60 protein-coding genes (2 of these 60 cut by a window edge) are annotated in these 56,495 nt (G+C 54.9%); 41 read left to right on the forward strand and 19 right to left on the reverse strand.

All coding sequences use genetic code 11. The features are described 5' to 3' along the window. Positions 1 to 1,769: the 3' portion of a glucans biosynthesis glucosyltransferase MdoH gene (gene mdoH / locus F3I44_RS03020; protein WP_150009777.1), read on the forward strand. It extends 784 nt beyond the left edge of the window; the window shows 1,769 of its 2,553 coding nt (coding positions 785-2,553); its start codon lies beyond the left edge, outside the window; the stop codon is at positions 1,767 to 1,769. A gap of 156 nt (positions 1,770 to 1,925) precedes the next feature. Next, entirely contained in the window at positions 1,926 to 2,138 is a 213-nt protein-coding gene (locus F3I44_RS03025) for a YceK/YidQ family lipoprotein (protein WP_190285892.1), read from the forward strand. Here F3I44_RS03025 and F3I44_RS03030 read toward each other — a convergent pair. From F3I44_RS03030 to F3I44_RS03040, 3 genes are all read right to left on the reverse strand, one after another. Then, positions 2,129 to 2,530: a MysB family protein gene (locus F3I44_RS03030; RefSeq protein ID WP_013357421.1), complete on the reverse strand. Its 402-nt coding sequence runs from the start codon at positions 2,528 to 2,530 to the stop codon at positions 2,129 to 2,131. The two genes, F3I44_RS03025 and F3I44_RS03030, sit on opposite strands and share 10 nt — an antisense overlap. 130 nt (positions 2,531 to 2,660) lie before the next feature. Further along, on the reverse strand, positions 2,661 to 2,927 hold the full coding sequence (locus F3I44_RS03035; protein WP_033784541.1) for a hypothetical protein: 267 nt from the start codon (positions 2,925 to 2,927) through the stop codon (positions 2,661 to 2,663). A 540-nt stretch (positions 2,928 to 3,467) separates the two neighbouring features. After that, complete coding sequence (locus F3I44_RS03040) at positions 3,468 to 4,391, reverse strand: Kdo(2)-lipid IV(A) acyltransferase (RefSeq protein WP_150009773.1); 924 nt, start codon at positions 4,389 to 4,391, stop codon at positions 3,468 to 3,470. 253 nt (positions 4,392 to 4,644) lie between these two features. Between F3I44_RS03040 and F3I44_RS03045 the strand changes: the two genes are divergently transcribed. After that, positions 4,645 to 5,694 (forward strand): rhodanese-related sulfurtransferase, encoded by a 1,050-nt coding sequence (locus tag F3I44_RS03045; RefSeq protein WP_150009771.1) that lies wholly within the window; start codon positions 4,645 to 4,647, stop codon positions 5,692 to 5,694. A gap of 39 nt (positions 5,695 to 5,733) precedes the next feature. On the opposite strand, the gene F3I44_RS03050 is transcribed toward F3I44_RS03045, so the two are convergent. The 9 genes from F3I44_RS03050 to grxB form a co-directional block, all read right to left on the reverse strand. Continuing rightward, a complete protein-coding gene (locus tag F3I44_RS03050; RefSeq protein WP_098050975.1) occupies positions 5,734 to 6,309 on the reverse strand; it encodes a YceI family protein in 576 nt (191 codons plus the stop codon). Position 6,310: 1 nt separating this feature from the next. Continuing rightward, positions 6,311 to 6,886 (reverse strand): cytochrome b, encoded by a 576-nt coding sequence (locus F3I44_RS03055; protein WP_150009767.1) that lies wholly within the window; start codon positions 6,884 to 6,886, stop codon positions 6,311 to 6,313. A 295-nt stretch (positions 6,887 to 7,181) separates the two neighbouring features. After that, positions 7,182 to 8,294, reverse strand: a complete 1,113-nt coding sequence (gene solA / locus F3I44_RS03060; RefSeq protein ID WP_150009765.1) for an N-methyl-L-tryptophan oxidase — start codon at positions 8,292 to 8,294, stop codon at positions 7,182 to 7,184. A 94-nt stretch (positions 8,295 to 8,388) separates the two neighbouring features. Beyond that, on the reverse strand, positions 8,389 to 8,643 hold the full coding sequence (bssS, locus tag F3I44_RS03065; protein WP_013357427.1) for a biofilm formation regulator BssS: 255 nt from the start codon (positions 8,641 to 8,643) through the stop codon (positions 8,389 to 8,391). A 245-nt stretch (positions 8,644 to 8,888) separates the two neighbouring features. After that, positions 8,889 to 9,161, reverse strand: a complete 273-nt coding sequence (locus F3I44_RS03070) for a hypothetical protein (protein WP_150009763.1) — start codon at positions 9,159 to 9,161, stop codon at positions 8,889 to 8,891. A gap of 145 nt (positions 9,162 to 9,306) precedes the next feature. Beyond that, a complete protein-coding gene (gene dinI / locus F3I44_RS03075) occupies positions 9,307 to 9,552 on the reverse strand; it encodes a DNA damage-inducible protein I (protein ID WP_003849907.1) in 246 nt (81 codons plus the stop codon). A gap of 62 nt (positions 9,553 to 9,614) precedes the next feature. Next, positions 9,615 to 10,658: a dihydroorotase gene (gene pyrC, locus F3I44_RS03080; RefSeq protein WP_150009761.1), complete on the reverse strand. Its 1,044-nt coding sequence runs from the start codon at positions 10,656 to 10,658 to the stop codon at positions 9,615 to 9,617. Between the two features lie 134 nt (positions 10,659 to 10,792). Next, the gene (locus F3I44_RS03085; protein WP_013357430.1) at positions 10,793 to 11,356 is read right to left on the reverse strand and encodes a lipoprotein; all 564 of its coding nucleotides are present in this window, start codon (positions 11,354 to 11,356) and stop codon (positions 10,793 to 10,795) included. A gap of 116 nt (positions 11,357 to 11,472) precedes the next feature. Continuing rightward, positions 11,473 to 12,120, reverse strand: coding sequence for a glutaredoxin 2 (gene grxB / locus F3I44_RS03090; protein WP_150009759.1), 648 nt, complete (start codon positions 12,118 to 12,120; stop codon positions 11,473 to 11,475). Positions 12,121 to 12,406: 286 nt separating this feature from the next. Between grxB and rimJ the strand changes: the two genes are divergently transcribed. The 4 genes from rimJ to murJ all read left to right on the forward strand — a co-directional run bounded on the left by rimJ (position 12,407) and on the right by murJ (position 16,233). Next, complete coding sequence (gene rimJ, locus F3I44_RS03095) at positions 12,407 to 13,000, forward strand: ribosomal protein S5-alanine N-acetyltransferase (RefSeq protein ID WP_150009757.1); 594 nt, start codon at positions 12,407 to 12,409, stop codon at positions 12,998 to 13,000. A gap of 13 nt (positions 13,001 to 13,013) precedes the next feature. Further along, positions 13,014 to 13,652, forward strand: a complete 639-nt coding sequence (locus tag F3I44_RS03100) for a DUF480 domain-containing protein (protein WP_150009755.1) — start codon at positions 13,014 to 13,016, stop codon at positions 13,650 to 13,652. 1 nt (position 13,653) lies between these two features. Then, on the forward strand, positions 13,654 to 14,574 hold the full coding sequence (locus F3I44_RS03105) for a Gfo/Idh/MocA family protein (RefSeq protein WP_150009753.1): 921 nt from the start codon (positions 13,654 to 13,656) through the stop codon (positions 14,572 to 14,574). A 120-nt stretch (positions 14,575 to 14,694) separates the two neighbouring features. Next, positions 14,695 to 16,233, forward strand: coding sequence for a murein biosynthesis integral membrane protein MurJ (gene murJ / locus F3I44_RS03110; protein WP_150009751.1), 1,539 nt, complete (start codon positions 14,695 to 14,697; stop codon positions 16,231 to 16,233). A 74-nt stretch (positions 16,234 to 16,307) separates the two neighbouring features. Here murJ and flgN read toward each other — a convergent pair whose 3' ends face one another. From flgN to flgA, 3 genes are all read right to left on the reverse strand, one after another. Continuing rightward, on the reverse strand, positions 16,308 to 16,739 hold the full coding sequence (gene flgN / locus F3I44_RS03115) for a flagellar export chaperone FlgN (RefSeq protein WP_150009749.1): 432 nt from the start codon (positions 16,737 to 16,739) through the stop codon (positions 16,308 to 16,310). Between the two features lie 5 nt (positions 16,740 to 16,744). After that, a complete protein-coding gene (gene flgM / locus F3I44_RS03120; protein WP_033732238.1) occupies positions 16,745 to 17,050 on the reverse strand; it encodes a flagellar biosynthesis anti-sigma factor FlgM in 306 nt (101 codons plus the stop codon). Positions 17,051 to 17,154: 104 nt separating this feature from the next. Then, on the reverse strand, positions 17,155 to 17,814 hold the full coding sequence (gene flgA / locus F3I44_RS03125; RefSeq protein WP_150009747.1) for a flagellar basal body P-ring formation chaperone FlgA: 660 nt from the start codon (positions 17,812 to 17,814) through the stop codon (positions 17,155 to 17,157). A gap of 154 nt (positions 17,815 to 17,968) precedes the next feature. Here flgA and flgB point away from each other — a divergent pair, with 154 nt between their 5' ends. From flgB to flgL, 11 genes are all read left to right on the forward strand, one after another. Next, positions 17,969 to 18,382, forward strand: coding sequence for a flagellar basal body rod protein FlgB (flgB, locus tag F3I44_RS03130; protein ID WP_003849889.1), 414 nt, complete (start codon positions 17,969 to 17,971; stop codon positions 18,380 to 18,382). A gap of 2 nt (positions 18,383 to 18,384) precedes the next feature. After that, positions 18,385 to 18,789: a flagellar basal body rod protein FlgC gene (gene flgC / locus F3I44_RS03135; protein ID WP_013357440.1), complete on the forward strand. Its 405-nt coding sequence runs from the start codon at positions 18,385 to 18,387 to the stop codon at positions 18,787 to 18,789. A 12-nt stretch (positions 18,790 to 18,801) separates the two neighbouring features. After that, the gene (flgD, locus tag F3I44_RS03140; RefSeq protein ID WP_150009745.1) at positions 18,802 to 19,476 is read left to right on the forward strand and encodes a flagellar hook assembly protein FlgD; all 675 of its coding nucleotides are present in this window, start codon (positions 18,802 to 18,804) and stop codon (positions 19,474 to 19,476) included. 26 nt (positions 19,477 to 19,502) lie between these two features. After that, positions 19,503 to 20,759 (forward strand): flagellar hook protein FlgE, encoded by a 1,257-nt coding sequence (gene flgE, locus F3I44_RS03145; RefSeq protein ID WP_150009743.1) that lies wholly within the window; start codon positions 19,503 to 19,505, stop codon positions 20,757 to 20,759. A 20-nt stretch (positions 20,760 to 20,779) separates the two neighbouring features. Then, a complete protein-coding gene (locus F3I44_RS03150; protein WP_061062163.1) occupies positions 20,780 to 21,535 on the forward strand; it encodes a flagellar basal body rod protein FlgF in 756 nt (251 codons plus the stop codon). A 17-nt stretch (positions 21,536 to 21,552) separates the two neighbouring features. Next, positions 21,553 to 22,335 carry a flagellar basal-body rod protein FlgG gene (gene flgG, locus F3I44_RS03155; RefSeq protein ID WP_003849881.1) on the forward strand — a complete coding sequence of 261 codons (783 nt, stop codon included), beginning with the start codon at positions 21,553 to 21,555 and terminating at the stop codon, positions 22,333 to 22,335. A 60-nt stretch (positions 22,336 to 22,395) separates the two neighbouring features. Continuing rightward, complete coding sequence (locus F3I44_RS03160; RefSeq protein WP_033732242.1) at positions 22,396 to 23,106, forward strand: flagellar basal body L-ring protein FlgH; 711 nt, start codon at positions 22,396 to 22,398, stop codon at positions 23,104 to 23,106. 9 nt (positions 23,107 to 23,115) lie between these two features. Beyond that, a complete protein-coding gene (locus F3I44_RS03165; RefSeq protein ID WP_150009741.1) occupies positions 23,116 to 24,225 on the forward strand; it encodes a flagellar basal body P-ring protein FlgI in 1,110 nt (369 codons plus the stop codon). Next, positions 24,225 to 25,187: a flagellar assembly peptidoglycan hydrolase FlgJ gene (gene flgJ, locus F3I44_RS03170; protein WP_150009739.1), complete on the forward strand. Its 963-nt coding sequence runs from the start codon at positions 24,225 to 24,227 to the stop codon at positions 25,185 to 25,187. The genes F3I44_RS03165 and flgJ overlap by 1 nt, the downstream gene beginning before the upstream one ends. 123 nt (positions 25,188 to 25,310) lie before the next feature. Next, entirely contained in the window at positions 25,311 to 26,960 is a 1,650-nt protein-coding gene (gene flgK / locus F3I44_RS03175) for a flagellar hook-associated protein FlgK (protein ID WP_150009737.1), read from the forward strand. Between the two features lie 14 nt (positions 26,961 to 26,974). Beyond that, entirely contained in the window at positions 26,975 to 27,940 is a 966-nt protein-coding gene (gene flgL, locus F3I44_RS03180) for a flagellar hook-associated protein FlgL (RefSeq protein ID WP_150009735.1), read from the forward strand. A 336-nt stretch (positions 27,941 to 28,276) separates the two neighbouring features. Here the strand turns inward: flgL and rne are convergent, their stop codons facing one another. Continuing rightward, complete coding sequence (gene rne, locus F3I44_RS03185) at positions 28,277 to 31,696, reverse strand: ribonuclease E (protein ID WP_150009733.1); 3,420 nt, start codon at positions 31,694 to 31,696, stop codon at positions 28,277 to 28,279. A 572-nt stretch (positions 31,697 to 32,268) separates the two neighbouring features. Here rne and rluC point away from each other — a divergent pair. Continuing rightward, the gene (gene rluC / locus F3I44_RS03190) at positions 32,269 to 33,225 is read left to right on the forward strand and encodes a 23S rRNA pseudouridine(955/2504/2580) synthase RluC (RefSeq protein ID WP_150009731.1); all 957 of its coding nucleotides are present in this window, start codon (positions 32,269 to 32,271) and stop codon (positions 33,223 to 33,225) included. Positions 33,226 to 33,238: 13 nt separating this feature from the next. On the opposite strand, the gene F3I44_RS03195 is transcribed toward rluC, so the two are convergent. Continuing rightward, the gene (locus tag F3I44_RS03195) at positions 33,239 to 33,826 is read right to left on the reverse strand and encodes a nucleoside triphosphate pyrophosphatase (protein ID WP_150009729.1); all 588 of its coding nucleotides are present in this window, start codon (positions 33,824 to 33,826) and stop codon (positions 33,239 to 33,241) included. A 140-nt stretch (positions 33,827 to 33,966) separates the two neighbouring features. Between F3I44_RS03195 and yceD the strand changes: the two genes are divergently transcribed. The 14 genes from yceD (at position 33,967) to ptsG (ending at position 46,175) form a co-directional block, all read left to right on the forward strand. Beyond that, complete coding sequence (gene yceD, locus F3I44_RS03200) at positions 33,967 to 34,488, forward strand: 23S rRNA accumulation protein YceD (protein WP_008925931.1); 522 nt, start codon at positions 33,967 to 33,969, stop codon at positions 34,486 to 34,488. A gap of 14 nt (positions 34,489 to 34,502) precedes the next feature. Further along, on the forward strand, positions 34,503 to 34,673 hold the full coding sequence (gene rpmF, locus F3I44_RS03205) for a 50S ribosomal protein L32 (RefSeq protein ID WP_003849870.1): 171 nt from the start codon (positions 34,503 to 34,505) through the stop codon (positions 34,671 to 34,673). A 25-nt stretch (positions 34,674 to 34,698) separates the two neighbouring features. Continuing rightward, positions 34,699 to 35,739, forward strand: coding sequence for a phosphate acyltransferase PlsX (gene plsX / locus F3I44_RS03210; RefSeq protein ID WP_150009727.1), 1,041 nt, complete (start codon positions 34,699 to 34,701; stop codon positions 35,737 to 35,739). Then, positions 35,740 to 36,693: a beta-ketoacyl-ACP synthase III gene (locus tag F3I44_RS03215; protein ID WP_150009725.1), complete on the forward strand. Its 954-nt coding sequence runs from the start codon at positions 35,740 to 35,742 to the stop codon at positions 36,691 to 36,693. A gap of 16 nt (positions 36,694 to 36,709) precedes the next feature. Then, entirely contained in the window at positions 36,710 to 37,642 is a 933-nt protein-coding gene (fabD, locus tag F3I44_RS03220) for an ACP S-malonyltransferase (protein ID WP_150009723.1), read from the forward strand. Positions 37,643 to 37,652: 10 nt separating this feature from the next. Then, positions 37,653 to 38,387, forward strand: a complete 735-nt coding sequence (fabG, locus tag F3I44_RS03225; RefSeq protein WP_150009721.1) for a 3-oxoacyl-ACP reductase FabG — start codon at positions 37,653 to 37,655, stop codon at positions 38,385 to 38,387. 154 nt (positions 38,388 to 38,541) lie between these two features. Next, positions 38,542 to 38,778: an acyl carrier protein gene (acpP, locus tag F3I44_RS03230; protein ID WP_003849865.1), complete on the forward strand. Its 237-nt coding sequence runs from the start codon at positions 38,542 to 38,544 to the stop codon at positions 38,776 to 38,778. Between the two features lie 85 nt (positions 38,779 to 38,863). Beyond that, the gene (gene fabF / locus F3I44_RS03235; protein WP_150009719.1) at positions 38,864 to 40,105 is read left to right on the forward strand and encodes a beta-ketoacyl-ACP synthase II; all 1,242 of its coding nucleotides are present in this window, start codon (positions 38,864 to 38,866) and stop codon (positions 40,103 to 40,105) included. A gap of 91 nt (positions 40,106 to 40,196) precedes the next feature. Further along, complete coding sequence (gene pabC / locus F3I44_RS03240; protein WP_150009717.1) at positions 40,197 to 41,012, forward strand: aminodeoxychorismate lyase; 816 nt, start codon at positions 40,197 to 40,199, stop codon at positions 41,010 to 41,012. Next, positions 41,009 to 42,028 (forward strand): cell division protein YceG, encoded by a 1,020-nt coding sequence (yceG, locus tag F3I44_RS03245; RefSeq protein ID WP_150009715.1) that lies wholly within the window; start codon positions 41,009 to 41,011, stop codon positions 42,026 to 42,028. The genes pabC and yceG overlap by 4 nt, the downstream gene beginning before the upstream one ends. Then, positions 42,018 to 42,650, forward strand: a complete 633-nt coding sequence (gene tmk, locus F3I44_RS03250; RefSeq protein WP_150009713.1) for a dTMP kinase — start codon at positions 42,018 to 42,020, stop codon at positions 42,648 to 42,650. The genes yceG and tmk overlap by 11 nt, the downstream gene beginning before the upstream one ends. Continuing rightward, positions 42,650 to 43,639, forward strand: a complete 990-nt coding sequence (holB, locus tag F3I44_RS03255; protein ID WP_150009711.1) for a DNA polymerase III subunit delta' — start codon at positions 42,650 to 42,652, stop codon at positions 43,637 to 43,639. The genes tmk and holB overlap by 1 nt, the downstream gene beginning before the upstream one ends. 18 nt (positions 43,640 to 43,657) lie before the next feature. After that, complete coding sequence (locus tag F3I44_RS03260) at positions 43,658 to 44,449, forward strand: metal-dependent hydrolase (RefSeq protein WP_150009709.1); 792 nt, start codon at positions 43,658 to 43,660, stop codon at positions 44,447 to 44,449. Between the two features lie 289 nt (positions 44,450 to 44,738). Further along, positions 44,739 to 46,175, forward strand: coding sequence for a PTS glucose transporter subunit IIBC (gene ptsG, locus F3I44_RS03265; protein ID WP_150009707.1), 1,437 nt, complete (start codon positions 44,739 to 44,741; stop codon positions 46,173 to 46,175). Between the two features lie 53 nt (positions 46,176 to 46,228). Here the strand turns inward: ptsG and F3I44_RS03270 are convergent, their stop codons facing one another. Both F3I44_RS03270 and F3I44_RS03275 read right to left on the reverse strand, forming a co-directional pair. Next, positions 46,229 to 47,368 (reverse strand): glycoside hydrolase family 105 protein, encoded by a 1,140-nt coding sequence (locus F3I44_RS03270; protein ID WP_150009705.1) that lies wholly within the window; start codon positions 47,366 to 47,368, stop codon positions 46,229 to 46,231. 3 nt (positions 47,369 to 47,371) lie between these two features. Beyond that, positions 47,372 to 48,970: an MFS transporter gene (locus F3I44_RS03275; RefSeq protein ID WP_150009703.1), complete on the reverse strand. Its 1,599-nt coding sequence runs from the start codon at positions 48,968 to 48,970 to the stop codon at positions 47,372 to 47,374. Between the two features lie 360 nt (positions 48,971 to 49,330). Between F3I44_RS03275 and hinT the strand changes: the two genes are divergently transcribed. From hinT to F3I44_RS03315, 8 genes are all read left to right on the forward strand, one after another. Then, the gene (hinT, locus tag F3I44_RS03280; RefSeq protein ID WP_013357465.1) at positions 49,331 to 49,681 is read left to right on the forward strand and encodes a purine nucleoside phosphoramidase; all 351 of its coding nucleotides are present in this window, start codon (positions 49,331 to 49,333) and stop codon (positions 49,679 to 49,681) included. Between the two features lie 20 nt (positions 49,682 to 49,701). Beyond that, the gene (locus tag F3I44_RS03285) at positions 49,702 to 50,070 is read left to right on the forward strand and encodes a YcfL family protein (protein ID WP_033732268.1); all 369 of its coding nucleotides are present in this window, start codon (positions 49,702 to 49,704) and stop codon (positions 50,068 to 50,070) included. An 11-nt stretch (positions 50,071 to 50,081) separates the two neighbouring features. Continuing rightward, positions 50,082 to 50,681: a penicillin-binding protein activator LpoB gene (gene lpoB / locus F3I44_RS03290; RefSeq protein WP_150009701.1), complete on the forward strand. Its 600-nt coding sequence runs from the start codon at positions 50,082 to 50,084 to the stop codon at positions 50,679 to 50,681. A 16-nt stretch (positions 50,682 to 50,697) separates the two neighbouring features. Further along, positions 50,698 to 51,480, forward strand: coding sequence for a thiamine kinase (gene thiK / locus F3I44_RS03295; RefSeq protein WP_150009927.1), 783 nt, complete (start codon positions 50,698 to 50,700; stop codon positions 51,478 to 51,480). A gap of 39 nt (positions 51,481 to 51,519) precedes the next feature. Next, positions 51,520 to 52,560, forward strand: coding sequence for a beta-N-acetylhexosaminidase (nagZ, locus tag F3I44_RS03300; RefSeq protein WP_150009699.1), 1,041 nt, complete (start codon positions 51,520 to 51,522; stop codon positions 52,558 to 52,560). A 40-nt stretch (positions 52,561 to 52,600) separates the two neighbouring features. Beyond that, positions 52,601 to 53,143: an alpha/beta hydrolase YcfP gene (gene ycfP, locus F3I44_RS03305; RefSeq protein ID WP_150009697.1), complete on the forward strand. Its 543-nt coding sequence runs from the start codon at positions 52,601 to 52,603 to the stop codon at positions 53,141 to 53,143. Positions 53,144 to 53,355: 212 nt separating this feature from the next. Continuing rightward, on the forward strand, positions 53,356 to 54,660 hold the full coding sequence (locus F3I44_RS03310) for an NAD(P)/FAD-dependent oxidoreductase (protein ID WP_150009695.1): 1,305 nt from the start codon (positions 53,356 to 53,358) through the stop codon (positions 54,658 to 54,660). A 545-nt stretch (positions 54,661 to 55,205) separates the two neighbouring features. Beyond that, positions 55,206 to 56,495, forward strand: the 5' portion of a protein-coding gene (locus F3I44_RS03315) for a ShlB/FhaC/HecB family hemolysin secretion/activation protein (RefSeq protein ID WP_150019292.1). The gene runs 429 nt beyond the window's last position; only the first 1,290 of its 1,719 coding nucleotides appear in the window; its start codon is at positions 55,206 to 55,208; the stop codon falls past the right edge of the window.

Consider the following 56,495-nt stretch of genomic DNA (forward strand, 5'->3'; position numbering starts at 1 on the left):
TAGAGCGTGTTTACGCCGGTCTGCGTGCGACCTGGGAGTCTGTGGTTCGCACCGGTAACGCAGAGCACTTTGACGTCTACATCCTCAGTGACAGCTACGATGCGGATATCGCCGTTGCCGAACAGAAAGCCTGGATGGAACTGGTCCGTGACGTCGGCGGGGCAGGCAAGATCTTCTATCGCCGTCGCCGTCGTCGTGTGAAGCGTAAAAGCGGTAACATTGATGACTTCTGCCGTCGCTGGGGCAGCAACTACAGCTACATGGTGGTGCTGGATGCCGATAGCGTCATGAGCGGTGAGTGTCTCACCGGTCTGGTACGCATGATGGATGCGAATCCGAATGCCGGTATCATCCAGTCGTCGCCGAAAGCCTCGGGTATGGATACGCTTTATGCGCGCTGTCAGCAGTTCGCAACCCGCGTCTACGGTCCGTTATTTACTGCTGGTCTGCACTTCTGGCAGTTGGGCGAGTCTCACTACTGGGGTCACAACGCCATTATCCGCGTGAAACCCTTTATTGAGCACTGCGCGCTGGCCCCGTTACCGGGTGAAGGCTCCTTTGCCGGTTCAATCATGTCGCATGACTTCGTTGAAGCCGCGCTGATGCGTCGTGCCGGCTGGGGCGTCTGGATTGCCTATGACCTGCCGGGTTCCTATGAAGAGCTGCCACCGAACCTGCTGGATGAGCTGAAGCGTGATCGCCGCTGGTGTCACGGCAACCTGATGAACTTCCGCCTGTTCCTGGTAAAAGGGATGCACCCGGTTCACCGTGCGGTGTTCCTGACCGGTGTCATGTCTTACCTGTCGGCTCCGCTGTGGTTCATGTTCCTGGCGCTCTCCACTGCCTTACAGGTGGTGCATACGCTGATGGAACCGACCTACTTCCTGCAACCCAGGCAGCTGTTCCCGGTCTGGCCGCAGTGGCGTCCCGAGCTGGCCATAGCGCTCTTCTCGACCACGATGGTGCTTCTGTTCCTGCCGAAGATGCTGAGTGTGGTGCTGATCTGGTTTAAAGGCTCTAAGGCCTACGGTGGTCCACTGCGTCTGCTGGCATCACTGGTGCTGGAAACGCTGTTCTCGGTGCTACTGGCACCGGTGCGCATGCTGTTCCACACGGTGTTTGTGGCCAGTGCTTTCCTTGGCTGGGAAGTCGTCTGGAACTCTCCACAGCGTGATGACGATGCGACGCCGTGGAGCGAAGCGTTTAAACGTCACGGTTCACAGATGGCATTGGGCCTGGTATGGGCAATTGGTATGGGACTGCTGGATCTTAACTTCCTGTGGTGGCTGGCACCGATTGTCTTCTCACTGATCCTGTCGCCGTTTGTCTCGGTCATGTCGAGCCGCGCAACATTGGGCCTCAAAAGCAAGCGAGCGAAGCTGTTCCTGATCCCGGAAGAGTACTCGCCGCCGCAGGAACTGGTGGATACCGACCGCTACGTGCTGCTGAACCGCGAACGCGCGCTGGAAAATGGCTTTATGCATGCCCTGTTCCATCCCGCCTTTAACGCGCTGGCAACGGCACTGGCGACATCACGTCATAAGCAGAGTCAGTTACTGGACTATGCCCGCGATCGCCGTGTCGATCAGGCGCTGAGCGATGCTCCGGATAAACTGGGTCGCGAGCAGCGTTTGCAGTTGATCAGCGATCCGGTGGTGCTGGCCCGTGTTCATACCCGACTGTGGGAAAATGCGGACAAGTATCATCAGTGGGTAGAGAGTTATCAGAAACTCACGCTTAACCCTCACGCGCTGGCAAAAAACGCGTAATCTGAAAAAGCGGCAGCGATGCCGCTTTTTTTATCGGATTAAAACAGCATCAGGATGATAAATTGAGTGCTGGCGTCATCGCAGGCAGCGTGTGACGATTTAAACGGTTAATCAGGGCGGATATCAGTGGTGAAAGGGTTATTTAAGGCAGGCGTTATCATTGCGGCTGTGCTCTGTTTAAGCGGATGCGGCAGTATTATCAGCCGTACCGTGCCCGGACAGGGGCACGGTAATCAGTATTATCCCGGCGTGCAGTGGGATGTGCGTGACAGCGGGTGGCGGGTTCTGACCATCCTTGATCTGCCGCTGTCACTGGTGGTGGACACCCTGTTATTACCGGTGGATGCCAGTCACGGTCCTTACGAATAACTGCGATCGGAGTCGCTGTTATCATCCTCCCACTCTTGTGCCGCAGCTTCACCCTCTTCGGTGTCAAGCGGCGGCTCCAGCTGGAATTCGCCATCATCCCACTCATGCAGCGTATTTTCCGCTAACCACTCCTGACGCAGCTCCACTTCATCAAAGTCAGCATCAAAAATAGCCTGTGCGCCTTCGCCACTGCGGAAAGGCAGACATTCACCCGCATCACCTTCATCTGCCAGGAACTCAGCCTGCCACATGATATCGCCATCCTGCATCACATATTTCTGCAGACCAAACTGACCGATCGAAGCTTCTTCTTCATCCACTTCAGGGTTGTTAGCGAGGAACTCCTCACGTGCAGCATCAATCGCTTCCTCTAACGTACTGTACATGCTCATCGCTCTTCTCCTTACGGGTTCATTAACTACGGATTATTTTGATTTCAGTGAAGGATAGACGAAATCTGAGGGAGGGAAAGGGCAGGGCGGTGCAACTGGCGGGAAATAAGCCATTTTCCGCCAGCCTGGGTCAAATCATCTTTTGTGGAAAGTGCAGGACGGGTTGAACAGACTCATGAATCACCGGTGCGGAGTAGCGGATACAACATTTTATACAGGGCTTCACTTTCTTAAAATTAATTCTGGCGATCGAAAGTGCCTGGCTCAGATTATATAAGGTGCCGATAAATATCAGCTCTTCTTTATCTGGCAGGCGTTTGCACCCTTTTCGATGGAGAAAATGATAATTATCCTGATCGGTGCCGATAGTAACGTAATAGTAGAGACCTTTGTTCATATCATCTGTCCCGTTAGAGGTTGCTGTGTATTGTCTTTTTTATAGTTTTAGCCAGGTCTATTAAAGGTCTGACTGTTACAAATGAAATTACCGATAAGCACAAACGACTTCAAATTCCATAACGATCTATCAGTACGTTAAAAAAATAAAAAATGGAATATAAGCCAGATTAACTGACTAATCGTTTGTAAAATAAGTTAATTTTTGTTGATTCATAAGCGCAGGGATATCATTAAGGTCGGCTAAATAGGATTAGGCCTGGAAGACGGAATAAATAGCGCCAGATAAAATTAAACAGAGATCGCTGCAATATTAATTAATAAAAAGCTAAAGTGAGCATGCAGCGCTTTGCGGTGAATTAATTGGTTAGCGAGTTTAACGGTAATCAGAAAGAAATTATATTCCGGTTAGAGTCCCATACTCATCGCTGGCTCTGAAATATGGCTGAAAGGATTCTTCTGTGCTGAGTAACTGATTTATTTAGCAGGATGTCGGGTCAGAAACGCGCTAAATGCCCGGCGGACATTTAGCGCGCACTGATTAATAACGTGAAGGCTCGCCTTCAGGGCGTGTTTTAAAGCGGCGGTGGAGCCACATGTACTGTTCGGGAGCCAACAGGACGCCCTCTTCGACCACTTTATTCATCCTGGCGGCGGTCACTTCATCGCTTTCCAGCGTAAATTCGGCGCTGATGTCAGGCAGTATCATCAGTTCATAACCCCGGCCGTCGGGCAGACGACGCGGCACAAAGGGGATAACCGCCGGTTTACCGGTGCGGATCAGCAGATGAGTGCCCACCGTCGTGGCTGCTTTTTCTACAGCGAAAAAGGGCACAAAGACGCTGCTACGCGGGCCATAATCATGATCGGGTGCGTACCAGATGATGTCACCGTGCTTCAGTGCGCGGATCATGCCTTTAAGATCTTTACGGTCGATCATGCTTTTATTTGACCGCATCCGACCTTTTACCTGCAGCCAGTCGATCAGTTTATTGTCATTGGGGCGGTAGACACCAATGCCAGGATTATGGATGCCAAACATGCGTGCACCAATCTCCAGCGTCAGAAAGTGCATGCCGATGAGCAGCACGCCACGCTGACTATCTCGCGCCTGCTGGATATGCTCCAGACCCGAAGGCTTATGCCATTTGTTGATGCGCCAGTCTGGCCAGAACCACGCCATACCGGTCTCAATCAACCCCATGCCGACTGATTCAAAATTGTGCTTAACCATCGCTTCGCGTTCGTTAACCGGCATATCAGGGAATGTTAATTCCAGATTACGTCGGGCGATACTGACGCGTCGCGTCATAAAACGCATCCCAATACGACCAATATTGCAGCCGAGCACATAAAGCAGGGGATAAGGAAGTAGCACTAAAAGATAAAGAGAAGCGACACCCAGCCAGGTCAGCCAATAGCGCGGGTGAAGCAGTTCTCGTGAAAACTGAGGCAACTGAGTCATGTGAAGATTAATTTTCCTGCGTCGCGCACCATGCAGTGCTGATATCTCATTGATTTACGACATTGTGCCAGTTTTTATCGTGCGTATAAATATCACTGACAGAACAGGCTACTGCAGGCTGCTGTTAAATCGTCAGATAGTGCCGGAAAAAACAGCAACCCGTGCCTGATTCCGAGACTGGTCTTTGCATCCCGGTGAAATCAGGTATCATGTGCCCGCTAAATTTCTCCTATTGATAACAGGAAAGAACACCATGCCAGTGTTACATAACCTCGTTTCCAATAAAGAGCTGAAGGCGCGCATGCTGGCTGAAACTGAGCCGCGTACCACAGTCTCTTTTTATAAATATTTCCAGATTGCCGACCCTAAAGCATTCCGCGATGCGCTCTACCTTGGCCTGACGTCACTCAAGGTCTTTGGCCGCGTCTATGTCGCGCACGAAGGTATTAATGCACAGATCAGCGTGCCCGCCAGCCAGTATGAAAAGATGAAAGAGTGGCTGTATGGCTTTGATCCGGCGCTGAACAACCTGCGAATGAATATTGCGCTGGATGATGATGGAAAATCATTCTGGGTATTGCGCCTTAAAGTGCGCGATCGCATTGTCGCGGATGGTATCGATGACGCCAGTTTTGATGCCAGCGACGTGGGTCAGTATCTTAAAGCGGCAGAAGTTAACGCCATGCTGGACGATCCTGACGCCCTGTTCGTTGACATGCGTAACCACTACGAATATGAAGTGGGCCGCTTCGATAATGCGCTGGAAGTACCTGCTGATACCTTCCGCGATCAGCTGCCGATGGCGGTTGATATGTTGCAGGATCAGAAAGACAAAAAGATCGTCATGTACTGCACCGGCGGGATCCGCTGTGAAAAGGCGAGCGCCTGGATGCGGCATAACGGCTTCGAGGATGTTTACCACATTGAAGGCGGCATCATCGAGTATGCCCGACGCGCCCGTGAACAGGGACTACCGGTTCGCTTCAAAGGCAAAAACTTTGTGTTTGATGAGCGGATGGGTGAGCGGATCTCTGACGACGTGCTGTCGAACTGTCATCAGTGCGGCGAACCCTGTGATACCCATGTCAATTGCGTGAATGACGGCTGTCATCTGCTGTTTATCCAGTGCAAAAGCTGCGCAGAGAAATTTGAGAACTGCTGTAGTCCGATCTGTCAGGAAGAAGCGAAACTCTCACCGGAGGAGCAGCGCGCTCGTCGGGCGGGACGTGAGAATGGCAACAAGATCTTTAACAAGTCGCGTGGCCTGTTAAACATGACCATTCCGTCGCCAGTGAAGAAATAAGCGTGGCCGCCTGAAGTCAGCTTCAGGCGGCTTGCTGTTTTACTGGCGCACACCTTCAACCGAGATCATCAGCTCCACCTTTTGCGAAGCTGGCCCCAGATCTTTGGTAATGTTAAAATCTTTCAGTGTAATTTCTCCCTCGGCTTCAAAACCAGCGCGGTAGCCGCCCCACGGGTCTTTGCCTTCACCCAGCATTTTTGCCTCCAGCGTCACCGGTTTAGTCACGCCATTCAGCGTGAGATCGCCGGTAATCTTCAGCTCATCACCCTCTTTCTTCACTGCTGTGGATTTGAACGTTGCCTGTGGGTTTTTGCTGCTGTTCAGGAAGTCAGCGCTACGCAGGTGCTTGTCACGCTCTGCATGATTGGTGTCAACGCTGCTGGTGTTGATGGTCACGTCAACTTTATCTGCGGCCGGGTTCTTCTCATCGAAGGTAAAGCTGCCGTCAAAATCTTTGAAGGTGCCATAGAGCCAGCTGTAACCGAGATGCTGAATGCGGAATTGAATAAAGGCGTGCTGGCCCTCTTTATCAATCTTATAGTCTGCGGCACCGGCAGTCATTGAGCCGAGCAGCAGGCTGGCACCGGTCATCGCCAGCAAGGTCTTCTTAAACATATTATTTATCCTTTTCAGAGGGTAAGGGGAGACGGAAACCTGACATCCGTTTTAGGGTGATATCGCGATCAATAACGTGATGCTTTAGCGCAGCCAGACCATGCAGTCCCGACAGGACCACAACCGTCCAGGCCAGCCAGAGATGAATGTCGCCTGCCAGGTCTGCCTGTTCGCCTGCGCCGCTGAACAGCGCGGGCAGCGTAAACCAGTTAAATACAGCGATGGGTTTGCCATCGGCGGTAGAGATGAGATAGCCACTGATCAGAATGGCCAGCAGCAGGGTATAAAGGAGCAGGTGCGCCACGACTGAACTGAGGCGCACCAGCGGGGAATAGCTGCTCAGCGGCTTTGGCGGCGGTGAAATAACGCGCCACAGCAGGCGAATAATCAGCGTCAGCATCAGAATGACGCCAATACTTTTATGGATTTCCGGCGCGTCGTGATACCAACTGTCATAGTAGCCCAGGCCAACCATCCAGAGTCCCAGCGCAAACATGGCATAAATCGCCAGCGCCATTGACCAGTGCAATAGCACAGCAACCAGTCCAAACTGATGAGGTGTATTACGTAATAACATAATGTGGATTTCATGGTGACATAATCTGAAATAAGCATCCACATTATGAAATATAAAAGCAATCGTCCTTACGCTTCTATAAATTTTAATTTCCGGGATGAAAAGGTTGAATAAAACTATGGCGAAATGACCAATATTACTGAATGAGATATTTCTGGCGGGAAAGTTGTCAACGTTAAATGGCGGCAATTAACACTATGGGCGAAATAAAGACACTCATTATGTCAGGAAAAATCAGTTTTCGTCAGATTATGTCAGCAGGGTGGCATCACACTGATGCCACCCGTTACCAGAGTCAGAAACGCGAGAGGCGGAAGGGGGACAAATCAAAGGAGAACGGTTTTTGCTGTGCGAATTCCGCAGCAAGCTCGCCTAAGACGCTGGCAAATTTAAACCCATGTCCGCTGAGTCCGGTGATTAACAGGCGGTCAGGTTCACCCGGCAGGGTATCGATAATAAAATCTTCGTCCGGGCTGAAATCGTAGCTGCAGGCTTCGCCATGCAGACAGACGCCGACGCCAGGTAAAAACTGTCGGAGAAAACCAAAGGCCTCACTGCCGTCCGCCGCTACTGCGCCAAAAGGTTTACGATCTTCAGGCTGCTGCATCAGCTGACCGCCATCATGGCGACCGACCTTCAGTGCGTTGTTATCCGCCGGGAAGCCGTAAAACTGGCTGCCATCTGCCATCTCAACCGTAAAGCCGGGGAACTTATTATTCTCGCTGTAGCGGCCATCTGCCTGATACCAGGCAAATACCTTGCGGGTAGGGGCGACCGGCAGGCCAGGAATTAATTTGCCGACCCAGGTGCCCGCGCTTATCAGCATTTTGCGGCCCCGATAGATGCCATCCAGGGTAGTGACCTGTTGCAGGTCACCATCACGACCAATCTCTGAGACCGGGCAGTTAAATAGTTGCGCACAGCCCGCCTGTTCCGCCAGCTGGATCCAGCTGCGAACCGCCTGTTCACATTTCAGAAAGCCGGACTGCGGCTCAAAGATGCCCAGATAACCCTCTGGCACGTTGATTTGCGGCCAGCGCTTACGTACTTCATCAGGCTGCATCACCTCGATATTGAGCTGCCAGCGGGTCGCGCTGTCGATAACGTTCCGGATAAAGGGGGAGTGCTCAGGAGCAAGGTTAAGTACGCCACTGCGATGCATGATGCGCTCACTGGCGCGCTGTTCCAGCTCATCCCACAGCGTCTGCGCCCGCAGAACCAGCGGAACATAATGTTCGCCTTCACCATAGGCGTGACGAATCAGCCGGCTCTCACCATGATGCGTTCCCTGATTGTGAGGAGGATGACCGCTGTCGATCATTAATACCGATAAACCTGCCTGGGTAGCATAGTAGCCAGCCGCCGCGCCCACTGAACCGCTGCCGACGACGATAAGATCATAAATCATGATAACGACACTCTAAGAGTCAGATAATCAAAAGCATACCAGAAACAGAAACGAAAAAGGCACCCCTGAGGGCGCCTCTTTGATGCGGCAGATATTAATGCTTATTAAGAAGTCGTTCTGGTTGCTCAGCTGATTCTATCTTGGCGATGCCCGCTTCGAGGATCGAGATAAACTGCCTTGCCACATCCGTTGTCAGCCAGTAGGTTGGGCCAACATCCGCTTCTTCTTCTTTTTGATCCTGCGACGACAGCGAGTGCAGGCGGATCATCATGGCATCATAGCTATCAACGGTACTGATGTCCCAGCCCACCAGCGGATGGGTCTGGATAACGTCTTTTCTTCTGTCCATTATAACCTCCTTATTACTCGTTAAACGAAGTGCATGATGAGGTTCAATGCGGCTTTTTTATTGCGATAGCGAGACAATTATAACAGTAAAAGTGGGTATCACTGTTTAAAAAATGCCGTGAACCAGCTTCTCACAGAATATTTGTGTTTGAAAGGAGGACGTTGAAAAATAAAATGCCTGGCGGGCAGGCATTTTTATCACTGTTCAATGGGCATGTAAAAGCGGGTTAAGCCGCGTGAGCGAACTTAAAGTGTCGGGGTTTCCGGCACAATGCCACCGCCACGTTTTTGCAGTGTTTCTGCAAGACGGGCAAAGTGCTGCTGAAGCTGCTCATCATGATTTTGATTTTGGGCTTCCAGCGACAGATTGTGCACCAGCAACTGACTGGCACGATCGTCAAGACAGAAAATCAGACTGGAAAAGGCATTTTCCAGCACCGTTAAACGACGCTTTTGATCACCAATCAGTGCTAACAACTCACCAAAGGTCATCGCCTCTTCCGGTTTATCAGTAGTCATGGTGTCGCACCTCCTGTTATGCGTGACGAGCGCAAGGATAGGGCATTGATCATTAAGAGTCTAGATGCAGAGAGGGAGAAGTGCGAGAGGGGAGAAAAGATAAAAAAACCGGGTGGCGACACCCGGAAAAAAAGCACAGTGGCGGTTAATCAGTAATGAACCAGTCGTCAGCGCTTTCCCACGTCTGCTGCAGGATTTCGCTGATCTGGTCGCGCGTCTCTTTTCCACCGCCCAGCACGCTGAGATTGTTGGCACTGGCGTAACGTACCTTGACGTGATTGGTCGAGTCAGGGAACTGTTCGTCGATGCGGCGCGATAATTCATCGCTTAACGCTTCAATCGCGCCAGCAGGAAGAGGTCGGGTATTGGATACGGTAATTTCAACGCGCATAATAGCCTCCGATTAAGATACTGTATATATTTACAGTATCATTGAGCCGGAGGCAAGTAAAATTATGCAATGCGCCAGTTCAGCGTTTCACCGGCCAGGAACGGCACCAGTGAGTGGCTGCCGAGTGCAATTGACTCTGGCACCTGCCACGGCTCACGCACCAGCGTGATCGTCCCCTCATTCAGCGGCAGGCCGTAAAAACGCGGGCCATTTTCAGAACAGAATGCTTCAAAATGTTCCAGCGCGTTCAGCTCTTCAAAAACGGTGGCGTAGGCGGGCAACGACGTCGGTGCATTAAATACGCCCGCACAGCCGCAGCTGGACTCTTTGAGATGACGCAGATGCGGCGCGGTGTCGGTGCCAAGGAAGAAGCGTGGATTCCCGCTTGCCACCACTTTACGCAGCGCTTCCTGATGCACGTTGCGCTTAAGGATTGGCAGACAGTAGAGGTGCGGGCGAATACCGCCCACCAGCATGTGGTTGCGGTTAAACATCAGATGCTGCGGGGTAATAGTTGCGCCCAGTGTTTCACCGGCATCGGCAACATATTGAGCGGCATCCTGCGTCGTAATGTGCTCCATCACCACTTTCAGTGCCGGAAACTGGCTGCGTAGCGGCACCATCACGGTTTCAATAAAGCGGGCTTCACGGTCAAAAATGTCGATATGCGCATCAGTGACTTCACCATGGATCAACAGTGGCATACCGATCTTTTGCATCCGATCCAGCACGCGAGCAATGGACGCGATGTTGGTCACGCCATGGCTGGAGTTGGTGGTGGCGTGCGCCGGATAGAGCTTCGCCGCGGTGAACAGACCGGCGGTGAAACCGCGCTCAAGCTCATCAGGATCCAGCGAGTCGGTCAGGTAGCAGGTCATCAGCGGCGTAAAGGCGTGATCGGCGGGTAGCGCCGCCAGAATGCGATCGCGGTACGCTTCACCGGCCGCCACGCTGGTTACCGGGGGCACCAGGTTTGGCATCACAATGGCACGACCATTCACCGCGCTGGTATAGGGCAGGACCGTTTTGAGCATCTCATCATCACGCAGATGAATATGCCAGTCGTCAGGGCGACGCAGGGTAAGTTGCTGAGGTTGTGCTGTCATCTGTGAAGCTCCGGCAGAAAGGAAACAAAAGGCATGTTTTGGCCGGGGTCTAAGCATAGGGATTCAGGCAACCGTTTGCACCTGCTTTTTATGCCGCCAGAGAAAATCCGCGCCGGATGGCGCGGAAATCGGGATTACTGCGTAAAGGGAATGACCAGTTCGCCAGGCTTCACTTCCAGTCCTTTGGCAAATTTCTTCGCCAGCGACTCGCCTTTGCTGCGGTCTGCGCTGAGCACATAGGCGGGTTTTTGATCAAAATAACTTTTCAGCGACTGATTCAGATAAGGCGTCAGTGTCTTCATGATGGATGCCATTTTTTCCGGGGCCACCTGGGCGTCTACAATCTCCAGATCGCGCAGATAAATTGCGCCCTGCTGCTGATCATAAACCGGCTGAGCACGCATTTTCAGCTGCATATCGGCCTGCTGCGGGCCAAACAGTGAGGTAACGTTGATTTTTGCATTACCGGAGAGCGTCACTTTACCCGGTTCTTCGCGACCAATCTGACTGGTCAGGTTGTTCAGCACGATGTGTGCGTTAACCAGCCCGGAAACGCCAATATCTTTCTCGTAGTTATTGTGCTTCTGCAGCGCCTGGTTTACTTCCTGTTCGCTGATGGTGTATTGCGTCAGTTGATTACATCCGCTAACCAGCAGCGCCATCAACAGGGCAGTCAGCCCGAAAAAAGCCTTTTTCATCGATCTTTATCCTGAATATCAGAGCCAGTAAACAGGCCATAGCCTGCCTGAATGCGTGGCGGGTGTCATCAGGAAAGGGATGAGAAACGCCGCAGCGTCTCTCATCTGGGGCGGGACTAATGCGCTATCGAAGAGAGCAGATTAACCTGAGTCTGTTTCGCCATGTTATCGCGGTAGTCCGCGACCCGGCTCGGCCAGTCGATTCCGGCGACCAGCGTCAGAGAGCGGAGTAGCGGGAAGAGATTAAAATCATCTTGCGATAGCTCGCCGTTTACCGCATTGGGCTGAACGATTAATTTGTCCAGTTTGCGCAGATCCTCACTTACATTCTTAATCAGCCCGGCCGAGTGGCTTTTCAGCGTCTCAAAATCACCGATACTCGCCTGTTTTTTGCTGCGGAAATAGTCACGCGCCTCAGGCGTCGCGAACTCGGCAAACGCCGCTTCGGCAATGCGCGGCAGCAGCAGTTTATTGACATAGCTGTTCATGTGACGCAGCCAGTCGCCAATTGCCGGGTTCAGCGCGCCAGTGATCAGCGGCGCGCCATCCTGCTGATCGACGTAATGCACGATCTCCATGCTCTCAGGCATTGCGCTGCCATCCTGCTTTTGCAGAATCGGTGCCATTTTCTGCCCGATCAGTCGTTTTGGCGTCTCTTCATCGTCGTTGAGCATCACCACCAGCTCAACCGGCTTATTTTTCAGACCAAAAATCATTCGCGCTTTAACGCAGAAAGGACAATGGTCATAGATATAGAGTTTCATCCTGATCTCCCGGATTTTTACAGGTTTAGTGTTTAACAGAGTGAATCAATTCATCCTGTTTCGGGCGCGTAAAAAGTATGGAAGAGATTACCCTGCAGGGCAAACCTGCCAGCCAGCATGTGTGCTGTAGTAGGACAAACCAACTGTTCGCCGCTGTGATAACAGAGCAAAATCAACCTCTTTAAAGCTAAACTGCTGTAACGTTTTACCGCAGCCCAGGCGGCGGTTATAGTGAAAGCCGGGTAATGACGGCTATCACTCACAGCCATTGATTTCAGGAGTCAGGATGTTTGGCTATCGTTCTGCCGCGCCCCGGGTGCGATTAACCACCGATCGTCTGGTGGTCCGTCTGGTTCACGAACGTGATGCCTGGCGAATGGCAGATTACTATTCGGAAAACCGACTGTTTTTAAAACCATGGGAGCCGGTGCGCGACGATAGCCACTGCTACCCTTCGGGCTGGCAGGCGCGCCTCGGGCTGATTTCCGACATGCACAAGCAGGGAACGGCCTTCTATTTTATTCTCATGGACAGCGATGAAACCGAAGTGCGTGGCGTGGCGAACTTCAGTAACGTGCTGCGCGGTTCCTTTCACGCCTGTTATCTCGGCTATTCACTGGGTGAAAAGTGGCAGGGGCAGGGGCTGATGTTCGAAGCCTTGCAGTCGGCTATCCGTTATATGCAGCGCCAGCAGCATATTCACCGCATCATGGCGAACTACATGCCGCACAACCAGCGCAGCGGCGATCTGCTGGCGCGACTCGGTTTTGAGAAAGAGGGTTACGCGAAAGATTATCTGCTGATCGACGGACGCTGGCAGGATCACGTGCTGACAGCCTTAACTCTGCGGGAATGGACGCCTGACCGGCGTGGACAATAATGAGGACGTGAGCATGAAGATGGCTTTATCAGCGCAGGCGTTGCGCGTGCTGGGCTGCCTGCTGGAGAAGCAGGTCACCACGCCAGAGCAGTATCCGCTATCACTGAATGGCGTGGTGGTGGCCTGTAATCAGAAATCGAATCGCGAGCCGGTGGTGGAGCTGAGTGAAAGCGAGGTACAGAATCAGCTCGATCAGCTGGAAAAGCGTCATCTGGTCACCGGCAGCAGCGCCGCCGGACAGCGGGTGGTAAAATATGAGCAGCGTTTTTGTAACTCCGCGTTTGGCACACTGAAACTCAACAGTGCGGAAGTGGCTCTTCTCACCCTGCTGCTGTTGCGTGGCCCCCAGACGCCAGGCGAACTGCGAACCCGCAGCGGTCGCTTGCATGAGTTCAGCGATGTCGGCGAAGTGGAGCAGACGCTGGAAAGCTTGATGCAGCGTGACGACAGTGCACAGGTCATCCGCCTGGCGCGTGAACCGGGCAAGCGTGAAAGCCGCTTTATGCATCTGCTGGGCGATGAAGATGATGCACGTCAGGCTGCCGACGCGCCTGACGAGCAGGGCGATCTGGCGGAGCGCGTCACTACGCTGGAACAGCAGGTCGCAGCACTTCAGGCGCAACTTACCCAATTGCTGCAACCGGAGAGCTGAGATGACATTACGTATAGGCGTGGTGGGATTGGGTGGTATTGCGCAGAAAGCCTGGCTGCCGGTGCTGTCGGCCGCGACGGACTGGACACTGGTGGGGGCGTTTTCCCCGAATCAGGCCAAAGCCCGCCCGATCTGTGACAGCTATCGCATGCAGTGCTTTGGATCACTGAATGAATTAGCCTCAGCCTGCGACGCGGTATTTGTCCACAGCAGCACCGCCACCCACTATGAAGTGGTCAGGGCGCTGCTGCTGGCAGGAAAAGATGTCTGCGTCGACAAGCCGCTGGCTGAAACCCTGGAACAGGCTGAAGCGCTGGTGGCGCTGGCAGAAAAACGTCAGCGTAAACTGATGGTGGCATTTAACCGCCGCTTCGCGCCGCGCTATCAGCAGCTGCAGACGGAGATGGCTGATGCCGCCTCTCTGCGGATTGAAAAGCACCGCAGCGACAGCGTCGGGCCACGGGATCTTCGCTTTACCCTGCTTGATGACTACCTGCATGTGGTGGACACCGCGCTCTGGCTGGGCGGCAAGCCTGTTCGCCAGGTTCACGGACGCATTGATACCAATGAACAGGGGCAGATGCTCTATGCCGAACACCATTTCGCTGTTGAAGGTCTGGCGATCACCACCAGTATGCACCGGCGCGCAGGCAGTCAGCGCGAGCGGGTCAGCGCAGTGTGTGACGGTAAGTGCATCGACATCAGCGAGATGCGTGACTGGCAGGAAGAACGCAGTGATGGCCTGCTTATCACCCCGCCGCCAGCCTGGCAGAGCCATCTGACGCAGCGCGGCTTCAGCGGTGCAGCACGCCATTTTATCGACTGCGTACAAAATCAGACGAAGCCTGAAACCAGCGGTGAGCAGGCGCTGATGGCGCAGCGTGTGGTGGAAAAACTGTGGCGTGAGGCGACGCAGGAATAACGCCTTGTAACACTCCGTGCTGGTCATTTCCCTCCGTGGCAGTAGACTGTCGCCGGGCATCCTCGGGTGCCCGCGCTAATTCTCCTTTTTGCCGATTCTTTTCAGGATGCGCCGTCAATTATGAATTTGTTGAAATCGCTGGCAGCGGTCAGTTCTATGACCCTGTTTTCCCGCGTACTGGGCTTTGCCCGTGATGCTATCGTGGCGCGGGTGTTTGGTGCCGGAATGGCGACTGATGCCTTCTTTGTTGCGTTTAAACTGCCCAATCTGCTGCGCCGTATTTTTGCTGAAGGCGCATTTTCTCAGGCATTTGTGCCGATTCTGGCTGAATATAAAAGTAAGCAGGGTGAAGAGGCGACGAAACTGTTCCTGGCGTATGTCTCGGGCCTGCTGACGCTGGTACTGGCGCTGGTTACGGTGGCGGGGATGATCGCTGCGCCCTGGGTCATCATGGTCACGGCTCCTGGCTTTGCCGACAGTGCCGATAAATTTGCACTGACCAGTTCGCTGCTGCGGGTAACTTTTCCCTACATTATGCTGATTTCGCTGGCGTCGCTGGCGGGGGCGGTGCTGAACACCTGGAACCGCTTCTCGGTACCGGCGTTTGCGCCAACCCTGCTGAATGTCAGCATGATTGGTTTTGCGCTGTTTGCTGCGCCGCACTTTCATCCACCGGTGATGGCTCTGGCCTGGGCGGTGGTCGCGGGCGGTGTGCTGCAGCTCGGCTATCAGCTTCCCCACCTGAAAAAGCTGGGAATGCTGGTGCTGCCGCGTCTTAATCTGCGCGACGCGGGCGTGTGGCGAGTGATGCGTCAGATGGGCCCGGCTATTCTGGGCGTTTCCGTCAGTCAGATCTCGCTGATCATCAACACCATCTTCGCCTCGTTTCTGGTTTCGGGTTCGGTCTCCTGGATGTACTACGCGGATCGCCTGATGGAGTTTCCTTCGGGTGTGCTGGGCGTGGCGCTGGGCACCATTCTGCTGCCGTCGCTGGCTAAAAGTTTTGCCAGCGGCAACCATGATGAATATTCCCGACTGATGGACTGGGGCCTGCGACTCTGCTTCCTGCTGGCGCTGCCGAGTGCCGTGGCGCTGGGCATGCTCTCCGGTCCGCTGACCGTGGCGCTGTTCCAGTACGGTAAATTCACTGCTTTTGATGCATTGATGACGCAGCGTGCGCTGATCGCCTACTCCGTCGGACTGATGGGCCTGATTGTGGTTAAGGTGCTGGCGCCCGGTTTCTATTCCCGTCAGGACATCAAAACGCCGGTGAAAATCGCGATTATCACGCTGATCATGACGCAGCTCATGAACCTGGCGTTTATTGGTCCGCTGAAACATGCCGGTCTGTCACTGTCGATTGGTCTGGCGGCCTGTCTGAATGCGTCACTGCTCTACTGGCAGCTGCGTAAGAAGAATATCTTTGTGCCGCAGCCGGGCTGGGGTAGTTTCCTGCTCCGCCTGCTGATTGCCGTGGTGGTGATGGCTGGCGCGCTGTTTGGCATGCTGCAGTGGATGCCGGCCTGGGAACAGGGCGCTATGCTGTGGCGACTGCTGCGTCTGGCGGCGGTGTGTGCTGTCGGCGGAGGCGCTTATTTCCTGGCGCTGGGGCTGCTGGGCTTCCGGCTAAGCGACTATGCACGGCGCACGGCTGTATAAGCCTGATTAACTGACAATAAATTAAACCCATAAAAAATCCCGCACCAGGCGGGATTTTTTCGCTACTTTTCGGCTCAGGCTTTACGACTTAACGTTGCCTGACCTTTACCCATCCCATCGGGACCATAAAAGGCCTGAGTCTGATGCGGCTTCAGCACTTCAAGTGCATTTTCCGTGTAGCGAATCTGATGCTGCAGCAGCATGCCATTATGAACATTGGCATCCTGCAGACGACGGGTATGCTGCTGAATGCTGTCCCAGCGGCGTGCTATGTCGTTCTGACCACGATAAGGTGCCGATGTCGCCTGACTCTGTTCAGCGGTGCGGCGCATCTCATCCAGATAGTTCAGCGTACTGAGCAGCGCACTTTTATCTTCGGTGATGCGCTGCAACAGGTTGCTGTTGATACTGCCCGCTGCCAGTTGCTGCTGCTCTTCTTCCAGCACCGCTGAAAGCGACGCCAGCACGTCCTGCATCTTATCTAATGTGGTCTGCAAATTACTCATGGGAATTAATTACCCTCTAAATACGCCTTAGTGTCGGCAATCAGCGCATCGGCGATTTTGCCGGTATCCATCTTCAGTTCACCATTACGAATGGCAGTTTTCAGTTGTTCAACGCGCTCGACGTTAATATCTTTGCTGCTCGGCTGCATCAGCTGCGACTGCGCGCTGCTCAGGCTCACCTGGGCTGCAGCAGGGGTCGTGGCTGCTACCGGACTGGCACTCTGACGCACTTTGCTGCTGCCAGACTCACTGCTGTCGCGGCTCTGTACGGTGCTGGCGGGTTTCAGAGGTTGCGTTCTGTCAATGCTCATATTCGGGCTCCTGTACGGTCAGGGGAAGTCTGCCACCTGAATCATAATAGCGTTATCGCTTTGTTGATTCTTCTATCGGCAGCACTACGGGCTTCTTTAACACTTTACAGCGTTATAAGAATATTCCCATCCTCGCGCACCTTACCGCTGACAATCTGGCCATTTGCCATCCTCACGCGAACCGACTGCGAGCGGGCGGCGTTGTTCAGCGCCTTGCCCTCACCGCTGGCGTCAAAGCCGTCTCCGCTGGCAATCACCATCACATTCTGACCCGCTTTAACACGCCATGGCTGACGCAGCGTGGAGGGATTAATCGGCTGTCCTGGCTGTATATCACGCAGCACTACGGCATCTGCGACTGCGTCCGCATTCAGCAGGGCGCGGGCAGGCAGGGTATCAAGACGGCCGGTCTGCAGCGTGAAATCACTTTCGCTGACGCTACTGCCCTGGCTCAGCAGCCGGGTCGCCACCAGATAGGAGCCGGTGACCTGAACCTGTACCTGGATATAACGGCGATTCTCATCGCAGTTTGCCGCCACGCTCATGTTGCCCCATAACCGGCTATTGCCTGGCAGAGTGAACTTTGGCATGTCACAGGCTGGCCATTGCTCTTTCGGGGTGCGAACCACTACCACCATGCCTGCAGCATGCTGAGCGTCACGCGCTTTAAAAAATTGATTCAGTTGTGCATTGAGATCCCCGGCAGAAGCCGGAAGGGCGATCACGACCAGCAGGCTGGTCAGCAGAGTCAGATATCGACGCATTGTGCAGTTCCTCACTGATGATGGCGACGAGTGTACCCGTTAAGAAAAATCCTCAATTGTCAAAATAGCGGTCATTTAAGGCGTTATTCAGACGATGACGGCTTGCTTTTTCAAATTAAGCTGCGAACTCAAAATTCTCATACGCGGAGGAAACATGCTCGACAAACTGGATGCGGCGCTGAAATTTGGAACGGAGGCCCTCAACCTGCGTGCTCAACGTCAGGAGATCCTGGCGTCAAATATTGCCAACGCCGATACCCCTGGTTATCAGGCCCGGGATATCGACTTTGCCAGCGAGCTGAGTCGGGTGATGTCCAATGGTCGTGCGGAAGGCAGCAGCATGGCGTTAAAAGTCACGTCAGCTCGCCACATTGAAGCACAGACAAACGGAGCGCCATCGATGGATATGCTTTATCGCATTCCCGATCAGCCTTCTGCCGACGGCAATACCGTAGATATGGACCGTGAGCGTACGCAGTTCGCGGATAACAGCCTGAAATATCAAACCGACCTCACCCTCATCAGTAGCCAGATCAAAGGCATGATGAGCGTGTTACAAGGGCAATAATTATGGCCTTGCTGAATATTTTTGACATTGCCGGCTCAGCGATGACCGCGCAATCACAGCGATTAAACGTCAGTGCCAGTAACCTGGCAAACGCCGACAGCGTCACCGGTCCCGATGGCAAGCCTTACGTGGCAAAGCAGGTCGTCTTCCAGACCGATGCGGCTCCGGGTTCAGCGACCGGCGGTGTGAAAGTGGCGCGCGTCGTGGACGATCCGACACCTGCGAAGCTGGTCTATGACCCAGGTAACCCGATGGCTGATGCCAAAGGTTACGTGAAGATGCCGAACGTGGATGTGGTTTCTGAAAGCGTCAACACCATGTCGGCGTCACGCAGCTACCAGGCCAACGTCGAGGTGCTCAACACCGTGAAGTCGATGATGATGAAAACCCTGACGATCGGGCAATAACGGAGAAAAACCATGGCTATCGCGGTAGGCGTTAATGAAAAGCTGGACCCCACGGTCCTTAGCTCATCCAGCACCAGTGGCACCGGCAACAACGCACAGGATCTGCAGAATCAGTTCCTGACCATGCTGGTGACGCAGTTAAAGAACCAGGATCCAACCAATCCAATGGATAACAGCCAGCTCACCACGCAGCTGGCACAGATCAATACCCTGAGCGGCATTGAAAAACTGAATACCACGCTGGGATCGATCTCCGGTCAGATCAGCACCAGCCAGTCGCTGCAGAGCTCCACGCTGATTGGGCATGGCGTGATGGTTAATGGCGGACAAATTCTGGTAGGCAACGGCACCACCACGCCATTTGGTGTAGAGCTGGCTTCCGCTTCTACTGGCGCATCCGCCACCATTAAAGATGCCAGTGGCACGGTGATCGATACCGTCGATCTGGGCGCGCTGAGTGCTGGCGTCCACACCTTCTCGTGGGACGGCAAGCTGACTGATGGCTCTGTCGCACCGGATGGTAAATACAGCGTTACGATTGCCGCAAGCAATGGCAACACACAACTGGTGGCACAACCGCTTAACTACGCCTACGTCAATGGGGTGAGTACTGCGAACAACACCACAAAACTGGATCTCGGCACCATGGGCTCCGCCACCCTTGACGACGTACGTCAGATTCTCTGATTAACCTGTAGACAGGAAACAAACACATGTCATTTTCCCAAGCGGTCAGCGGCCTTGGTGCTGCTTCAAGTAACCTTGATGTCATCGGTAACAACATTGCTAACTCCGCGACTGCGGGCTTTAAATCCAGCACCATCGCGTTTGCCGATATGTTTGCCGGTTCTAACGTTGGTCTCGGTACCAAAGTCGCTGCGGTGATCCAGAACTTTAACGATGGCGCGACCACCACCACCAGCCGTGGTCTGGACGTTGCGCTGAGCGGCAACGGCTTCTTCCGTATGACCGACAGCAGCGGCGGCGTTTTCTATTCACGTAACGGCCAGTTAACGCTGGATGCCAACCGTAACCTGGTGAATACCCAGGGGCTGAACGTCACCGGCTATCCGGCAAGCGGTTCACCGGCCACTATCCAGGCGGGGGCGAACCCGGTAGCGCTGACTATTCCTACCACGCAGATGTCAGCCCGCGCGACCACCACTGCCGGACTGGTTGCCAACCTGAACTCAACGGATACCACGCCAACGGTGACCACCTTCTCGACGGCGAACGCAGACAGCTACAACAAGAAAACCACGGCCACCGTGTTCGACTCGCAGGGTAATGACCATGCGCTCGACATGTATTTCGTGAAAGACACCACCAGCAACAGCTGGACAGTCCACACCATTGATGGCAACACCGGCACCTCAGCGGGTGACTTCAGAATGGCGTTTGACACCAGCGGTAAGCTGACCAGCGTCTCTAAGCTGGATGCCACCGGTGCCGTTGTGAGCACCACCACGGATGGCACCGTCGGCCTGACGCTGAACGTGGGCGGTGCCAATGGCGCGGTCGCCAATCAGCCGATCAACCTGAGCATGCTGGGCAGCCTGCAACAGAACACCGGCAGCACCACCTTTGGCAGCCCGACGCAGGATGGCTATGCGCCAGGCGATCTGACCAGCTACGCGATCAACGATGACGGCACGATTACCGGTACCTACTCAAACCAGAAAACCCAGCTGCTGGGTCAGATTGTGCTGGCAAGCTTCTCTAACCCGGAAGGTCTGCAGTCACAGGGCGACAACGTCTGGTCTGCATCAAGTGCATCCGGTCAGGCAGCGATCGGTCTGGCCAATACCGGCACCTTTGGTTCACTGACGGCGGGTGCCCTGGAATCGTCCAACGTCGACATGAGTAAAGAGCTGGTGAACATGATCGTCGCGCAGCGTAACTATCAGGCGAATGCGCAGACCATCAAAACTCAGGACCAGATTCTTAACACGCTGGTTAACTTACGTTAATTCGCTAACAGGATTGTCATATGGATCACGCGATATATACCGCGATGGGCGCGGCCAGCCAGACGCTGGATCAGCAGGCGGTTACCGCCAGCAACCTCGCCAACGCCTCAACACCCGGCTTTCGTGCACAGCTGAATGCGCTGCGCGCGGTGCCGGTGAGTGGCTGGTCGCTGCCGACCCGTACGCTGGTCGCCGCCTCTACACCCGGTGCCGACATGAGTCAGGGCGCAATGGATTACACCGAGCGTCCGCTCGATGTGGCGGTGCAGCAGGATGGCTGGCTGGCGGTGCGTACCGCTGACGGCAGCGAAGCCTATACCCGCAACGGCAATATGCAAATCAGTCCGACCGGAACGCTGACGGTTCAGGGCAATCCTGTGATGGGCGATGGCGGTCCGATTGTGATCCCGCAGGGTACGGAAATCACCATTGCTGCAGACGGCTCCATCACCGGGCTGAACGCCGGTGATTCGCCGAACGCCACGGTTCAGCTGGGCAAGCTGAAGCTGGTCAGGGCAACCGGGCAGGAGCTGCAGCGCAGTGATGACGGCATGTTCCGTCCTACCGCGGCAACGCAGGCGACCCGTGGTGCTGCGCTGCAGGCCGATGCCACCATGCAGGTGATGCCTGGTGTACTGGAAGGCAGCAACGTCAAGCCAGTGGAAACCATGGTCGATATGATCGCTAACGCCCGACGTTTTGAGATGCAGATGAAAGTCATCACCAACGTCGACGAAAATGAACAAAAAGCCAATCAGCTCCTGAACATGAGCTAAGGCGCGAGGATAACAACATGATTCGTTCTTTATGGATCGCTAAGACCGGTCTTGATGCGCAGCAGATGAACATGGACGTCATTGCCAACAACCTGGCAAACGTCAGCACCAACGGCTTTAAACGTTCACGTGCGGTGTTCGAAGATCTGATGTACCAGACTATGCGCCAGCCGGGCACGCAGTCATCAGAACAGACAACGCTGCCATCGGGCCTGCAGATCGGTACCGGTGTACGTCCGGTGACGACTGAGCGGCTGCATACTCAGGGCAACCTGTCGCAGACCAGTAACTCAAAAGATATCGCTATTAACGGTCAGGGTTATTTTCAGATTCAGATGCCGGACGGCACCTCTGCGTATACCCGTGATGGCGCGTTTCAGGTTGATCAGAACGGTCAGCTGGTGACCAACTCCGGTTTCCCGGTGCAGCCAGGCATTACCATTCCGGCAAACGCCACCAGCATTACGGTGTCGCGTGACGGTGTGGTCAGCGTGACGCAGCAGGGTCAGGCCCAGGCCGCACAGGTCGGTCAGTTAACGCTGAGCACCTTTATGAACGACGCCGGTCTCGATAGCGTGGGTGAAAACCTCTACAAGGAAACCCAGGCATCGGGCGCACCGACTGACAGCACGCCAGGTCAGAACGGCGCGGGTCTGCTCTATCAGGGCTACACCGAAACCTCGAACGTTAACGTAGCGGAAGAGCTGGTTACGATGATCCAGACGCAGCGCGCTTACGAAATCAACAGCAAGGCGATCAGCACCTCTGATCAGATGCTGGCGAAATTAACCCAGCTTTAATCCCGAACAGGGCCAGCCTGTGCTGGCCTGAGATACAGACATTAATAAGGTCGTGACACCGTGGCGAAGCAACAGATTCTCAAGCCTGGACATTGGTTAGTCGCCTCGTTGCTGCTAACTCTTAACGGATGTGCCCTGGTCCCGCGTACTCCGCTGGTCGAAGGCGCAACCACGGCGCAGCCGATGCCGTCCGCGCCACCGGTGGTAAACGGCTCTATATTCCAGGGCGTCGCGCCACTTAACTACGGCTATCAGCCGCTGTTTGAAGATCGCCGTCCACGCAATATCGGCGATACCCTGACCATCACGCTGCAGGAAAACGTCAGCGCCAGCAAAAGCTCCTCAGCCAGTGCCAGCCGCGACGGCAGCAACAGCTTTGGTGTGAGCGGCGTGCCGACGGGTCTGGCAGGCCTGGTGGGTGCAGGTGGCGAAAAAGCCAATCTCAGCGCCGAAGGCAAAAACGACTTCGCAGGTAAAGGCGGCGCATCCGCCAATAACACCTTTACCGGCACCATTACCGTCACCGTGGATCAGGTGTTGTCAAACGGCAACCTGCATGTGGTCGGTGAAAAACAGATCGCCATTAATCAGGGCACGGAGTTCATTCGCTTCTCGGGCGTGGTCAACCCACGCACCATCAGCGCCAGTAACGCCGTGTTATCTACCGCTGTCGCCGATGCACGTATTGAGTACGTCGGAAATGGTTACATCAATGAGGCGCAGACCATGGGCTGGTTCCAGCGTTTCTTCCTGAACATCTCGCCGATGTAAGAGGTTTCAATGAAAAAGTTAACGCTGTTTCGCGCCGGGCTGGCGCTGCTGCTGGGCGTCAGCCTGCTGGCCAAAGCCGATTTGATTCGTGATTTAACCACGGTACAGGGCGTACGTGATAACCAGCTGCTGGGCTATGGCCTGGTGGTGGGTCTGGATGGCACGGGTGACCAGACCACGCAGACGCCATTTACTACCCAGACAGTCAGCAACATGCTCTCACAGCTTGGCATTACCGTTCCTGCGGGCACCAACATGCAGTTGAAAAACGTGGCAGCTGTTATGGTCACCGCTAAGCTGCCGTCGTTTGCCCGTCAGGGACAAAACCTGGATGTGGTGGTCTCATCGCTGGGTAACGCCAAAAGCCTGCGTGGCGGCACGCTGTTAATGACGCCGCTGAAAGGGGTCGATAACCAGGTCTATGCGCTGGCTCAGGGCAACATCCTGGTCGGTGGTGCAGGTGCCTCTGCGGGCGGCAGTAGTGTTCAGGTCAACCAGCTGAACGGTGGCCGCATCACTGGCGGTGCAACGGTTGAACGTGAACTGCAGAGCAACTTTGGCTCGCAGAACACCATTAACCTGCAACTGAACAACGAAGACTTCTCCATGGCGCAGCGGATTGCTGATGCAATTAACGCCCGTGGCGGCTATGGCGCAGCGCAGCCGCTGGATGCCCGCACCGTGCAGATCCGCGTCTCACCGAATAATGGCGCGCAGGTGCGTCTGCTGGCCGATATCCAGAACATTAACGTCTCGATTCCGGTTGAAGATGCCAAAGTAATCATCAACTCCCGTACCGGCTCGGTGGTGATGAACCGTGAAGTGACGCTGAATCAGTGTGCGGTGGCGCAGGGCAACCTCTCTGTGACGGTTAACCAGCAGCAGAACGTCAGTCAGCCTGATACCCCGCTGGCCGGTGGTCAGACCGTGGCGACCACGCAGACTCAGATCGATCTGCGCCAGACCGGCGGTGCGCTGCAGCGCGTCAATGCCAGCGCCAATCTGAACAACGTAGTGCGTGCGCTGAATGCGCTGGGTGCATCACCTATCGAACTGATGTCGATTCTGCAGTCGATGCAGAGTGCCGGCTGTCTGCGTGCCAAACTGGAAATTATCTGATGGCTGATATGCAATCTGTCACGAGTCCGGCTTTCGACAGCCGCTCCCTGAATGATCTTAAACGCCAGGCGAGCAACGATCCGAAAGGACATGCGTTGCAGGTTGCACGTCAGGTCGAAGGGATGTTTGTACAGATGATGCTGAAGAGTATGCGTGATGCGTTGCCGCAGGACGGCATTATGGGCAACGAGCAGACCAAACTCTTTACCTCTATGTATGACCAGCAGATTGCACAGGAGATGGGCAAGCGTGGCCTCGGGCTGGCGGAAACCATCGTCAAACAGATGCAGCCCGCCACCGCGCCGGATGAAAAAGCCGGTACGGTGCCGATGAAGCTGGATAACAGCTTTATTCTCAGCACCAGCGGGGCCACACCACTGCCCGCCCAGCAGCTGGAGCAGATGGTGCGCAAGGCGATGCCACGTCTGCCGCCGGTCGCGTCACCGACGGGGCTGCCAAGCGACAGCCGTGAGTTTATCGCCCAGCTGACGCAGCCGGCGCAGGCGGCCAGTCAGCAGAGTGGTATTCCGCATCACCTGATTCTGGCGCAGGCTGCGCTGGAGTCGGGCTGGGGCCAGCGACAGATCCTGACCCGCGACGGCAAGCCGAGTTATAACGTGTTCGGGATTAAAGCCAGCGGTGACTGGAAAGGTGACACCACCGATATCATGACCACCGAATATGAGCAGGGTGCAGCGAAGAAAGTCCGGGCCAGCTTCAGGGTCTACAACTCCTATTTCGAGGCGCTGACTGATTACGTCAAACTGCTGACCAAAAACCCTCGCTATGCGGCGGTGACCAACGCCTCAAGCGCAGAGCAGGGCGCGCAGGCGTTACAGGCGGCGGGCTATGCCACCGATCCAAAATATGCGCAAAAGCTGGTGGGAATGATTCAGCAATTCAAAAGCATGGGCGACAAAGTCGTCAAAGCGTACAGCCAGGATATTGGCGACCTGTTCTGATTATTTCGCCTCAAGTTTCACTTAAGCAAGCCGATAACATCCCTATAGCCAGAAGCGTTTTCGCCAGCTGGCGCCCACTTTGATGTCTGCCAGCCCGGTTGACGGGGAACGTAAGGAACCGAGATGTCCAGCATAATTAACTCCGCGATGAGTGGATTGAGTGCCGCGCAGGCCGCTCTGAGCACCACCAGTAACAACATTTCTAACTATACCGTGGCGGGCTATTCACGTCAGACCACGGTACTGGCGCAGGCGAACAGTACCCTTCAGGGCAATAGCTATTATGGTAACGGCGTGAACATCACCGGTGTACAACGTGAATATGATTCATTTATTGCTACACAACTGCGGGGTGCCAGCGCGAGCTACAGTGCAGTCGATACTCAGCATACGCAGATTTCTAACATTGACGATCTGCTGTCGACCGCGACGACCAGCCTGTCGACCTCGCTGCAGGGCTTCTTTACCAACCTGCAGAACGTCGTGAGCAACGCCAACGATCCGTCAGCGCGTCAGTCGATGCTCAGCAATGCGCAGGGTCTGGTGAACCAGTTCCAGACCTCCGCGCAATACCTGAACAATATGCAGAACAGCGTCAATTCTGATGTCAGTTCCAGTGTTAAACAGGTCAACACCCTCACCAGCCAGATTGCCGATCTTAACCAGCAGATTGGCAAGCTGACTAATGGCAACGGTGCTGCGCCTAACGATCTGCTTGATAAGCGTGATCAGTTGGTCAATGACCTCAATAAAGTCGTTGGCGTGACGGTATCGCAGCAGGATGGCAATTACACGGTATCTATGGCCAACGGCCTGACGCTGGTGAACGGCAACAAATCTCACGATCTGGTGGCGATGAACGCCAGCAGCGATCCGACGCGCACCACGATTGGCTATGTCGACAAGCAGGCGGGCAACGTTGAGATCCCGGAAAAGCTGATCACCACCGGCTCGCTGGGCGGTCTGCTGGCGTTCCGCACCCAGGATCTCGATCTGGCGCAGAACCAGCTGGGTCAGTTAGCAGCGGCGTTTACCACCAGCTTCAACGACGTTCATAAGCAGGGCTTTGACAGCAACGGCGACCAGGGCGTCGATTTCTTTAATATCGGCAGTCCAGCCGTGGTGAGCAATAGTAAAAACAGTACCGCCGCTTCCGTAACCGCTGAATGGACCGACACCAGCGCACTGAAAGCCACTAACTACACCGTGAGTTATGACGGCAGTAACTGGACCGCAACGCGTGCGTCAGACAGCACCGCAGCCGCCATCACCCAGAGTACCGATGCCAGTGGCAACACCACGCTGAGTTTTGATGGCCTGAAACTGACTGTGGGTGCCTTACCTGCACCTGCCGCCAAAGACAGCTTCCTGGTGAAGCCGGTCCAGAATGTGATTAACGACATGTCCGTGGCAATCACCAGTGAATCTCAGGTGGCTGCTGCCAGCGCGGTTGGCGGTGAAAGTGATAACCGCAATGCGCAGAAACTGCTGAATCTGCAGGATGTGAAGCTGGTCGGCGGTAATGCCACGCTGTCACAGGCCTATGCAGCTATCGTCAGCACCGTGGGTAACAAAACCAGCTCGCTGGAAACGACCAGTACGACGCAGAAAAGTGTGGTCAGTCAGCTGACCGAACGCCAGCAGTCGGTCTCTGGTGTAAACCTTGATGAGGAGTACGCCAATCTGACCAAGTATCAGCAATATTACATGGCCAATGCGCAGGTGCTCCAGACTGCCAGCACCGTGTTTAACGCATTGATCAATATTCGCTAAGGGCAGGAGATAACATGCGAATCAGTACAAATATGATTTTTGAACAGCAGGTGCGCGGCATTACTGACTCGCAAGCCTCCTGGCTGAAAGTGGGTGAGCAGCTCTCCAGCGGTCGTCGTGTAACGAATCCCTCTGATGACCCGATCGCGGCGTCACGTGCTGTGGTGTTGACTCAGACTCAGCAGCAGGGTGAACAGTATGCGCTGGCGCGCACCTTTGCTGAACAGGGCCTGTCACTGGAGGACAATACGCTGAAGGGCGTAACCAATGGCATCATTGCGGCGCAGGCGCTGATCGTCAATGGTTCAACGGGTACGCTGAGCGACGACGATCGTGGTTCGATTGCTACCCAGCTGGAGGGTGTTCGCGCCCAGCTGCTGAATCTGGCCAACAGCAAAGATGCCAATGGCCGCTATATTTTTGCCGGCTATAAAACCGACAGCGCGCCTTTTGTTGATACGGCGGGCACGGGCGTCAGTTACGCAGGCGGCACCGATGCGATCACCCAGAAGGTTGATACCAGTCGTACCATGACCGTGGCGCATACCGGTGACAGCATCTTCATGTCAATCACCAGCAATGCCACTGTAGAGCCGGATGGCAGCGCCAGCGAAACCAATCTGTTTAAGATGCTGGATAGCGCCATTGCAGCACTCAAAGTCCCCCAGGATGATGCGGATGCCGCGACTAAGCAGACATTCCAGGATGCAATGGATAAAACCAACCGCGGGCTGGGCAACGCGCTGAATAATGTCTCAACCGTGGTTTCTGAGATTGGTACTCAGCTTGGTGAAATTGATACGCTGAATGCGCAGGGCGACGACCGTAAAGTGATTTACAGCTCGCAGATGAGTGACCTGGTTAACGTGGATTTAACGGAAGCGGCTTCCAGCTACACCATGCAGCAGACAGCACTTCAGGCCTCTTATAAGACCTTCACTGATATGTCCAAAATGTCATTGTTCCAGATGAATTCGTAGTCTGACCTGAAATTTTGAGCGTACTTTAACCGGATGCGCTTACGTTTTCCCACTCTCCTGCTAAAGAAGGGTGGGATTTTTTTGCCTGTGATTCAGCCAGTGGCGGGACGAGTTGTCATCAAGCCTGTCTGCATAGCTTTCCTGTTCCCTCATTTCACGCTATCCCGCACCCCTGCATGCCTGATGTTTTTCTGCACAAGGTAACTGACCCCATCTTTACTGATGGCTGACGGCGTAAACAGGGCAGTATTAATTCTTCGTCTGTATGGTGACTGAATCGACGCCATAAAAAACCCCGGCTTTCTGGCCGGGGTTCAGTTTATAACCGCTTATGCGTTACGGCTTTGTCGCCGGGGCAGTAGCGTGATGGGTGGCGCTATGACCCCCCGCAGAACCGCGACCATCGAACTCATACGGTGCCCGTACCCAGTCACTGTGCGGAGCAGGCTCTGACTGCCAGACCGGCGCAGGCGCTTTGGTCATCGGTGCAGAAGCATAATGCTTCCAGCGCGTACCGTCATTCGGCACCGCTTCAGCAGCAGGCGCTAATGCTACTGGTTCGACCGCCGTCACCGCCGTTACCGGTGCTACAGGCGAGATATCGCGAGCGGCAACCGGCGCATGAGGTTCACTGACTGGTGCGGTTTCAGCGTGAGCAGCAACCGGCGCGTTCAGCACTTCTTCCACCTCTGCTGCGATCTCTTCGCTGACATCAGTAGCTGACTGCTCAGCAACGCTGGCAGGCTGTGAAACCTCAGCAGCTGGCGTTACCACTGCCGTTTCGGTGACCGGCTCAGCAGGCTGTGACACGGGCGTTTCAGCTACGGGCTCAGCAGGCACGGCTTCAGCCGCTACAGCTTCCGCTTTGGCTTCATCAGCAGCCGGAACAACAGACGGTTGCTCGTCAACCGGAGTGTCGATAGCACGGGTATCGTCAGTGTTGACGATCGCCACTGGCGTTTCTGCCTGCGGCTCGGCCTGTTGCACTGGCGCATCCTGAGCAACCGATTCAACGGCGGCAGCAACCGGCAACGCATGGGTCGCGTCTGCGGTCTCTTCGCTGTTATAAGCTGGCGTCTCGTGCGTTACATTCTGAACCTGCTCTTCGCTGGCCTGGCTCACCGGATAGCGAATCCAGACTTTGCCGGATGCCATTTCAGGTGAAGCAGCGGCAGCGGCCAGAGGCATCGCTGACTGCGTCGGATAACGCTCATCGCGGTAACGACGACGACGCTGTCCGCTGACGCGCAGATGACGTGGGGAACGACGTGAACGACGCGGCATATTGGCGTTATCACGGCTGTCGTTGTCATCCTGCTCGTCACTCTGCGAAGCCTGGAACTCAGGCTGTGTCTGAGCAACGTCTGCTGGCTGTGACTTACGCACTTCAGCAGGCTGAGCGATATCGCTGGCTTCGGCTGGCAGAGGCTGACGGTTATCATCAACGCGCACCTTCTGGTTCAGCTGACGTGGCTTACGACGCGGCATAACCTGAACGCGTTCATCATCCTGCGCCTCAGTGACATCCAGAGCTTCAGCAACGACGGCTGGCTGCTCAGCCGCTTTGGCCGCTTCTTCACCGGCACGTTTCTCTTCCTGACGACGACGCTGACGTTCAGCACGCTGTTCACGGCGCTGTTGCTGCTGCTCATCACGCTGCTGACGCGCTTCTGCGCTCAGTGCCGGACGCTCTTCGCGCACTTCACTCGTCTGAGACTGACGCTTGTTGCGACGGTTATCGTTACCCTCGCGCGGCTCGCGGCTTTCACGTGGCTCGCGGCTTTCACGCGGCTCGCGACTTTCGCGTGGTTCACGGCCTTCACGGGACTGTGCATTGTCACCGTTACGTGGCGTACGCTCACGGCGATTGTTGTTACGACGGTTGTTATTGTTGCTGCGGCGCTCGCCACGGCCAGTGTTGCTTTCCTGCTCTTCAGTCGCTTTCTGCGGTTCAGCAACCTCAGTGCTCACTGGCGCAGCAGCAGGCGTTTCTTCGCCAGCGAACATTTTTTTCAGGCCGCCAAGCAGACGCCCGAAGAAACCGGTGCTGACGGTCGCTGGTGCAGCAACAGCCGGGGCTGTTTTTGCTGCTGGCTGAGCTTCAGCGCGCTTCACATCAGGCTCAACTTCTACCGGCGCAGGAGGCGCATCAGGCATCACAAAGGCAGCCAGAGCGGGCTGCTCAGGACGACGACGCTCAGAGTGCTCCTCATCCGACGGCATCGCCATTTCGGCTTCATGCAGCTTCGGCAGGTGATAACTCAGGGTCTGCGTCTCTTCGCCTTTGCGCACGCGCAGCACGGAGTAGTGTGGGGTCTGCATCTTGTCATCAGGAACGATGATTGCCCGCACGCCACCCTGGCGTTTTTCAATCGCGTTGACCGCTTCACGCTTCTCATTCAGCAGGTAAGAGGCCACCTGAACCGGAACAATGGCGTGAACTTCTTTGGTGTTGTCTTTCAGCGCTTCTTCTTCAATCAGACGCAGAATCGACAGGGCCAGCGACTCGTTATCGCGAATGGTGCCGGTGCCGCTACAGCGTGGGCAGACGTGATGACTGGATTCACCTAATGACGGACTCAGACGCTGACGGGACATCTCCAGCAGGCCGAAACGTGAAATATGGCTGATCTGAATACGGGCGCGGTCCTGACGGACAGCTTCACGCAGACGGTTCTCTACTGCGCGCTGATGGCGTACCGGCGTCATATCGATGTAATCGATAACGATCAGGCCGCCCAGGTCACGCAGGCGCAGCTGACGCGCAATCTCATCGGCCGCTTCAAGGTTGGTGTTGAACGCTGTCTCTTCAATGTCACCGCCGCGCGTGGCACGTGCTGAGTTGATATCGATAGCGGTCAGTGCTTCGGTACTGTCGATCACAATCGATCCACCGGAAGGCAGGCGGACTTCACGCTGGAAGGCGGATTCGATTTGCGATTCGATCTGATAGTGGCTGAACAGCGGAATTTCACCGGTGTAGAGCTTAATTTTGCTGCTGAAGTCCGGACGGCCCAGCGCCGCGATATGCTGACGCGCCAGTTCCAGTACTTTCGGGTTATCGATAAGGATTTCACCGATGTCCTGACGCAGATAGTCGCGGAAGGCACGCACAATTACGTTGCTTTCCTGATGGATCAGGAACGGTGCAGGGCGGTTTTCAGCGGCTTTCTTAATCGCTTCCCAGTGCTTGAGACGGAAGCTTAAGTCCCACTGCAGCGACTCGGCAGATTTACCGACGCCGGCAGTGCGCACGATCAGGCCCATGCCTTCCGGCAGATCCAGCGCCGACAGCGCTTCTTTCAGCTCGGTACGATCGTCACCTTCGATGCGGCGAGAGATACCGCCTGCACGTGGGTTATTCGGCATCAGTACCAGGTAGCTGCCTGCCAGAGAGATAAAGGTGGTCAGCGCAGCGCCTTTATTGCCGCGTTCTTCTTTATCGATCTGAACAATGACTTCCTGGCCTTCACGCAGCACGTCTTTAATATTCGGACGACCATGTGCGTTATAGCTGGAGGGGAAATATTCGCGGGAAATTTCTTTTAACGGGAGGAAACCGTGACGCTCTGCGCCGTAATCGACAAACGCAGCTTCAAGGCTGGGTTCAATGCGAGTGATTTTACCTTTGTAGATGTTGGCTTTTTTCTGTTCGTGTCCGGGGCTTTCGATATCCAGGTCGTACAGACGCTGACCGTCAACCAGGGCAACGCGCAACTCTTCCTGCTGAGTTGCGTTTATTAACATTCTTTTCATCGTGACTTACTCGTTATTCTTTCATGAGTGATTACAGCTGCGGGCATAGTTACCCTGGACGAGTATCAACCGATGGCCCCGTGACTTAGTGCAATGTCGTCAACCTCACGGCTGTCGACCGCGCGAGGGGCGCAAATAACGTCGGTGGCCTGTTTTTCATAAGGGAAAACAGCACCAGATAGTGGAAATGCCTGAGACAATTAAAAAACTCGTGCATCCCATACTGTTGTCCAGGCCGCAACCCGCAGCCCGCTAAGTGCCTGATTTCGCATTACGTCTTACGCCATTGCTGCGTGTCTGCTCAATCCGGCAAAATGACAATTTCGCTCTTTTTCTGCCCTGAAATGCTTCAGGTAAGAAACTCAAGCATTATTCCACTGCTAACCTTCATATAGCAAGGCGACTTTAGCCAGCTTGTGAAGTTTCTTTACATTTAACTTATTAATGTGTCGGACAAAGCAGCGGTTTGCTGAAAAAGTCAGCAGGGAGGCGACCCGCCGCCACATCAATCCCAGAGTTAAGCACAGAAAAAGGGGTGGCGCTATCAGGGGACACTATTTAGAATCGCCGCCATGAAAACAGAGAATCCGGGCGTACAATTTGTCGCCATCACGGCTGAAAATGCCGGACAACGCATTGATAACTTTTTGCGCACCCAGCTCAAGGGTGTGCCAAAAAGCATGGTTTATCGCATCGTTCGCAAAGGCGAGGTGCGGGTAAATAAAAAGCGCGTCAAGCCCGAATATAAGCTGGAGGAGGGCGATGAGGTTCGCATTCCACCGGTGCGGGTCGCCGAACGCGATGACGAGGCCGTGTCACCGAAACTGGCAAAAGTGGCCTCGCTGGCTGACGCCATTCTGTATGAAGATGAGGCGCTGCTGGTGATGAACAAGCCTTCCGGCACCGCCGTTCACGGAGGCAGCGGGTTGACCTTCGGCGTCATCGAAGGCCTGCGCGCACTGCGTCCCGAAGCACGCTTCCTGGAACTGGTGCATCGCCTGGACCGTGACACCTCCGGTATTCTGCTGGTGGCGAAAAAGCGCTCGGCGCTGCGCTCACTGCATGAGCAACTGCGTGAAAAAGGGATGCAGAAGGATTATCTGGCGCTGGTGCGCGGCAACTGGCCGTCGCATCTTAAGGTCGTTCAGGCACCGCTGCTGAAAAATATTCTCCAGAGCGGTGAGCGTGTGGTGCGCGTCAGCAGCGAAGGTAAAGCCTCTGAAACCCGCTTTAAAGTGGAAGAGCGGTTTGAGTTTGCCACGCTGGTGAAAGCAAGTCCGGTCACCGGACGCACCCACCAGATTCGTGTACATACGCTGCACGCCGGGCATCCTATCGCCTTCGACGATCGCTATGGCGAACGTGACTTTGACAGTCAGCTGGCGTCAACTGGTCTGAAACGCCTGTTCCTGCACGCGGCGGCATTGACCTTTACCCATCCCGGCACTGGCGAAGTCATGCGTGTCGAAGCGCCGCTGGATGATGGCCTGAAGCAGTGCCTGAATAAGCTGCGTCAGCTGAAAGCGTAATCGTTCTTCGGCATCACTCCGTTAAAGGATTGATGCCGGCCTGCTGCAACATTCCGTTGAGCGCAATCAGCGGCAGCCCTATCAGCGTATTAGGATCGCGCCCCTCCAGCCGATCAAACAGACAAATTCCCAGACCTTCACTTTTAAAGCTGCCTGCACATTGCAGCGGCTGCTCCTTTTCCACATACCCGGCAATTTCAGCGTCGGTTAAGGTGCGGAAATGCACCACGAAGGGTTCGCAACACTGCAGCAGCCTGCCACTGGCCGGATGAAAAAGAGCCAGCCCGGTATAAAAAGTAATCGCCTGGCCGCTGGCGGCACGCAGTTGCGCCCGCGCATTCTCTGCCGTGTGAGGCTTACCGGCGATCGCGCCATCCACCACGCAGACCTGATCGGAGCCGATTATCCAGTGGTCAGGCCAGGCTTTTGCCAGTGCCTGCGCTTTCGCTACGGCGAGACGGGTGACCAGCGCTTCGGCATTTTCACCGGGCTGCGGTGACTCATCCACCTCAGGCGCAGCGGTAATAAAAGGCAGGCCCAGTTTGCGCAGTAATGCCTGCCGAAAGGGCGAGGTTGAAGCTAAAAGAATTGATGGCGTCATTTTTTTTCAATAGTAATAGCGAATTGGTGACAGTCATTTTAAACTGTGCGCCGCACTGGATGCGAATAGTGGTTGAAAGATGCTGTTTAACGGCCTTTTTCTTTGACTCTATGACATTACAAAGTTAATATGCGCGCCCTATGCAAAAGGTAAAATTACCCCTGACGCTGGACCCTGTCCGCACCGCTCAGAAGCGCCTTGATTATCAGGGTGTCTACACATCTGTTCAGGTGGAGCGTGTGGCCGAGTCGGTCGTTAGTGTGGACAGTGATGTGGATTGTGCCATGTCGTTTGCGGTTGATAACCAACGTCTGGCGGTACTGACGGGTACTGCTGAAGTACAGGTGACGTTACGTTGTCAGCGCTGCAACCAGACCTTTCCCCATCACGTAAAAGTGAGTTACTGCTTCAGCCCTGTCTCTTCTGAAGAGCAGGCCGAGGCATTACCGGAAGCGTACGAGCCGGTCGATGTCAACGAGTTTGGTGAGATCGATCTGCTGGCGGTTGTCGAGGATGAACTGATTCTCGCGCTGCCGGTCGTTCCGGTGCACGATTCTGAACACTGTGAAGTGTCCGAGGCGGACATGGTCTTTGGCAAACTGCCTGCAGAGGCGGAGAAACCAAATCCATTTGCCGTATTAGCCAGTTTAAAGCGTAAGTAATAGGAGTAAGGTCCATGGCCGTACAACAGAATAAACCCACCCGTTCTAAGCGTGGTATGCGTCGCTCACACGATGCGCTGACCACTGCTGCTCTGTCAGTAGATAAAGTTTCTGGCGAAACTCATCTGCGTCACCACATCACTGCGGACGGTTACTACCGCGGTCGCAAGGTTATCGTTAAGTAAGTTTCTTGCTTAGCAAGGCGATACCTTGACACGTTTGACCCTGGCGATTGATGCCATGGGCGGGGACTTCGGTCCCTGCGTGACAGTGCCTGCAGCATTGCAGGCACTGGCCTCTCATTCGGAACTATTCCTTCTTCTGGTCGGACATCCCGACACTCTCACGCCATTGCTTGCCAAAGCGGATTCCTCCCTGATGGGGCGTTTGCAGGTTATCCCTGCCGAATCGGTTATTGCAAGTGATGCGCGGCCCGCTCAGGCCATCCGGAACAGTCGCGGCAGTTCAATGCGCGTGGCACTGGAGATGGTTAAAGAGGGACGTGCACAAGCCTGCATCAGCGCCGGCAATACCGGTGCGCTGATGGGGCTGTCGACACTCTTATTAAAACCGCTGGATGGGATTAAGCGTCCGGCGCTGATGTCCGTTTTACCGCATCAGCAACAGGGTAAAACCGTGGTGCTGGATCTGGGTGCGAATGTAGGCTCAGACAGTGCGATGCTGGTGCAGTTTGCTGTGATGGGGTCGGTGATGGCTGAGCATGTGCTTGGTATTCCACGGCCCCGCGTCGCGTTGCTCAATATTGGTCATGAAGAGACTAAAGGGCTGGAAACCATCCGCGACGCCGCAGTAATGCTGCGAGAATCACCGCACATCAACTATATTGGTTACCTCGAAGGTAACGAGCTGCTTACCGGTAAAACGGATGTAATGGTCTGTGACGGTTTTGTCGGAAATGTCACGCTGAAGACGATGGAAGGCGTGGTAAGAATGTTTCTTTCTCTGCTGAAGTCATCAGGGGAAGGTAAAAAACGGTCATGGTGGCTTCAGTTGCTGGGGCGTTGGATTCAGAAACGTCTGGCGAAGCGCTTCGGGCAACTCAACCCTGACCAGTACAATGGCGCTTGTCTGTTAGGATTGCGCGGAACAGTGATCAAGAGTCACGGTGCAGCAAATCAACACGCCTTCGCCGTGGCGATAGAACAGGCAGAGCAGGCGGTGAGGCAGCAAATTCCCGAGCGAATTGCTGCGCGCCTTGATGCTGTATTAGCCAGGAGTGACAAAGCCTAGATGTATACCAAAATTATCGGTACGGGCAGTTATCTGCCCAGCCAGGTTCGCACCAATGCCGATCTGGAAAAAATGGTGGAGACGTCGGACGAGTGGATTGTTACCCGTACCGGCATCCGTGAGCGTCGCATTGCTGCGCCTGACGAAACCGTCGCCACCATGGGATTCAGCGCGGCGCAACGCGCGCTTGAAATGGCAGGTATTAACGCGAACGATGTTGGGCTGATTATTGTCGCCACAACGTCGTCCAGCCATGCTTTCCCCAGCTCCGCCTGCATGATCCAGCAAATGCTGGAAATCAAAGATTGTGCGGCGTTTGACCTTGCTGCCGCCTGTGCAGGTTTCACCTATGCACTGAGCGTAGCCGATCAATACATCAAAAATGGCGCGGTTAAGCATGCTCTGGTCATCGGTGCTGATGTCCTGGCACGCGCGCTGGATCCGGAAGATCGCGGCACCATCATCCTGTTTGGTGATGGCGCGGGTGCGGTCGTCCTGGGCCAGAGCGAAGAGCAGGGGATTATCTCTACTCACCTTCATGCTGATGGTCGCTATGCGCAGCTTCTGACGCTGCCTTATCAGGATCGTGCCCATCAGGATCAGCCAGCCTATGTCACTATGGCAGGTAACGAAGTCTTCAAGGTCGCCGTCACCGAACTGGCCCACATCGTTGATGAAACGCTGCAGGCCAATAATCTCGATCGTGAAATGCTGGACTGGCTGGTGCCGCATCAGGCGAACCTGCGCATTATCAGCGCTACCGCGAAAAAACTCGGTATGACCATGGATAAAGTGGTCGTCACACTGGATCGCCATGGCAATACCTCTGCTGCATCGGTGCCCAGCGCACTGGATGAAGCGGTTCGTGATGGCCGCATCAAACCCGGACACCTTATTCTGCTGGAAGCCTTTGGTGGTGGATTCACCTGGGGTTCTGCGCTGGTTCGCTTTTGATTGACAGGAACAGAAGATGACGCAATTTGCATTTGTTTTTCCGGGTCAGGGTTCACAGACCGTGGGCATGCTGACTGAATTAGCAGCGACATATCCGCTGGTAGAAGAGACCTTCCGTGAAGCCTCTGATGCGCTGGGCTATGACTTGTGGCAGTTAGTGAATCAGGGTCCGGCTGAAGAGCTGAACAAAACCTGGCAGACTCAGCCTGCACTGTTAGCCGCCTCTGTAGCCATCTACCGTGTCTGGCAGCAGCAGGGCGGTGAACAGCCTGTCCTGATGGCAGGTCACAGCCTGGGCGAATATTCGGCGCTGGTTTGTGCGGGTGTGCTTAACTTTGCCGATGCGGTGAAGCTGGTTGAACTGCGTGGCAAACTGATGCAGGAAGCGGTGCCAGAAGGCACCGGCGCAATGCAGGCAATTATTGGCCTGGATGACGCGGCTATTCGTAAAGCCTGTGAAGAGAGCGCGCAGGGTCAGGTTGTTTCACCGGTTAACTTCAACTCGCCGGGCCAGGTGGTTATTGCGGGTAACAAAGAAGCCGTTGAACGTGCGGGTGCTGCCTGTAAAGCTGCGGGCGCTAAGCGTGCTCTGCCGCTGCCGGTCAGCGTGCCTTCTCACTGCGCACTGATGAAGCCCGCTGCCGATAAACTGGCCGTTGCCCTGGAAAGCATTACGTTTAATGCCCCTGCAGTGCCGGTGATCAATAACGTCGATGTGACAGCGGAAACTGACGCTGTTGCCATCCGTCATGCGCTGGTTCGTCAGCTCTACAGCCCGGTTCGCTGGACCGAGAGCGTGGAGGCGATGGCGGCACAGGGCGTGACACAGCTGCTGGAGATGGGTCCAGGTAAAGTCCTGACCGGTCTGACCAAACGTATTGTCGATAGCCTGACAGCGGCTGCCGTTAACGATACGGCATCCCTGACGGCTGCACTCGGTAAGGAATAAGAGGAAAATCATGAGCTTTGAAGGTAAAGTTGCGCTGGTTACCGGCGCGAGTCGCGGCATTGGTCGTGCGATTGCAGAAACACTGGCGGCACGTGGTGCGAAAGTGGTAGGAACTGCAACCAGCCAGAGTGGCGCCGACGCCATCAGTGCTTACCTTGGCGACAAGGGTAAAGGCCTGTTACTGAACGTGACTGACGCTGATTCAATTAACAGCGTTTTAGAGAATATTCGCGCTGAATTTGGCGAAGTGGATATTTTAGTCAATAATGCAGGCATTACGCGTGATAATCTTCTCATGCGCATGAAGGACGATGAGTGGCAGGATATCCTGGATACTAACCTCACATCGGTATTCCGCCTTTCTAAGGCGGTCCTGCGTGCCATGATGAAAAAGCGCGTGGGCCGTATCATCACCATTGGTTCCGTTGTTGGCACCATGGGTAACGCGGGCCAGGCAAACTACGCAGCAGCAAAGGCAGGTTTGATTGGTTTTAGCAAATCACTGGCGCGCGAAATCGCGTCACGTGGCATTACCGTCAACGTCGTGGCTCCAGGCTTTATTGAGACTGACATGACGCGGGCACTGAACGAAGATCAACGTTCCGGTATTTTGGCGGAAGTCCCTGCGGGTCGCTTAGGCGAAGCGCAGGAAATCGCCAATGCTGTGGCATTTTTAGCCTCTGACGAAGCAGCCTACATCACAGGTGAAACGCTGCACGTCAATGGCGGAATGTACATGGTTTGATAAATCACGAAATCATTTGCTTTATTTGCGGTTAAAACCGCAAAATAACGCAAAATCGTGGTTCGACCAGCCGGGATTTTGTTGCATCTTTTTCACCATTTTATACACTACGAAAACCATCGCGTAAGCGAGTTTTGATAGGAAATTAAATAGTATGAGCGATATCGAACAACGCGTTAAGAAAATCATCAGTGAGCAGCTGGGTGTGAAAGAGGAAGAAGTCACCAACTCTGCATCTTTCGTAGAAGACCTGGGTGCCGATTCTCTTGATACCGTTGAGCTGGTGATGGCTCTGGAAGAAGAGTTTGATACTGAGATTCCAGACGAAGAAGCTGAGAAAATCACTACCGTTCAGGCAGCGATCGACTACATCAATAGCCATAAAGGCTAATGAATATCTTCAGGCGGTCGCTCGACCGCCTGATTTTTTTGTTTGTCCCACATAGTTCCCTATTTCCCCTCCCTGGAGGACGAACGTGTCTAAGCGTCGTGTAGTTGTGACTGGTCTTGGCATGTTGTCTCCTGTCGGCAATACCGTAGAGTCTACCTGGAGTGCTCTCCTTGCCGGTCAGAGCGGCATTACCCTGATCGACCATTTTGATACCAGTGCTTATGCAACCCGTTTTGCAGGCCTGGTAAGAGATTTTAATTGTGATGACTACATCTCGCGCAAAGATCAGCGCAAGATGGATGCCTTCATCCAGTACGGCATTGTGGCCGGTATGCAGGCCATGCAGGACAGCGGTCTGGTTATTACCGAAGAAAATGCAAGCCGTATGGGCGCAGCAATTGGCTCCGGCATCGGTGGCTTAGGTCTGATTGAAGAGAATCATACCTCACTGGTCAACGGTGGCCCGCGTAAAATCAGCCCATTCTTTGTGCCTTCAACCATCGTTAACATGGTGGCGGGTCATCTCAGCATCATGTATGGCCTGAAAGGTCCAAGCATCTCTATCGCGACAGCCTGTACTTCTGGTGTGCATAACATCGGTCATGCCGCACGTATCATCGCCTATAACGATGCTGACGTGATGCTGGCGGGTGGCACAGAGAAGGCCAGTACGCCATTAGGTGTCGGTGGTTTTGGTGCAGCACGCGCTCTCTCAACCCGTAACGATAACCCGCAAGCGGCCAGCCGCCCGTGGGATAAAGATCGTGACGGTTTTGTGCTGGGTGACGGCGCTGGCATTGTGGTACTCGAAGAGTACGAACATGCGAAGAAACGTGGTGCGGAAATCTACGCAGAAATCGTAGGTTTTGGTATGAGCAGTGATGCCTACCACATGACTTCACCACCAGAAGATGGTTCAGGTGCCGCAGCGGCAATGATCAATGCGCTGCGTGATGCTCAGCTTACGCCAGAGCAGATTGGCTACGTCAACGCGCACGGTACTTCCACGCCAGCCGGTGATAAAGCGGAAGCGCAGGCGGTGAAATCGGTCTTCGGGGCAGCAGCCAGCAGTGTCATGGTTAGCTCAACCAAATCAATGACCGGACATTTACTGGGTGCCGCAGGCGCTGTTGAATCAATTTACTCGATTCTGGCACTGCGCGACCAGGCCGTTCCACCGACCATTAACCTGGATAACCCGGATGAGGGCTGCGATCTCGACTTCGTGCCGCACACCGCGCGTCAGGTTCCTGGACTGGAGTACACCCTGTGCAACTCCTTCGGTTTCGGCGGAACCAACGGTTCGTTGATCTTCCGTAAAGTGTAATCGTTGCAGATTGCTAAAAAGGCCCGCGATGCGGGCCTTTTTTTATCCTGCAGAATGCGCTGAAATCACGTCTCACGCTCAGGAGAGAACGATGTGGATTAACGGGGTTAAACAATCGACGCTGGCTGCCAGCGACCGCGGCCTGCAGTTCGGCGATGGCTGCTTTACTACCGCCGCCGTGTGCCAGGGTAAAATCCTGCTGCTGGAGAGTCATATGCAGCGCCTCAAAGCGGGCTGCGAGCGGTTATGGATCGGCGGTGTCGACTGGGATCAGCTTGAGGCTGAGATGAGACAGGCCGCGCACGAGCAGGCGCAGGCGGTGCTGAAAGTGATTATCAGTGCCGGCAGCGGCGGACGGGGTTATAGCCGCCCTGTCTGTGGTGAACCCACGCGCATCGTCTCATTAGCGCCCTGGCCGCAACACTATGCCGGGTTACAACAGCATGGTGCTTCACTCCGGCTGAGTCCGATTCGTCTGGCGCGAAACCCGCAGTTTGCGGGTATCAAGCACCTTAACCGACTGGAGCAGGTGATGATTCGGGCTCATCTTGACCAGACAGACGCTGACGAGGCGCTGGTGCTTGACACTGAAGGTTGGGTGGTGGAATGCTGTGCGGCCAATTTATTCTGGCGGCAGGGCGGGCAAATTTTTACGCCTGATGTCTCCGCGTCAGGCGTGGATGGCATTATGCGGCGAAGTCTGATGGCGCAACTTGCAGCAGCAGGTCAGGCTTGTCAGGTGATAAAAAGCGCACCGGCACAGCTGCTGGCCGCTGATGAAGTGGTGATATGTAACGCGCTGATGCCGGTTCTGCCGGTCCGACAGATAGAAGCCGTACAGTTTACTGAGCGCTCGCTGTTTAATCAGTTGCACGCAGGCTGTAAAAAGATAATGGATGCATCATGATTCGAAGCAAAAAAATTCTCGTCAGCCTGCTGGCGATTGTGGGTCTTGCGGCTGTGCTGAGTTACTGGCAGGTTAAGCAGTTTGCCGCTACCCCGTTGAGCATTAAGCAGGAAACAATCTTCACATTGCCAGCCGGTACGGGCCGGGTCGCGCTCCAGGCGCAGCTGGAAGAGAAAAACATCATTCCTCACAATATCTGGTTTGGCGCGCTGCTGCGGCTGGAGCCGGAGCTGGCGACCTTTAAAGCGGGCACCTATCGCCTTGAACCGGCCATGACCGTACGCTCGCTGTTACAGCTGCTGGCGAGTGGTAAAGAGGCGCAGTTCCCGGTACGGTTTGTGGAGGGGCAGCGGCTGAAAGAGTGGCTCAGCGAGCTGCGTAAAGCGCCCTATATCCGCCACACTCTGAAAGATGATCAGTTCGCCACTCTTGCCAGCGCACTCAATGTGGAGCCTGAGCAACTGGAGGGCAACTTCTTCCCGGACACGTATCTCTACACCGCCAACACGACAGATATGGCGCTGCTGCAACGCGCGCATGATCGGATGAAGAAAACCATCGATGAGGTGTGGCAGGGACGGGCAGATAATCTGCCGTACAAAACGCCACAGGATCTGGTGACCATGGCCTCGATCATCGAGAAAGAGACCGGCGTCAGCGAAGAGCGCGCGCGCGTGGCCTCGGTGTTTATCAATCGCCTGCGCACAGGTATGCGTTTGCAGACCGATCCCACGGTGATCTACGGCATGGGTGACAGCTATAGCGGTACGCTGACCCGCAAAGATCTTGAGACGGCCAGCGCGTACAATACCTATATCATTAATGGTCTGCCGCCGGGACCGATCGCGATGCCCGGCAAAGCCTCACTGCAGGCAGCGGCTCATCCCGAGAAAACTAACTATCTCTACTTTGTTGCAGACGGCAAGGGCGGGCATACGTTTACCACCAATCTCGCCAGCCATAATAAGGCGGTGCAGGTCTACCGGCAGACGCTGAAGGAAAAAAATGAACAGTAAGTTTATCGTCATCGAAGGCCTGGAAGGCGCTGGAAAAACCACCGCACGCGACGCCATCGTCGCTACGCTGCGCGCTCGTGGCATCAGTGATCTGGTTTATACCCGTGAGCCTGGCGGTACGCCGCTGGCAGAACAGCTCCGGGTTTTGGTTAAGCAGGGCATTGAGGGTGAGCAGGTGACGGATAAAGCCGAACTGCTGATGCTCTATGCCGCGCGGGTTCAGCTGGTAGAGACGGTGATTAAACCGGCGCTGGCTCGCGGTGCCTGGGTAATCGGCGATCGTCACGATCTCTCCTCTCAGGCTTATCAGGGGGGTGGCCGTGGTCTTGACAGCGGACTGATGCAGACGCTGCGCGATGCGGTCCTGGGTGATTTCCGTCCCGATCTGACGCTCTATCTTGATGTCACGCCTGAAATCGGTCTGCAGCGCGCCCGTGCGCGCGGTGAGCTGGATCGGATCGAGCAGGAGTCGCTGCGCTTCTTTGAACGTACCCGTACACGCTATCTGGCGCTGGCCGCAGACGATCCCACTATCCTGACCATCGATGCCACTCAGTCGCTGACAGAGGTGACAGCGTCACTTCAGGTGGCGCTGGACCGCTGGCTGGCGGAGCAGGCGTGATGAACTGGTATCCGTGGCTGAATCAGCCTTATCGCCAGGTGATTGGCCAGCATCAGGAGAATCGCGCGCATCATGCGCTGTTGATCCAGGCGATGGCTGGGATGGGCGATGACGCGCTGGTCTGGGGGATAAGCCGCTGGCTGATGTGCCAGCAGCCGGATGGACTGAAAAGTTGCGGAGCGTGCCACGGTTGCCAGCTGATGCAGGCCAATACTCACCCTGACTGGTATCGGTTAGAGGCTGAGAAGGGCAAAAGTACCCTGGGCATCGATGCGGTGCGGCAGGTGACAGAAAAAATGTATCACTTTGGCCAGCAGGGCGGCGCGAAAGTGGTCTGGCTGCCGGATGCAGCACAGCTTTCGGAAGCGGCCGCTAACGCCCTGCTGAAAACGCTGGAAGAGCCGCCAGCCAACAGCTGGTTCTTCCTCAGCAGCCGCGATCCGTCACGTCTGCTGGCCACGCTGCGCAGCCGCTGTATGACGCTGCATCTGACGCCGCCCGATGAGGGACAAAGCCTGCTCTGGCTGAAGAAACAGTCCTCGCAGGATGAACAGATGCTGCTGGCGGCGCTACGCCTGAGCGCAGGCGCGCCTGGCGCGGCGCTGAGCCTGCTGGAAAACGGGCCGTGGCAGGCGCGGCAAAAACTTTGCGATGCGCTGCCTGCGGCGTTGCAGCAGGACATCCTGCAACTATTACCTGCGCTGAATGCTGACGATGCGGCAGCACGTATCGGCTGGCTGCTCTCTTTACTGCTGGATGCGATGAAATGGCAGCAAAATGCAGGTCAGTGGCTGAGTAATATTGACCGCCAGGATGTGGTACAGCTGCTGGCCGGATATTTTTCAGCCAGCGCGCTCAACAGCAGTACTCTGGCATGGATGCGCTGTCGCGAGCAGTTACTGCAAGTGGCGTCAGTGAATCGCGAATTATTACTGACCGATCAGCTTCTGAGCTGGGCGGACAAACAGAAGCCCGCGCTGATCGGTTAAACCTATCTGAGAGTAATTATGTTTATTGTAGATTCCCATTGCCATCTCGATGGCCTGGATTATGAAAAGAACCATCGTGACCTTGATGATGTGATCGCTAAAGCGGCGGCACGTGATGTGAAATTTATGCTGGCCATCGCCACCACGTTGCCGGGTTTCCATACCCTGAAAAACCTGGTCGGCGATCGGAAAAATATTGCTCTCTCCTGCGGCGTGCATCCGCTGAATCAGGAAGAGGCCTATGACGTTGAAGAGTTTCGCCGGCTCTCTGCCGATCCTCAGGTGGTAGCGCTCGGTGAAACCGGGCTGGATTATCACTATCAGCCAGAGACCAAAGATCAGCAGCAGCGCTCGTTCCGGGAACATATCCGAACCGGGATTGCGCTCAATAAACCGATTATCGTCCACACGCGTGATGCGCGTGAAGATACGCTGGCGATTCTGCGTGAAGAGCAGGTTGAACGCTGTGGCGGCGTGCTGCACTGTTTCACTGAGGATCAGCCCACCGCTGCTAAGCTGCTCGATATGGGCTTTTATATCTCCTTTTCCGGTATCGTTACATTCCGTAATGCAGAACAGTTACGCGAAGCTGCGCGTTATGTGCCGCTGGACCGGATGCTGGTGGAAACGGATTCACCTTATCTGGCACCCGTGCCGTATCGTGGCAAAGAGAATCAGCCTGCTTATACACGCGATGTTGCCGATTACCTGGCGGTTCTGAAAGGTGTCGATGTGGAAACGCTGGCTGCCGCCACCACGCAAAACTTCTCAACGCTGTTCCATATCCCGATGAGCCAGCTCGGCGCATAACCGGCTTTTATTTCAGCCTCTGTAATTAATCTGTAACCTGCCTGTATGACCCTGTTTTTTCAGACAGGGTCAGCTTTTTATCGTCAATTACCGATGCACATCAGTGAGAAATTTCGTAAAGTGCGCCCTTGTGATTGTCGAAACGTGATAGCCATCAAAGTAACAAAACGGGATTTATTTTACCCTTCGTAATAAATCAAAAGGCGGTCACCGCCAGCCCGGTAAAGAATCCTCCCTCTTTGCCACGCGCACTGCGCAAATATGCACTCATACTCAGGAGCTTCACGCTATGTTCAAAAATGCTTTTGCCAACCTTCAAAAGGTCGGTAAATCGCTGATGCTGCCGGTATCGGTTCTGCCGATTGCCGGTATTTTGTTAGGGGTCGGTTCAGCCAATTTCAGCTGGTTACCTGCAGTGGTTTCGCATGTAATGGCAGAAGCGGGTGGATCGGTGTTCGCCAACATGCCGCTGATTTTTGCTATCGGTGTGGCACTGGGCTTTACCAATAACGATGGCGTTTCGGCGCTGGCAGCAGTGGTTGCCTATGGCATCATGGTGAAAACCCTGGCGGTGGTTGCGCCGCTGGTGCTGCATATGCCTGCGGCAGAGATCGAGGCTAAACACCTCGCCGACACCGGCGTTCTGGGCGGTATTATCGCGGGCTCCATCGCCGCTTATATGTTCAACCGCTTCTATCGCATTAAGCTGCCGGAATATCTGGGCTTCTTTGCCGGTAAACGCTTTGTGCCAATTATCTCCGGTCTGGCCGCTATCATTCTCGGCGTGCTGCTCTCCTTTATCTGGCCACCGATTGGTTCCGCGATTCAGGAATTCTCACAGTGGGCGGCCTATCAGAACCCGGTTGTCGCCTTTGGTATTTATGGTGTAATCGAACGTGCACTGGTGCCGTTTGGTCTGCATCACATCTGGAACGTTCCTTTCCAGATGCAGATTGGTGAATACACCAATGCGGCAGGTCAGGTGTTCCACGGTGATATCCCACGCTACATGGCGGGTGACCCGACAGCAGGCAAACTCTCTGGCGGCTTCCTGTTCAAAATGTACGGTCTGCCAGCGGCAGCGATTGCTATCTGGCACTCAGCGAAGCCTGAAAATCGCGCTAAAGTGGGCGGTATTATGATCTCCGCCGCGCTGACCGCATTCCTGACCGGTATCACCGAACCGATTGAATTCTCATTCATGTTCGTCGCACCGATCCTGTATGTGATCCATGCGCTACTGGCAGGTCTGGCATTCCCAATCTGTATCCTGCTTGGTATGCGTGATGGCACCAGCTTCTCACACGGTCTTATCGACTTTATCGTGCTGAGCGGCAACAGCAGCAAAATCTGGCTGTTCCCGATTGTCGGTATCATCTATGGCCTGATTTACTACACCGTGTTCCGTGTGCTGATCGCCAAACTGGATCTGAAAACACCTGGCCGTGAAGAGAGCAGCAGCAGCGAGCAATCTACCGCGACCGGTACAGAGATGGCGGGCAAGCTGGTGGCGGCGTTTGGTGGTAAAGAGAACATCACTAACCTGGATGCCTGTATCACCCGTTTGCGCGTCAGCGTCGCCGATGTCGCGAAAGTGGATCAGACTGAACTGAAAAACCTCGGCGCTCGTGGCGTAGTGGTTGCCGGTTCCGGCGTTCAGGCAATTTTCGGGACTAAATCTGACAACCTGAAAACCGATATGGATGATTACATCCGCAGTATGTAATGATTCAGAGTAATGAAAAAGCCCCGCTTAGCGGGGCTTTTTTTTGGCACGTGTTACAGGTAAACGCGCAGATACTCAGTCAGGCAGAGCAGGGCCATTGCCTGACCGTAGGGCATCGAGGTGAGAGGAACCGTGCGGTAGTAGTCCAGGTCACTGCCCATCGCGGTACCAAAAGAAACCTGTTTCAGCTCGCCATCGTCATCGATATTCGCAATCACGCCGCGCAACGCTTTTTCCGCTACCTCCCGGTATTCAGCAGGGAGATAGCGCTTGCGAACCCCTTTCAGAATGCCATAAGCAAATCCTGCCGTGGCGGAGGCTTCCGGGTAGCTGTCTGGATCATCAAGCAGAGTGTGCCACAAGCCGCTGCTGTGCTGACAGGCCTTGAGCGCTTTGACCTGGGTTTCCAGCACCTGCTGCAGGAAGCGGCGGGTAGCATGATGCTCAGGCCAGTTCATCATCTCCAGGAAGTCAGGAATCACAATCGTTACCCAGCTGTTGCCACGCGCCCAGCGTGCATCAGCAAAGTTATGACGGCCATCGAAGTTCCAGCCGTGGAACCATAAGCCGGTTTCGCGATCCATCAGATACTGGGTGTGCAGCAGGAACTGATAGCTCGCTTCTTCCACCCACTCGTCGCGTTTCAGCAACTGGCCGATTTTGGCCAGCGCCATTACGCTCATCATCAGCGTATCGTCCCAGAGCTGCTGACTGTTTTCATTGTTATAGACGATGTGCTGCAGGCCGCCCTGTTCGGTGCGCGGCATTTCATACATCACCCACTCAGCCCAGCGCTCAAGCACCGGCACCCAGGCCGGGTTACCGGTCTCTTCATAACGGTAAGCCAGCGTCAGAAAAGGACAAACGGTATTCACATTTTTGGTCGGCGTTCCTTCTGCCAGACGCTCAGTAAACCACTCATCAATGATCGCCAGCGTCTGCTGGTCGCCGGTTTGCTGATAGTAGTGCAACATGCCATACAGACCGATGCCATGAGTCCATTCCCAACCCGCCCAGCCTTTGGTATCAATCACCCGGCCATCGTCCAGCCGCAATAAAAATTCGCCTGTCTCATCGGTGATGTTAACCAGATTTTGTGTCAGCTTTTGAATCAGCTGTACCAGTTCGCTGCGTGGCAGCAGATGCTCAGGTTGGCACAATAATTTGCTGTGTTTAACGGGAAATACAGTCATGGTTTATTCCTGTCGTTTTAAGGTCGAGTTTATAGAAGGGTGTAAAGAGGGGGGCGCGGACAATTTTTCAGGTGCTGGCTTATTACGGTTAAGAAAGCCAATGTTGTTGTTGCCCCACAGATTTTCGTAAGGCATGCCAGCCAGTGTTTCAACGATTCCGCGTGCTTCCGGGGTGATGCTTTCCGGCACGATGCGGTCCGCTTCGCGCATTTTCAGCGTTTCCTGGCGCAGAACAGTATGGGTCTGTAGATTAAGTTTAAAGCGAAGTGACACGATAAAACCGCAGGCCAGAACGGCTACTGTACCGATACTCAGGATCGCCAGGATAGTGTGGCTGACGCCGGGTACCTGGGTTGCCTGACCAGAGACAAAACCAGAGAGCTGCAGCACGATACCGACCAGCATGACGGCACCCGCCTGCGACGCTTTACGCGTCAGCGTCATAATGCCAGCAAAAATGCCTTCACGGCGCTGACCGGTGATGGCCTCATCGACATCCGCGATATAGGTGTAGGTGTTCCATGGCACATAGTTAATGCCGCCACGTCCCAGACCGGCCAAGGCAGAAATGACTAACAGCAGTGACATGTTGTCATTCATGCCGGCATACCACAGTCCGGCATAGGAGAGTGCTGCCACACCAAACAGGATAGCCACCAGACGGTAGGCAGGTGCAGGCCCCATGCGGATACAGAGCGGGATCATCGCCATCACAGCAATAAACTGCAGCACTGCCATGGTACCCATCAGGCTGGAGGCAACCTGAGCACTCTGCATCAGCACAAACACCACATACCAGGTAAAGACGGCATTAAAAACATCCTGGGCGATATAGCCACCGAGGTACATGCCAAGGTGCTGGCGGAAGATGCGAATACGTAAAGTTGAGGCCAGCTCAACGTACAGCCGTTTAAGATTCTGCATCAGCGTCAGCTGCTGTTTTTCCTGCTCAGCACGCCGCGACTCGGCAGAGAAATCATCCGGGTGACGTTCCCAGGTAAAGCACCACACCAGCGTCAGCACCAGTGCGCAGATTACCGAGAACACCATGCTGGCGTAGAAGAAGGAGTCGGGATTATCTTTGCCCAGCATACCCAGTAAAATGCCGGGTAAAAATGCGGCCAGTATGGCTGAGAGCTGCGCCAGACCAATACGCGCACCGGAGAACCGGGTTTTCTGTTTGAAATCGTCAGTCATTTCCGGTACCAGCGTTTCATAAGGCACGAGGATCATGGTGTAGACGATATCAAACAGCAGGTAAGTGCAGAGATACCACCAGAAGTTCATGTCGCTGACCCACATCAGGCTATAACTGAATACACAGGGTATGCCGAGCAGGATAAAAAATTTGCGGCGGCCAAAGCGTTTGCCCAGCCAGGTTGAGCCAAAGTTGTCGGTAATAAAGCCCATGAGTGGGCTGACCACGGCATCCAGCACGCGAGCGGTAGCAAAGATCAAGGTGGCCTGAATCGGGGTTAATCCACAGAAGGTGGTATAAAAATAGAGCAACCAGGCGGCTGTGAGTGCCGTGGTGCCTGCTCCGAGAAAATCTCCGGAACCATAGGCCAGATAGTGGCCAAGACCAATTTTACGTGAGCGCATAGCTGATGCTCCTTGATGTTATATGGCGGTATATCCCTGGTGATGCCGGACTTCTCACCCGGACTGATTAGCAAAGTAGAGCTGACAGGGCGGCTAAACCTTCGCAATTTGGCTAACGCCCGGGCTGAAGTGGCAGCCATATAAAGAAAAGGGTGGCGAAATTCTAATTTATAAAACAGCGTTTCATTTTACTGGTATGGCATGCGCCTTGTGGACACCAGGAATGCTGTTCAGGTGACAGAGGAGAGGGGCTACTGGAAAGGCAGGTGAACAATGCAAGAAAAGTGGTACTGAGGTTGAAAGAAAACAAATTTCTCCCGCATACTGATTGATTACGACTCAGGCTCAAGGAATTGCACCATGGCTGAAGAAACCATTTTTAGTAAAATTATCCGTCGCGAAATCCCCGCTGATGTGGTTTATCAGGATGAACTGGTTACGGCTTTCCGCGATATTTCGCCTAAAGCACCGACCCATATTTTAATCGTGCCAAATGTGCTGATCCCAACGGTCAACGAGGCGGAAGCGGCCCATGAGCATGCGCTGGGACGCATGTTTACCACCGCAGCGAAAATCGCCCGTCAGGAAGGGATCGATCAGAATGGTTATCGGCTGATTGTGAACTGCAATCAACATGGTGGTCAGGAGGTCTATCACATCCATATGCATCTGCTGGGCGGCGAACCGCTGGGCCCGATGCTCTCTGACTGACCTGATAACGGAAAAATGCTATGCGATCCTGGCTGACTGGCCTGCCGATCCTGCTCTGCCTGACGGCCTGCAGCAGTGAAAAACCGATGATCAATACCTCACAGTCGCTGGTGATGGAGTCTTCTGTGCTGTCAGCAGGGATCATTACCGATGAACCGACGCTGGATGAGAACGATGGACTGAAACGTGCTACCAGCGTGCTCTATAATCAGCGCGAAACACCGGTCGTTGTGCACTATCGTTATTACTGGTATGACGACAAAGGTCTGGAAATCACTCCGCAGGAACCGGCGCAGACCGTTACCGTTCCGGCGCAGGGCAGTATTGTCGCCACCTCGCAGCTGGGTAACCTGACTGCCAGCAAGGTTCGTCTTTATCTCTATCTTTAAGGATTTTCTACGTGATACGCAGTGTTAATCGTACCGGAGCGCTTCTGATGGCGCTCATACTGACCGGCTGTGTCGTGAAACAGCAGCAGCCCGCCACGGTTGAACCGACCCAGCCAGCAGAGCCGGTGCAGCCTGTTCCGCAACCTGAGCCGGTGCCACAACCGCAGCCTCAGCCTGTGCCACAGCCACCGAAGCTGGTCACTATCAACTGGGATGCCAGTGTACAGCCGCTGGTGGCGCAGATGCTGCAGGCGACCAGCGCCGAGCCAGGCAGCGTGCTGCTGGTTGACCGCATCAAAAACAGCACCAATGGCGCGCTGCAAAGCGAGAAAGCCACAGCGGCTATCCAGAATGCGCTGAACAACAACGGCAAATTCACGCTGGTTTCTGCCGATCAACTGGCGCAGGCCAAACAGACGCTGGGTTTATCGCCGGATGACAGCCTGAACTCGCGCAGTAAAGCGATTGGTCTGGCACGCAACGTTAACGCCCAGTACGTGCTCTACAGTAACGCACGCGGCGATGTAAAAGCGCCAACCCTGCAGATGCAGCTGATGCTGGTGCAGACCGGCGAAATCATCTGGTCCGGCAACGGCATTGCACAGCATTGATTCCGCGTTTTCGCGGATGATTCGTCAGGTCACCGGCGAGCCAGAGAGAACGACATCGCTTCCGCTCGCCGGGCTGACCGGGCACAGTCAGAAAATTGTCAGTCCGCGTGGTCTCTTTGTCGCGCGGGCGGCACCTCAGCCGTCGATTCCCTTTGTTGACCGGCAGCGCGAGTATCGTCTGTTACGAAAACTGCGCGCCAGCGGACTGGCCCCCCAGCCTGTTGCAGGCCATCGACAGGGGAATGTGCTGAGCTGGTGTCCTGGCGAGGCGCTGGATGAACAGCGCTTCAGCCAGCAGCGTCCGCAGGTTGTTACTCTGCTGCAACAGCTGCACCAGCAGCCGCTGACCGGCTATCGTCTGTCGCTACTGCCGCTGCTTTGGCGGTACTGGCAGCAGGTTCCACAGCGCAATCATCGCTGGCTGCGGGCGCTCCGGCGGCTGACGCAGCGGGGCGAACCTCAGCCGCTGAGGCTGGCACCCCTGCATATGGACGTGCATGCCGGGAATATTATCCAGGGCGAGACAGGGCTGCATCTGATTGACTGGGAATATGCCGCGGATGGTGATGTGGCGCTGGAGCTGGCCGCACTCTGCGCCAGCGATCCGCAAAACCAGGCCGACTGGCTAATGGACTACGCTGCGGCAATGCGGCTGCCGCCTGATGCCCTGGTTCAGCAGGTCAGACGCTGGCAGCCCTGGCTGCGGTTACTGATAGCGAGCTGGTATCAGCTGCGTGCCGCTCAGTGTGACGATGAAGCACTACAACAGATGGCTCGACAGAGCTGGCAACAGATTTAATCGCGTCACGCAGAGGCGTAACGCTACAGGATTCAGGTTATGAGATCACATTTACCCGGCCCACTGATGCTCGACGTTGAGGGTTATGAACTGGATGGCGAAGAGCGCGAGATCCTTAAGCATCCACTGGTCGGCGGCTTAATTTTATTTGCCCGAAACTATCACGACCCGGCCCAGCTGGCAGAGCTGGTGCGGCAGATCCGCGCGGCCTCTCACGCCAGGCTGGTGATTGCGGTGGACCAGGAGGGCGGTCGCGTGCAGCGTTTCCGTGACGGCTTTACCCAACTGCCCGCCATGCAATCTTTTGCGGCGCTTCACGATCCAGAAACCGCCGGTGAAATGGCGCAGCAGGCGGGCTGGCAGATGGCGGCCGAGATGATTGCCATGGATATCGATATCAGCTTTGCGCCGGTGCTCGACATTGGTCATATCAGTGCTGCGATTGGCGATCGTTCTTTCCATGCCGATCCCGCCATCGCGCTTGCCGTTGCCCGCCGCTTTATTGCGGGGATGCATGAGGCAGGCATGAAAACGACAGGTAAACATTTTCCGGGTCATGGCGCGGTCAGCGCTGATTCGCATAAAGAGACGCCACGCGATCCACGCGATGAAAAAACGCTGCGTGAGCACGACATGGCGATTTTCAGCAAGCTGATTACCGAGCAGGCCCTGGATGCGATTATGCCTGCACATGTCATCTATACCGACGTTGATCCGCTGCCCGCCAGTGGTTCGCCTTACTGGCTCAAAACCGTGTTGCGCGAGCAGCTGGGCTTCGGCGGCGTGATTTTCTCCGACGATCTCTCGATGGAAGGTGCCGCGGTCATGGGCAGCTATCCTGAGCGGGCACAGCAGTCCCTCTCTGCCGGTTGCGACATGATCCTGGTCTGTAATCAGCGTCAGGGGGCTATCAGTGTGCTCGATAACCTGATCCCGGTCGGGTCAGAGCGGGTAACGCAGCTGTATCATCAAGGCAGATTGACCCGCGATACGCTGCAGGCAACGTCTCGCTGGAAAGAGAATGCCCGGCAACTGAGTGCACTTCAGGAACGCTGGCTGGCTCATAAAGCGTCGTGGTAAGGAGGGATTGCCCGGCGCTATCGATACCTTGAGGATTAACATGATTATCTATCTGCACGGTTTTGATTCAAACAGTCCAGGCAATCACGAAAAAGTGCTGCAACTGCAGTTTATCGACCCTGACGTCAGGTTGATCAGTTACAGCACCCGCCATCCTAAACATGACATGCAGTTTCTGCTGAAAGAGACGGACAAAATGCTGACGCTGTCCGACGACGACCGTCCGCTGATTTGCGGCGTCGGGCTGGGCGGCTTCTGGTCAGAGCGCATCGGTTTTCTTTGCGGTATCCGGCAGGCAATCTTCAATCCCAACCTGTTTCCCCAGGAGAACATGGAAGGGAAGATCGACCGGCCAGAAGAGTATCAGGACATCGCCACCAAATGCGTCAGCGATTTTCGCGAACGTAATCGTGACCGCTGTCTGACCTTTCTCTCCCGTCAGGATGAGGCGCTGGACAGCCAGCGCACCGCCGATCAGCTGCATCCCTTCTATGAAATTGTCTGGGACGAGACCGAGGGGCATAAATTCAAAAATATATCCCCACACCTTCAACGGATAAAAGCTTTCAAAACATTAGGTTAAGTCAGGCAGGCACCGCAAGGTGCCTGTTTTCATTGCGTAATTCTCTGAGTTTTATTTTCCCGCTTTGATGTATATCAATATTCTTATGTTCTCCCCTTCCCGCCATGCTATTCTGCGAGCAGATAGCGATTTTAACTTCGCCAACCCTATGTTTCTTAAGGTTTAATTTAACCTTTGGTTAACTTTTGGTTCACAATTTGAGGGGGTCTTTGTTGACTACGTCTGTTAAGAGAATTGTTATTGTCGGAGGGGGAGCGGGCGGCCTGGAAATGGCAACGCAGCTGGGCCATAAACTGGGTCGTAAAAAGAAGGCCGAGATTATCCTGGTCGATCGCAACCACAGCCATCTTTGGAAGCCGCTGCTGCACGAGGTCGCTACCGGCTCGATGGATGAAGGCATTGATGCGCTGAGCTATCTTGCCCATGCCCGCAATCACGGTTTCGAATTCCAGTTGGGTTCGCTTACCGACATCGATCGCAGCCGCAAAGTGATCCGTCTGGCCGAAGTGCTTGATGCGCACGGTGAAGTGCTGGTGCCACAGCGCGAAGTCGCCTACGACCAGCTGGTCATGGCGCTGGGCAGCACCTCCAATGACTTCGGTACGCCTGGCGTGAAAGATCACTGCATCTTCCTGGATAACCCGCATCAGGCGCGTCGTTTCCATAATGAGATGCTTAACCTGTTCCTGAAATTCTCCGCCAGCGAAGGCAAGGTCGAAAAAGTCAACATCGCCATCGTGGGTGGCGGCGCAACGGGCGTTGAGCTTTCAGCGGAACTGCATAATGCGGTCAAACAGCTGCACAGCTACGGATTCAAAGGCCTGGGACGCGAAGCGCTGAATGTGACGCTGGTTGAAGCGGGTGAACGTATTCTGCCTGCACTGCCACCGCGCATCTCAGCTGCGGCGCATCAGGAGCTGACCAAACTGGGCGTGCGCGTTCTGACGCAGACTATGGTGACCAGCGCTGAGCAGAACGGCCTGAATACCAAAGGCGGTGAGTTTATTGAAGCCGATCTGATGGTCTGGGCGGCGGGCATTAAAGCACCGGACTTCCTGAAAGAGATTGGCGGACTGGAAACCAACCGCATCAATCAGCTGGTGGTGAAAGAAACACTGCAGACCACGCTGGATGATGACATCTACGCCATTGGCGACTGCGCCTCCTGCGCATTGCCAGGCGGCGGCTTTGTTCCGCCTCGTGCCCAGTCAGCGCACCAGATGGCCTCACGCGCAATGGACAATATCCTTGCTCAGCGCCAGGGCAAACCGCTGAAGGCTTATGTTTACAAAGATCATGGTTCGCTGGTGTCGCTCTCCCGCTTCAGTACGGTCGGCAGCCTGATGGGCAACCTGATGCGCGGTTCAATGATGGTGGAAGGGCGCATTGCGCGCTTTGTCTACATCTCACTTTATCGTATGCACCAGATCGCACTGCATGGCTACTTTAAAACCGGCCTGATGATGCTGGTCGGCAGCATCAACCGGGTTATCCGCCCGCGGCTTAAGCTGCACTAAGTACTGCACTTAATCTGGTAAAGGCTGAGCCTCCTCATTTCAGAGGGGGCTTTTTTATGCCCTGAAAAGAGGATGAGACCGATGCCGACAGCGGAAACAGACCTTCATCTCGCCAGCATTCATACATTGATTAACACGATTTAATGAATTTCCTGTGACGATCGCAGGCTGACAGGGAGGGGGGCTGGATTTGCGTGCCACCTTAAATAAGAGGTGAGTCCGGTTGGTCAGATTAAATCGTGAACCTTTTTTCCAGCGGGGCCGCAATCCATTTAGTCGTAAAGTCCGGGCCGCAGACTTCCTGCAGCTTACTGCGTCGACGAATTAATACGAGCTGATGCGTGCCTGAACAGGCCTCTGTCCCTGCTATAAGCGGATTTGTGGTAAGGGATGGTACGTTTTTAAGCGGGGTGCGCAGCTTGCTATTGTAAGTTTTATGTAAGTTTTTCTGCATTTTTTCTTGAGATTTAAGATTGCGGCGGCATAATGTGCCCAAAGTAAGCAGCTATATACATTTTGTAACATCTTAACCACATGGATAGGTTATGCGGCCCGATAAAAATGGACTTTTCACAGCGCTGGCACTTCTGCCCTGCGCGCTGCTGATCAACGCCCTGGCAGTACACACGGTGCAGGCGGCACCCGGTGATGAGCAATTGCAGCATCAGCAGGCGCAACAGAAAGCGCGTCAGCAGCGGCTGATGCCGCAGGTGCCTGATGTGCGTCTCTCAGAAACGGTTCCGTCACCATCCCGTCTTAAGTTTCCGCAGGAAACCCCCTGCTTTGTTATTCAGAAGGTCAGCCTGTCCGGGCAGGAAGCGCTGCCGCACTGGGTGCCTCTGCAACGTCTTGCCAGTCAGGCGAATGGTCACTGTCTGGGCGTAAAAGGGATTAGCCAGTTAATGGGCACGCTGCAAAACCGGCTGATTAATCACGGCTGGGTGACAACGCGCGTACTGGCTCCGCAGCAGGATCTGCGTCAGGGCGTTCTGCACCTGCTAATCGTACCTGGCAAAATTCGCAATGTGGAATTGTCACCTTCCTCATCCCGCTACGTCAGCCTGTGGCTTGCATTACCCGCCCATGCCGGCAATCTGCTGGATTTGCGGGATATCGAACAGGGGCTGGAGAACCTGCAGCGTCTGCCGACGGTAGAGGCGCACATGGCGCTGCGCCCTGGTCTCAATCCAGGTGAAAGTGACATTGTGATTGAACGTACGCAACGTCGTTTCTGGCGACTCGGCGCATGGCTGGATGACTCCGGCACCGAAAGTACCGGGCGTTACCAGAGCGGGATCATGCTGGCGCTGGATAATCCCACCTCCCTCAGCGATCTCTTCTACCTGACCGCCAGCCGCGACCTGGGATTTGCGGGCAGAAAAAGCAGCAAAAGCCTGTCGGGACACTACTCAGTACCTGTGGGCTACTGGCTGTTTGGCCTTACCGCCAGCGACTACGACTATCATCAGACGGTTGCCGGTTACAGCCGCGATTTTCTCTACGCCGGTAAGAGCCGATCGCTGGATGTTCAGGCCAGTCGGGTGATCTACCGCAATGCGACCGCCAGAACCACCGTCAGCGCTGATGTGCTGGTCAAAGCGTCACGCAACTTCATCAATGACACCGAAATTACCAGCCAGCAGCGTCGTACCAGCGCATGGCGACTCGGCCTGTCGCACCGGCACTATATCGGCCCCGCCACGCTGGACGCCGGTGTCAGTTATCAGCGCGGCACGCGCTGGTTCGGCGCGCTGCCCGCCTGGGAGGAGTCGTATCAGGATTCCACCTATGCCACCGCGCTATCAAAAATTCTGACCTGGCAGGCGGGACTTACC

Source organism: Pantoea sp. F_5 (assembly GCF_008631595.1).
GTDB lineage: Bacteria > Pseudomonadota > Gammaproteobacteria > Enterobacterales > Enterobacteriaceae > Pantoea > Pantoea gossypiicola.

Coding starts and splice junctions, on each gene's coding strand:
- F3I44_RS03030 (WP_013357421.1), bottom strand. CDS start 2,530: ATGAGCATGTACAGTACGTTAGAGGAAGCGATTGATGCTGCACGTGAG.
- F3I44_RS03035 (WP_033784541.1), bottom strand. CDS start 2,927: ATGAACAAAGGTCTCTACTATTACGTTACTATCGGCACCGATCAGGAT.
- F3I44_RS03040 (WP_150009773.1), bottom strand. CDS start 4,391: ATGACTCAGTTGCCTCAGTTTTCACGAGAACTGCTTCACCCGCGCTAT.
- F3I44_RS03045 (WP_150009771.1), top strand. CDS start 4,645: ATGCCAGTGTTACATAACCTCGTTTCCAATAAAGAGCTGAAGGCGCGC.
- F3I44_RS03050 (WP_098050975.1), bottom strand. CDS start 6,309: ATGTTTAAGAAGACCTTGCTGGCGATGACCGGTGCCAGCCTGCTGCTC.
- F3I44_RS03055 (WP_150009767.1), bottom strand. CDS start 6,886: ATGTTATTACGTAATACACCTCATCAGTTTGGACTGGTTGCTGTGCTA.
- solA (WP_150009765.1), bottom strand. CDS start 8,294: ATGATTTATGATCTTATCGTCGTCGGCAGCGGTTCAGTGGGCGCGGCG.
- bssS (WP_013357427.1), bottom strand. CDS start 8,643: ATGGACAGAAGAAAAGACGTTATCCAGACCCATCCGCTGGTGGGCTGG.
- F3I44_RS03070 (WP_150009763.1), bottom strand. CDS start 9,161: ATGACTACTGATAAACCGGAAGAGGCGATGACCTTTGGTGAGTTGTTA.
- dinI (WP_003849907.1), bottom strand. CDS start 9,552: ATGCGCGTTGAAATTACCGTATCCAATACCCGACCTCTTCCTGCTGGC.
- pyrC (WP_150009761.1), bottom strand. CDS start 10,658: ATGACAGCACAACCTCAGCAACTTACCCTGCGTCGCCCTGACGACTGG.
- F3I44_RS03085 (WP_013357430.1), bottom strand. CDS start 11,356: ATGAAAAAGGCTTTTTTCGGGCTGACTGCCCTGTTGATGGCGCTGCTG.
- grxB (WP_150009759.1), bottom strand. CDS start 12,120: ATGAAACTCTATATCTATGACCATTGTCCTTTCTGCGTTAAAGCGCGA.
- rimJ (WP_150009757.1), top strand. CDS start 12,407: ATGTTTGGCTATCGTTCTGCCGCGCCCCGGGTGCGATTAACCACCGAT.
- F3I44_RS03100 (WP_150009755.1), top strand. CDS start 13,014: ATGAAGATGGCTTTATCAGCGCAGGCGTTGCGCGTGCTGGGCTGCCTG.
- F3I44_RS03105 (WP_150009753.1), top strand. CDS start 13,654: ATGACATTACGTATAGGCGTGGTGGGATTGGGTGGTATTGCGCAGAAA.
- murJ (WP_150009751.1), top strand. CDS start 14,695: ATGAATTTGTTGAAATCGCTGGCAGCGGTCAGTTCTATGACCCTGTTT.
- flgN (WP_150009749.1), bottom strand. CDS start 16,739: ATGAGTAATTTGCAGACCACATTAGATAAGATGCAGGACGTGCTGGCG.
- flgM (WP_033732238.1), bottom strand. CDS start 17,050: ATGAGCATTGACAGAACGCAACCTCTGAAACCCGCCAGCACCGTACAG.
- flgA (WP_150009747.1), bottom strand. CDS start 17,814: ATGCGTCGATATCTGACTCTGCTGACCAGCCTGCTGGTCGTGATCGCC.
- flgB (WP_003849889.1), top strand. CDS start 17,969: ATGCTCGACAAACTGGATGCGGCGCTGAAATTTGGAACGGAGGCCCTC.
- flgC (WP_013357440.1), top strand. CDS start 18,385: ATGGCCTTGCTGAATATTTTTGACATTGCCGGCTCAGCGATGACCGCG.
- flgD (WP_150009745.1), top strand. CDS start 18,802: ATGGCTATCGCGGTAGGCGTTAATGAAAAGCTGGACCCCACGGTCCTT.
- flgE (WP_150009743.1), top strand. CDS start 19,503: ATGTCATTTTCCCAAGCGGTCAGCGGCCTTGGTGCTGCTTCAAGTAAC.
- F3I44_RS03150 (WP_061062163.1), top strand. CDS start 20,780: ATGGATCACGCGATATATACCGCGATGGGCGCGGCCAGCCAGACGCTG.
- flgG (WP_003849881.1), top strand. CDS start 21,553: ATGATTCGTTCTTTATGGATCGCTAAGACCGGTCTTGATGCGCAGCAG.
- F3I44_RS03165 (WP_150009741.1), top strand. CDS start 23,116: ATGAAAAAGTTAACGCTGTTTCGCGCCGGGCTGGCGCTGCTGCTGGGC.
- flgJ (WP_150009739.1), top strand. CDS start 24,225: ATGGCTGATATGCAATCTGTCACGAGTCCGGCTTTCGACAGCCGCTCC.
- flgK (WP_150009737.1), top strand. CDS start 25,311: ATGTCCAGCATAATTAACTCCGCGATGAGTGGATTGAGTGCCGCGCAG.
- flgL (WP_150009735.1), top strand. CDS start 26,975: ATGCGAATCAGTACAAATATGATTTTTGAACAGCAGGTGCGCGGCATT.
- rne (WP_150009733.1), bottom strand. CDS start 31,696: ATGAAAAGAATGTTAATAAACGCAACTCAGCAGGAAGAGTTGCGCGTT.
- rluC (WP_150009731.1), top strand. CDS start 32,269: ATGAAAACAGAGAATCCGGGCGTACAATTTGTCGCCATCACGGCTGAA.
- F3I44_RS03195 (WP_150009729.1), bottom strand. CDS start 33,826: ATGACGCCATCAATTCTTTTAGCTTCAACCTCGCCCTTTCGGCAGGCA.
- yceD (WP_008925931.1), top strand. CDS start 33,967: ATGCAAAAGGTAAAATTACCCCTGACGCTGGACCCTGTCCGCACCGCT.
- rpmF (WP_003849870.1), top strand. CDS start 34,503: ATGGCCGTACAACAGAATAAACCCACCCGTTCTAAGCGTGGTATGCGT.
- F3I44_RS03215 (WP_150009725.1), top strand. CDS start 35,740: ATGTATACCAAAATTATCGGTACGGGCAGTTATCTGCCCAGCCAGGTT.
- fabD (WP_150009723.1), top strand. CDS start 36,710: ATGACGCAATTTGCATTTGTTTTTCCGGGTCAGGGTTCACAGACCGTG.
- fabG (WP_150009721.1), top strand. CDS start 37,653: ATGAGCTTTGAAGGTAAAGTTGCGCTGGTTACCGGCGCGAGTCGCGGC.
- acpP (WP_003849865.1), top strand. CDS start 38,542: ATGAGCGATATCGAACAACGCGTTAAGAAAATCATCAGTGAGCAGCTG.
- pabC (WP_150009717.1), top strand. CDS start 40,197: ATGTGGATTAACGGGGTTAAACAATCGACGCTGGCTGCCAGCGACCGC.
- yceG (WP_150009715.1), top strand. CDS start 41,009: ATGATTCGAAGCAAAAAAATTCTCGTCAGCCTGCTGGCGATTGTGGGT.
- tmk (WP_150009713.1), top strand. CDS start 42,018: ATGAACAGTAAGTTTATCGTCATCGAAGGCCTGGAAGGCGCTGGAAAA.
- holB (WP_150009711.1), top strand. CDS start 42,650: ATGAACTGGTATCCGTGGCTGAATCAGCCTTATCGCCAGGTGATTGGC.
- F3I44_RS03260 (WP_150009709.1), top strand. CDS start 43,658: ATGTTTATTGTAGATTCCCATTGCCATCTCGATGGCCTGGATTATGAA.
- ptsG (WP_150009707.1), top strand. CDS start 44,739: ATGTTCAAAAATGCTTTTGCCAACCTTCAAAAGGTCGGTAAATCGCTG.
- F3I44_RS03270 (WP_150009705.1), bottom strand. CDS start 47,368: ATGACTGTATTTCCCGTTAAACACAGCAAATTATTGTGCCAACCTGAG.
- F3I44_RS03275 (WP_150009703.1), bottom strand. CDS start 48,970: ATGCGCTCACGTAAAATTGGTCTTGGCCACTATCTGGCCTATGGTTCC.
- hinT (WP_013357465.1), top strand. CDS start 49,331: ATGGCTGAAGAAACCATTTTTAGTAAAATTATCCGTCGCGAAATCCCC.
- F3I44_RS03285 (WP_033732268.1), top strand. CDS start 49,702: ATGCGATCCTGGCTGACTGGCCTGCCGATCCTGCTCTGCCTGACGGCC.
- thiK (WP_150009927.1), top strand. CDS start 50,698: ATGATTCGTCAGGTCACCGGCGAGCCAGAGAGAACGACATCGCTTCCG.
- nagZ (WP_150009699.1), top strand. CDS start 51,520: ATGAGATCACATTTACCCGGCCCACTGATGCTCGACGTTGAGGGTTAT.
- ycfP (WP_150009697.1), top strand. CDS start 52,601: ATGATTATCTATCTGCACGGTTTTGATTCAAACAGTCCAGGCAATCAC.